53 protein-coding genes, 1 pseudogene and 2 riboswitches (2 of these 56 running past the window's edge) are annotated in these 56,271 nt (G+C 69.2%); of the genes and pseudogenes, 14 read left to right on the forward strand and 40 right to left on the reverse strand.

Going from position 1 to position 56,271, the window contains the following annotated elements:
• The 5 genes in view from cobJ to CMO28_RS03010 are tightly spaced (each overlapping or abutting the next) and all read right to left on the reverse strand, a layout consistent with a single transcriptional unit that may run on beyond the window.
• Positions 1-154, reverse strand: the 5' portion of a protein-coding gene (gene cobJ, locus CMO28_RS02990) for a precorrin-3B C(17)-methyltransferase (protein ID WP_296709380.1). It extends 1,733 nt beyond the left edge of the window; 154 of the gene's 1,887 nt are visible here — the first part of the coding sequence; it begins with the start codon at positions 152-154; the stop codon falls past the left edge of the window.
• On the reverse strand, positions 151-876 hold the full coding sequence (gene cobI / locus CMO28_RS02995) for a precorrin-2 C(20)-methyltransferase (protein WP_296709383.1): 726 nt from the start codon (positions 874-876) through the stop codon (positions 151-153). The genes cobJ and cobI overlap by 4 nt, the downstream gene beginning before the upstream one ends.
• Positions 873-2,111 (reverse strand): precorrin-6y C5,15-methyltransferase (decarboxylating) subunit CbiE, encoded by a 1,239-nt coding sequence (gene cbiE, locus CMO28_RS03000; RefSeq protein WP_296709385.1) that lies wholly within the window; start codon positions 2,109-2,111, stop codon positions 873-875. The genes cobI and cbiE overlap by 4 nt, the downstream gene beginning before the upstream one ends.
• Positions 2,108-2,749 (reverse strand): precorrin-8X methylmutase, encoded by a 642-nt coding sequence (locus CMO28_RS03005; RefSeq protein ID WP_296709388.1) that lies wholly within the window; start codon positions 2,747-2,749, stop codon positions 2,108-2,110. The genes cbiE and CMO28_RS03005 overlap by 4 nt, the downstream gene beginning before the upstream one ends.
• A complete protein-coding gene (locus tag CMO28_RS03010; protein WP_296709390.1) occupies positions 2,746-3,936 on the reverse strand; it encodes a sirohydrochlorin chelatase in 1,191 nt (396 codons plus the stop codon). Before CMO28_RS03010 ends, CMO28_RS03005 begins: the two co-directional genes overlap by 4 nt.
• Positions 3,937-4,658: 722 nt before the next feature.
• On the opposite strand from CMO28_RS03010, the gene CMO28_RS03015 reads away from it, so the two are divergent.
• The 7 genes from CMO28_RS03015 to CMO28_RS03045 all read left to right on the forward strand — a co-directional run bounded on the left by CMO28_RS03015 (position 4,659) and on the right by CMO28_RS03045 (position 11,101).
• Positions 4,659-5,063: an AtpZ/AtpI family protein gene (locus CMO28_RS03015; protein WP_296709393.1), complete on the forward strand. Its 405-nt coding sequence runs from the start codon at positions 4,659-4,661 to the stop codon at positions 5,061-5,063.
• Between the two features lie 114 nt (positions 5,064-5,177).
• Positions 5,178-5,909 carry a F0F1 ATP synthase subunit A gene (locus tag CMO28_RS03020; RefSeq protein WP_014746294.1) on the forward strand — a complete coding sequence of 244 codons (732 nt, stop codon included), beginning with the start codon at positions 5,178-5,180 and terminating at the stop codon, positions 5,907-5,909.
• A gap of 119 nt (positions 5,910-6,028) precedes the next feature.
• Positions 6,029-6,256, forward strand: a complete 228-nt coding sequence (locus CMO28_RS03025; RefSeq protein WP_014746295.1) for an ATP synthase subunit C family protein — start codon at positions 6,029-6,031, stop codon at positions 6,254-6,256.
• Between the two features lie 219 nt (positions 6,257-6,475).
• The gene (locus CMO28_RS03030) at positions 6,476-6,979 is read left to right on the forward strand and encodes a hypothetical protein (protein WP_062763549.1); all 504 of its coding nucleotides are present in this window, start codon (positions 6,476-6,478) and stop codon (positions 6,977-6,979) included.
• Between the two features lie 5 nt (positions 6,980-6,984).
• Positions 6,985-7,467: a F0F1 ATP synthase subunit B gene (locus CMO28_RS03035; RefSeq protein WP_296709404.1), complete on the forward strand. Its 483-nt coding sequence runs from the start codon at positions 6,985-6,987 to the stop codon at positions 7,465-7,467.
• Between the two features lie 317 nt (positions 7,468-7,784).
• On the forward strand, positions 7,785-9,878 hold the full coding sequence (locus tag CMO28_RS03040) for a SpoIIE family protein phosphatase (protein ID WP_296709406.1): 2,094 nt from the start codon (positions 7,785-7,787) through the stop codon (positions 9,876-9,878).
• Positions 9,875-11,101 (forward strand): ABC transporter substrate-binding protein, encoded by a 1,227-nt coding sequence (locus CMO28_RS03045; RefSeq protein ID WP_296709409.1) that lies wholly within the window; start codon positions 9,875-9,877, stop codon positions 11,099-11,101. Before CMO28_RS03040 ends, CMO28_RS03045 begins: the two co-directional genes overlap by 4 nt.
• Here the strand turns inward: CMO28_RS03045 and CMO28_RS03050 are convergent.
• The 8 genes from CMO28_RS03050 to CMO28_RS03085 form a co-directional block, all read right to left on the reverse strand.
• Positions 11,080-12,654, reverse strand: a complete 1,575-nt coding sequence (locus tag CMO28_RS03050; protein ID WP_296709411.1) for a glutamate-cysteine ligase family protein — start codon at positions 12,652-12,654, stop codon at positions 11,080-11,082. The two genes, CMO28_RS03045 and CMO28_RS03050, sit on opposite strands and share 22 nt — an antisense overlap.
• Positions 12,651-15,038, reverse strand: a complete 2,388-nt coding sequence (locus CMO28_RS03055; RefSeq protein WP_296709413.1) for an MFS transporter — start codon at positions 15,036-15,038, stop codon at positions 12,651-12,653. The genes CMO28_RS03050 and CMO28_RS03055 overlap by 4 nt, the downstream gene beginning before the upstream one ends.
• Positions 15,039-15,259: 221 nt before the next feature.
• Entirely contained in the window at positions 15,260-16,825 is a 1,566-nt protein-coding gene (gene gcvPB, locus CMO28_RS03060) for an aminomethyl-transferring glycine dehydrogenase subunit GcvPB (protein ID WP_014746302.1), read from the reverse strand.
• On the reverse strand, positions 16,822-18,186 hold the full coding sequence (gene gcvPA / locus CMO28_RS03065; RefSeq protein ID WP_296709416.1) for an aminomethyl-transferring glycine dehydrogenase subunit GcvPA: 1,365 nt from the start codon (positions 18,184-18,186) through the stop codon (positions 16,822-16,824). Before gcvPA ends, gcvPB begins: the two co-directional genes overlap by 4 nt.
• A gap of 7 nt (positions 18,187-18,193) precedes the next feature.
• Entirely contained in the window at positions 18,194-18,571 is a 378-nt protein-coding gene (gcvH, locus tag CMO28_RS03070; RefSeq protein ID WP_014746304.1) for a glycine cleavage system protein GcvH, read from the reverse strand.
• Positions 18,572-18,613: 42 nt separating this feature from the next.
• Complete coding sequence (gene gcvT / locus CMO28_RS03075) at positions 18,614-19,753, reverse strand: glycine cleavage system aminomethyltransferase GcvT (protein WP_296709422.1); 1,140 nt, start codon at positions 19,751-19,753, stop codon at positions 18,614-18,616.
• Between the two features lie 88 nt (positions 19,754-19,841).
• Positions 19,842-19,967: riboswitch (glycine riboswitch) on the reverse strand.
• Positions 19,968-20,096, reverse strand: a riboswitch (glycine riboswitch). It abuts the riboswitch before it with no gap.
• 149 nt (positions 20,097-20,245) lie between these two features.
• Positions 20,246-20,812: a hypothetical protein gene (locus CMO28_RS03080; RefSeq protein ID WP_296709425.1), complete on the reverse strand. Its 567-nt coding sequence runs from the start codon at positions 20,810-20,812 to the stop codon at positions 20,246-20,248.
• 190 nt (positions 20,813-21,002) lie between these two features.
• Positions 21,003-21,272 carry a CDGSH iron-sulfur domain-containing protein gene (locus CMO28_RS03085; RefSeq protein WP_082828450.1) on the reverse strand — a complete coding sequence of 90 codons (270 nt, stop codon included), beginning with the start codon at positions 21,270-21,272 and terminating at the stop codon, positions 21,003-21,005.
• A 294-nt stretch (positions 21,273-21,566) separates the two neighbouring features.
• On the opposite strand from CMO28_RS03085, the gene ispH reads away from it, so the two are divergent.
• The 3 genes from ispH (at position 21,567) to rnhA (ending at position 24,037) form a co-directional block, all read left to right on the forward strand.
• Complete coding sequence (ispH, locus tag CMO28_RS03090; RefSeq protein ID WP_296709430.1) at positions 21,567-22,547, forward strand: 4-hydroxy-3-methylbut-2-enyl diphosphate reductase; 981 nt, start codon at positions 21,567-21,569, stop codon at positions 22,545-22,547.
• Positions 22,548-22,629: 82 nt separating this feature from the next.
• Positions 22,630-23,595 carry a homoserine kinase gene (locus CMO28_RS03095; RefSeq protein ID WP_296709433.1) on the forward strand — a complete coding sequence of 322 codons (966 nt, stop codon included), beginning with the start codon at positions 22,630-22,632 and terminating at the stop codon, positions 23,593-23,595.
• Positions 23,582-24,037 carry a ribonuclease HI gene (gene rnhA, locus CMO28_RS03100; protein WP_014746310.1) on the forward strand — a complete coding sequence of 152 codons (456 nt, stop codon included), beginning with the start codon at positions 23,582-23,584 and terminating at the stop codon, positions 24,035-24,037. Before CMO28_RS03095 ends, rnhA begins: the two co-directional genes overlap by 14 nt.
• Before the next feature lie 21 nt (positions 24,038-24,058).
• Here rnhA and CMO28_RS29860 read toward each other — a convergent pair.
• The 4 genes and pseudogenes from CMO28_RS29860 to CMO28_RS03120 all read right to left on the reverse strand — a co-directional run bounded on the left by CMO28_RS29860 (position 24,059) and on the right by CMO28_RS03120 (position 28,058).
• Positions 24,059-24,324: pseudogene (locus CMO28_RS29860) on the reverse strand (helix-turn-helix domain-containing protein).
• Positions 24,325-24,363: 39 nt separating this feature from the next.
• On the reverse strand, positions 24,364-25,038 hold the full coding sequence (gene upp / locus CMO28_RS03110; RefSeq protein WP_296709439.1) for a uracil phosphoribosyltransferase: 675 nt from the start codon (positions 25,036-25,038) through the stop codon (positions 24,364-24,366).
• A gap of 126 nt (positions 25,039-25,164) precedes the next feature.
• Positions 25,165-25,647: a peroxiredoxin gene (locus CMO28_RS03115; RefSeq protein ID WP_296709444.1), complete on the reverse strand. Its 483-nt coding sequence runs from the start codon at positions 25,645-25,647 to the stop codon at positions 25,165-25,167.
• Positions 25,648-25,796: 149 nt separating this feature from the next.
• Complete coding sequence (locus CMO28_RS03120; protein ID WP_296709447.1) at positions 25,797-28,058, reverse strand: protein-disulfide reductase DsbD family protein; 2,262 nt, start codon at positions 28,056-28,058, stop codon at positions 25,797-25,799.
• Positions 28,059-28,329: 271 nt separating this feature from the next.
• Here CMO28_RS03120 and CMO28_RS03125 point away from each other — a divergent pair, with 271 nt between their 5' ends.
• The gene (locus tag CMO28_RS03125; RefSeq protein WP_082828345.1) at positions 28,330-28,923 is read left to right on the forward strand and encodes a YqgE/AlgH family protein; all 594 of its coding nucleotides are present in this window, start codon (positions 28,330-28,332) and stop codon (positions 28,921-28,923) included.
• A gap of 286 nt (positions 28,924-29,209) precedes the next feature.
• Here the strand turns inward: CMO28_RS03125 and CMO28_RS03130 are convergent, their stop codons facing one another.
• The 15 genes from CMO28_RS03130 to coxB form a co-directional block, all read right to left on the reverse strand.
• Entirely contained in the window at positions 29,210-30,037 is an 828-nt protein-coding gene (locus tag CMO28_RS03130; protein ID WP_296709563.1) for an urea carboxylase-associated family protein, read from the reverse strand.
• A gap of 72 nt (positions 30,038-30,109) precedes the next feature.
• Entirely contained in the window at positions 30,110-30,760 is a 651-nt protein-coding gene (locus CMO28_RS03135; protein ID WP_062762551.1) for a GNAT family N-acetyltransferase, read from the reverse strand.
• Between the two features lie 28 nt (positions 30,761-30,788).
• Positions 30,789-31,151 (reverse strand): sulfurtransferase TusA family protein, encoded by a 363-nt coding sequence (locus CMO28_RS03140; protein ID WP_296709460.1) that lies wholly within the window; start codon positions 31,149-31,151, stop codon positions 30,789-30,791.
• 38 nt (positions 31,152-31,189) lie between these two features.
• Positions 31,190-32,467, reverse strand: a complete 1,278-nt coding sequence (locus tag CMO28_RS03145; protein WP_296709462.1) for a M16 family metallopeptidase — start codon at positions 32,465-32,467, stop codon at positions 31,190-31,192.
• Positions 32,468-32,528: 61 nt separating this feature from the next.
• Positions 32,529-33,932 carry a threonine synthase gene (gene thrC / locus CMO28_RS03150; protein WP_296709466.1) on the reverse strand — a complete coding sequence of 468 codons (1,404 nt, stop codon included), beginning with the start codon at positions 33,930-33,932 and terminating at the stop codon, positions 32,529-32,531.
• Positions 33,933-34,101: 169 nt separating this feature from the next.
• A complete protein-coding gene (locus CMO28_RS03155) occupies positions 34,102-35,640 on the reverse strand; it encodes a carboxypeptidase M32 (RefSeq protein WP_296709471.1) in 1,539 nt (512 codons plus the stop codon).
• Between the two features lie 35 nt (positions 35,641-35,675).
• On the reverse strand, positions 35,676-36,680 hold the full coding sequence (locus CMO28_RS03160; RefSeq protein ID WP_296709474.1) for a COX15/CtaA family protein: 1,005 nt from the start codon (positions 36,678-36,680) through the stop codon (positions 35,676-35,678).
• 77 nt (positions 36,681-36,757) lie between these two features.
• Positions 36,758-37,543 (reverse strand): SURF1 family protein, encoded by a 786-nt coding sequence (locus CMO28_RS03165; RefSeq protein ID WP_296709477.1) that lies wholly within the window; start codon positions 37,541-37,543, stop codon positions 36,758-36,760.
• Between the two features lie 9 nt (positions 37,544-37,552).
• The gene (locus CMO28_RS03170; RefSeq protein ID WP_296709479.1) at positions 37,553-37,960 is read right to left on the reverse strand and encodes a DUF983 domain-containing protein; all 408 of its coding nucleotides are present in this window, start codon (positions 37,958-37,960) and stop codon (positions 37,553-37,555) included.
• Positions 37,960-38,769, reverse strand: a complete 810-nt coding sequence (locus tag CMO28_RS03175) for a cytochrome c oxidase subunit 3 (protein ID WP_296709482.1) — start codon at positions 38,767-38,769, stop codon at positions 37,960-37,962. The genes CMO28_RS03170 and CMO28_RS03175 overlap by 1 nt, the downstream gene beginning before the upstream one ends.
• Before the next feature lie 173 nt (positions 38,770-38,942).
• Positions 38,943-39,641, reverse strand: a complete 699-nt coding sequence (locus CMO28_RS03180; RefSeq protein ID WP_296709485.1) for a cytochrome c oxidase assembly protein — start codon at positions 39,639-39,641, stop codon at positions 38,943-38,945.
• A 17-nt stretch (positions 39,642-39,658) separates the two neighbouring features.
• The gene (locus CMO28_RS03185; RefSeq protein ID WP_014746326.1) at positions 39,659-39,874 is read right to left on the reverse strand and encodes a hypothetical protein; all 216 of its coding nucleotides are present in this window, start codon (positions 39,872-39,874) and stop codon (positions 39,659-39,661) included.
• Positions 39,871-40,803 (reverse strand): heme o synthase, encoded by a 933-nt coding sequence (gene cyoE / locus CMO28_RS03190; RefSeq protein ID WP_296709489.1) that lies wholly within the window; start codon positions 40,801-40,803, stop codon positions 39,871-39,873. Before cyoE ends, CMO28_RS03185 begins: the two co-directional genes overlap by 4 nt.
• 226 nt (positions 40,804-41,029) lie before the next feature.
• Positions 41,030-42,625: a cytochrome c oxidase subunit I gene (ctaD, locus tag CMO28_RS03195; RefSeq protein ID WP_041604984.1), complete on the reverse strand. Its 1,596-nt coding sequence runs from the start codon at positions 42,623-42,625 to the stop codon at positions 41,030-41,032.
• Positions 42,626-42,663: 38 nt separating this feature from the next.
• On the reverse strand, positions 42,664-43,503 hold the full coding sequence (gene coxB / locus CMO28_RS03200; protein WP_296709495.1) for a cytochrome c oxidase subunit II: 840 nt from the start codon (positions 43,501-43,503) through the stop codon (positions 42,664-42,666).
• Positions 43,504-44,055: 552 nt separating this feature from the next.
• Here coxB and tldD point away from each other — a divergent pair.
• The gene (tldD, locus tag CMO28_RS03205) at positions 44,056-45,501 is read left to right on the forward strand and encodes a metalloprotease TldD (RefSeq protein ID WP_296709498.1); all 1,446 of its coding nucleotides are present in this window, start codon (positions 44,056-44,058) and stop codon (positions 45,499-45,501) included.
• 79 nt (positions 45,502-45,580) lie between these two features.
• Here tldD and CMO28_RS03210 read toward each other — a convergent pair whose 3' ends face one another.
• The 7 genes from CMO28_RS03210 to CMO28_RS03240 all read right to left on the reverse strand — a co-directional run bounded on the left by CMO28_RS03210 (position 45,581) and on the right by CMO28_RS03240 (position 54,576).
• A complete protein-coding gene (locus CMO28_RS03210; RefSeq protein ID WP_296709500.1) occupies positions 45,581-47,755 on the reverse strand; it encodes a TRAP transporter permease in 2,175 nt (724 codons plus the stop codon).
• A gap of 126 nt (positions 47,756-47,881) precedes the next feature.
• Positions 47,882-48,844 carry a TAXI family TRAP transporter solute-binding subunit gene (locus CMO28_RS03215; protein WP_062761549.1) on the reverse strand — a complete coding sequence of 321 codons (963 nt, stop codon included), beginning with the start codon at positions 48,842-48,844 and terminating at the stop codon, positions 47,882-47,884.
• A gap of 53 nt (positions 48,845-48,897) precedes the next feature.
• Complete coding sequence (locus CMO28_RS03220) at positions 48,898-49,761, reverse strand: 3-keto-5-aminohexanoate cleavage protein (protein WP_296709507.1); 864 nt, start codon at positions 49,759-49,761, stop codon at positions 48,898-48,900.
• 42 nt (positions 49,762-49,803) lie between these two features.
• The gene (locus CMO28_RS03225; RefSeq protein ID WP_296709510.1) at positions 49,804-50,790 is read right to left on the reverse strand and encodes a MurR/RpiR family transcriptional regulator; all 987 of its coding nucleotides are present in this window, start codon (positions 50,788-50,790) and stop codon (positions 49,804-49,806) included.
• A gap of 13 nt (positions 50,791-50,803) precedes the next feature.
• Entirely contained in the window at positions 50,804-52,183 is a 1,380-nt protein-coding gene (locus CMO28_RS03230) for an aspartate aminotransferase family protein (RefSeq protein WP_296709513.1), read from the reverse strand.
• 172 nt (positions 52,184-52,355) lie between these two features.
• Positions 52,356-53,597, reverse strand: coding sequence for a glutamate--cysteine ligase (gene gshA / locus CMO28_RS03235; protein ID WP_296709515.1), 1,242 nt, complete (start codon positions 53,595-53,597; stop codon positions 52,356-52,358).
• A gap of 193 nt (positions 53,598-53,790) precedes the next feature.
• The gene (locus CMO28_RS03240) at positions 53,791-54,576 is read right to left on the reverse strand and encodes a 16S rRNA (uracil(1498)-N(3))-methyltransferase (protein WP_296709517.1); all 786 of its coding nucleotides are present in this window, start codon (positions 54,574-54,576) and stop codon (positions 53,791-53,793) included.
• 147 nt (positions 54,577-54,723) lie between these two features.
• On the opposite strand from CMO28_RS03240, the gene ubiA reads away from it, so the two are divergent.
• Positions 54,724-55,680, forward strand: coding sequence for a 4-hydroxybenzoate octaprenyltransferase (gene ubiA, locus CMO28_RS03245; protein ID WP_296709521.1), 957 nt, complete (start codon positions 54,724-54,726; stop codon positions 55,678-55,680).
• Here ubiA and CMO28_RS03250 read toward each other — a convergent pair.
• On the reverse strand, positions 55,646-55,927 hold the full coding sequence (locus CMO28_RS03250; protein WP_296709524.1) for a hypothetical protein: 282 nt from the start codon (positions 55,925-55,927) through the stop codon (positions 55,646-55,648). The genes ubiA and CMO28_RS03250 overlap by 35 nt on opposite strands.
• A gap of 85 nt (positions 55,928-56,012) precedes the next feature.
• Between CMO28_RS03250 and CMO28_RS03255 the strand changes: the two genes are divergently transcribed.
• Positions 56,013-56,271, forward strand: partial view of a UbiD family decarboxylase gene (locus tag CMO28_RS03255; RefSeq protein WP_296709526.1) — the 5' end (the start) only. Its footprint extends 1,262 nt past the window's final position; the window shows 259 of its 1,521 coding nt (coding positions 1-259); the start codon lies at positions 56,013-56,015; the stop codon falls past the right edge of the window.

The raw sequence follows: 56,271 nt of genomic DNA on the forward strand, positions 1-56,271 counted from the left end.
GCACGACCAGGGCACGATCATCCGCCGCAAGCCGGGCATGGGGGCCGGTGATCACGGCGCCGGGCAGCAATGCCTGAACCCGCCGGGCCAGCGGCAGCCCCGAAGGCCCCAGGATCAGAACGGCCGGAGCGGCGATGGAAGAGATGTCGGTCATGCTGTCGCCTCGCCGCGCCGGTGAACCAGAATCAGGCTGAAATAGGGCGCCGCCTCGTCGGGGAGGTCGGCAAGCTTCAGGATGCGCTCCCCCGGCCAGGTGGCGCGCTCGACATACCAGGCCCGGGCCAGCAGGCCGGCCTCCCCCAGCACCCGGCGCAGCTTGGGCAGATGCCGGCCGACCTTGAGGAAGGCCATGCCGTCGGCCGCGGCGATCCGCGCCGCAAGCTCCGGCTCGGGCAGGGTGGCGGGGATCATCGCCAGACAGTCGGTGCGGGCGGCGAGCGGCAGGCCGATCCGCGCCGCCGCCCCGGCCATGGAGGTGATGCCCGGCACCACCTCGACCGGAAAGCGGCCCTGGAGGCGGGCTGCCAGATACATGAACGAGCCGAAGGTGAGCGGGTCGCCCTCGCACAAGAGGCCGACATCGCGGCCCTCCGCCAGATGGGCGGCGATGGCCGCGGCGCCGGCATCATAGGCGGCAGCCCCGGGGCTGCGGTCGTCGCGCATCGGCATCTCGATCTCGACCAGCACCGCCCCGGGCGCGATCAGCCCGCCCGCGATGCTGAGCGCCATCCCCCGGGCGGCACCTGCCGCGCGGATATGGGCGATCACCCCCAGCCTGCCGAGCAGCCGGGCGGCCTTCAGCGTGATCAGCTCCGGATCGCCCGGCCCGAGGCCGAGACCAATCAGCCGGCCGGTCGTCGAACCTGCCCCGCTCATGCGCGCCGCCAGGCCCATTGGGTGACCGGCATCGCCGCCCGCCAGCCCAGATGCGGCCCGACCGGTTCGGCGCGGGCGATCTGGATGCGGGTCAGATCGCCGCCATGACGGGCCTGGACCTCGATCAGCGCCGCCTCTCCCGACAGGGTCACGGCATTGGCGACCAGCCGGCCGCCCGGCGGCAGCAGAGTGACCAGATGGTCGATCAGCCCCGCCTGCGCCACGGCGCCGCCCAGGAAGATCGCATCCGGAACCGGCAACCCGGCCAGCGCCTCGGGCAGATGGCCCTCGATCAGCGTCAGCCCCGGCACGCCCAGCCTGAGCGCATTGGCCCGCGCCCGATCCAGCCGGTCGGGCCGCTGTTCGATGCCGATCGCCCGGGCGGTCGGCTCGGCCCGCAGCCATTCGATTGCGACCGAACCATTGCCGGTGCCCAGATCCCAGAGCAGCGCGCCCGGCGCCGGCATCAGCCTGGCCAGGGTGATCGCCCGCACCTCGCGCTTGGTCAGCTGGCCGTCATGATCGAAGGCATCATCGTCGAGCCCGGCAAGGGTCGGCAGCCAGTCGGTCGCGGGTGCCGCCACCAGTTCGACCGCGACCGTGTTCAGATCGGCCGCCGGGCGCGGATCCCAATCGCCGGCCGTCCCGCGGCGCAGGGCTTCGCGCGGGCCGCCCAGGCATTCGAGCACGACCATCGGGCTGGCCCCGAAACCGCGTTCGGCCAGACGGGCGGCGATCGCCGCCGGGGCCGCGCCGTCGTCGGTATATATAACGAGACGCGCGCCGGGCTGAAGATGGCGGTCGAGCAGCGCCAGCGGCCGGCCGTGCAGGGTGATGATCCGCACCTCGGGCAGCGGCCAGCCCAGCCGGGCACAGACCAGGCTTGCGGCCGAGGGGGCCGGGTGCACGCAGAGCGCATCGGCCCCGAACCAGCGAGCGAGCGTGGTGCCCACACCCCAGCAGAAGGGGTCGCCGCTGGCCAGCACCACCAGGCGGCGGCCGCGCGCGGCCTCGATCGCCGGCCGCAGATCCTTGAGCGGGCTGGGCCAGGCCAGCCGCGGGCGGGCGTCGTCGTCCGGCAGCATCGCCAGATGGCGGTCGCCGCCGATCAGCAGCTCCGCCGCGGCCACCTCGGCCCGGGCCTCGGTGCCGAGACCGGCCAGGCCATCCTCGCCGATGCCGATGATGGTGATCCAGGGGGCGGTTGCGGTGGTCAGGGTGGCGCCGTCCATCATCCCGCCCCTTCCTCATTGGGGGCCCAGAGGGCGTTGACCGCGGCCGAGGCCATGGCACTGCCGCCCATCCGCCCCGGCAGGGTGAGGAAGGGCACGCCGCAACCGGCCTCGATCAGCGCCTGCTTGCTTTCGGCGGCCCCCACGAAGCCGACCGGAAAGGCCAGGATCGCCGCCGGGCGCGGCCCGCCGGCGGCGACGATCTCCAGCAGGCGGAACAGGGCCGTGGGCGCGTTGCCGATGGCGACCACGGCGCCGGCCAGCCGGTCGCCCAGCGCGTCGAGCGCCGCGGCCGAGCGGGTGGTGCCGTCGCGCGCCGCGATCGCCGCGGTCTCGTCACGGTCCAGCCCGCAGAGAATGTCGGTGCCGGCCGGCAGCCGGCGGCGGATGATGCCCGAGGCGACCATGCGGCAATCGGCGATCACCGGTCGGCCCCTGGCCAGCGCCGTGCGCCCGGCTGCGGCCGGATCCCCCTGCCAGGCAAGCCGGGAAGCCACTTCGACCATGCCGCAGGCATGCACGACCCGAAGCGCCAGCGGCACCAGGGCCGGCGGCAGCCGGTCAAGCTCCGCCTCGGCCCGGATGATGGCGAAGGAGCGGGCGTAGATCTCGTCGGGCAGGCGCAGCCAGGCCGTGCTCATCCGCCCGAAGCCTTCTTCAGGCTGGCCGCTTCCCTGTTCAGGCTGGATGGGCCCAGCGGATGATCGGCATGAGGATAGGGGTGGTGGTGATGGCCATGATCATGGCCGGCCCCATGGTGATGGTGCCCGTGGTCGTGCTCGTGCCCGTGCTGATGATCATGATCATGATCATGATCATGATGGTGATCGTGGTCATGGGCGTGATCATGGTGATGATGGTCGTGCCCGTGATCATGCCCCGCGGCACCGGTGCCGATGCCCTCCACATGATGGTGGTGGCTCTCCTGCGGCAGGCCGCGCTCGGCCTCGAAGCCCAGCACCTGAACGCGGTATTTGCACATCTGGCAGTTCATGTTGCCGGTGCCCTGCAGGATTTCCTGCCCCCGGTCGATCATGGTCTCGACCACCTGCGGGTGGTCGCGCAGATAGCGGGCCTTCACGAATTCGATCTCGGGGAAATCGGCCGCCACCCGGTCGACGGCGTCGTAGATCCGGTTGACCAGAATGCCGGTGAACAGGAAATACGGGAACACCACGACCCGCCGGAAGCCCAGCCGCACCGCATGGCGAAGTGCCGGTTCGGTCAGCGGGAAGGTGACGCCCGAATAGGCCGTCTCGGCCCAGCCGAGGCCCAGCCCTTCCCACAGCATGCGGCCGACCTTGGCGACATTGGAATTGGCATCCGGGTCGGACGCGCCGCGGCCCACCACCACCAGCAGGGTGTCGTGGCGCGGGATGGGGTCGGTGGCCGGGCGGGCGGCGTCGGCACGGGCGATGGCCGCCTCTACCCGCTCTCCCGCCGCCTTCAGCATCCGCGGGTCGATGCCCAGTTCACGGCCATAGCGGATGGTGAAGCCGGGATCGGCCCGGCCGCCGGCCATCTCGCCGCCCGACCGCACGCTTTCCTGATAGGTGTTCAGCACCGAGGGGATGTCGTTCTTGGCATGGCCGGCGGCGAACAGCATGCCCGGCACGGCCAGAACCTCGCGCACCCCCTGAGCCCGCAGCCGGTCCAGGCCGTCGCGGATGATCGGGCGGGCGAATTCCAGATAGCCGTATTCGACGGGCACCGGGGCAAAGCGGCGGCGCAGCTCTATGGCCAGCTCGGCGAATTCGTCGACCGCCCCCTGATCGCGGCTGCCATGGCCGCAGATCATCAACCCCTGACCGGCTCCAAGCCCGAACATCGCGTTCCGTCCCTCCGTCACACTGCTGTCGGTGCGGAAGCGGCCGATGGACGAGGGACATATATATACCGAGAGGAAGTGCGCTGCGTCGGCGTCGCGTGGCAGCAGAAAACCGCCGCCGCCGGCAGGGTGCAGGCGGCGATGCCATCGCGATCGTCCACGCGGGCTTCCATCCAGGATCCGCCCGTCCGCCGGCGATCATCCCGCCCGCGAAGCCCCGTCGCGTCTGGCGTCCCGGGGCGTGGTGGCCGGTCCCGCATCGGGCCGGCCTTGTGCAACCACCATGCGTCAACCGCGCGAAGGATGCAACACCTCGCCGATTTTCAATCAACAGGAGAGAATTCGTCCCGTCACGCATCCCGGGGCATCGAACTCTGTCCCCCACCATGCTGCAGATGCCCGCGCCGGATACCCTGAGGTTGCACCGCCCGCACCTGCGACACCGCGGCACAGGGTGCCCGAGCGGGCACGAGCCCAAGAGGCGAGTGCTGAAAAATCAATGGGTTGGCTAAGCCAATCCCTTGTAAAGCAAGGGGTTTTCATTCTTGACACGCATAGGGCTTCCCCGTATGGTTCACGCGCCTTCGGCAGCGCTGTTGCGGCGCGGCCGGCGTGCCCGGATGGCCGGATGCCAAGGTGCGGCAGCAGAAATGCGGTCCGCCTGGCGCCGGAAATCCAGAGGCGCCTTCCACCGACCGGATGCTCAAGGCGGGCCCACGCTCATGGATGACCGGGACGACTCGGGACTGAAAGAGCTTGAAGCCCGACTGAAGCAGGCACGATCCTCCACCGGCCGCCGCACGGGCGACGGTCCGGGGAATTCGCGTGAGCCGGTGAAGGGCATCGGGTTCGCCGCTCGCGTCGGGACGGACCTCCTGGCGGCTCTCGTCGTCGGGCTCGGGCTTGGCTGGTTCATCGACCGCTGGCTCGGCACGGCGCCCTTCGGAATGCTCGTCTTCTTTCTATTTGGTGCGGCGGCCGGCATACGCAATGCCTATGCCTTCGCCAAACGGACGATGAACGAGATCGATGAAGGCGAAGCGCAGGGCAACGGCCCGGCCGGGCCCCCGCAAGGGGACGGGTCGGGACGGCAGGACGGCCCCGGTGATGCCGGACGGAAAGATTGACGGGTCTGCGGGTCGACCGCGGGCAAGGGTGCGGAAGGTGGCCGGCATGCGGGAACTCCCCGGTGCCGACGGCTCCGGCCAGGGTTGAGTTCTTAACGAAGAGCGAGGGCCACGGTGGCGGAAGCACATAGCCCGCTTGAGCAGTTCCACATCAAGCGTCTGGTCGACCTCCAGATCGGCGGCGTCGACATCTCCTTCACCAACTCGTCGCTGTGGATGTTCATCGCCATCGCGGCCGTTACGCTGTTCCTGACGCTGGGCTCGCGCAATCGCGCCCTCGTTCCGGGCCGCGGACAGTCGATGGCTGAGATGTCCTACGAGTTTGTCGCGAACATGCTTCGAGACAACGTGGGGTCGGAAGGCCGGAAGTACTTCCCCTTCATCTTCACGCTGTTCATGTTCGTCCTGTTCGCCAACCTGGCGGGCATGCTCCCCTACAGCTTCACCACCACCAGCCACATCGTCGTCACCTTTGCGATGGCGCTGTTCGTCTGGCTGCTGACCACTGTGATCGGTCTGGTGAAGCATGGCGGTCACTTCTTCAGCTTCTTCGTTCCCCAGGGCGTGCCCCTGTGGATGATGCCGCTGGTGGTGCCGATCGAGATCATCTCCTATCTGTCGCGTCCGATCAGCCTGTCGGTGCGACTGTTCGCGAACATGGTTGCCGGGCACACGATGTTGAAGGTGCTGGCCGGCTTCATCGTCGCGCTCGGTGTCGCGGGCATTGCGCCTCTCGTGGTGGTCGTGGGCCTCACCGCCCTCGAACTCTTCATCGCCGCGCTGCAGGCCTATGTCTTCGCGATCCTGACCTGCATCTACCTCAACGACGCGCTGCACCTGCACTGAGATCCGGGACCGGATCCGACCGACCGGCGATGTCGCCGGCCGGTCCCCGGTCACGGGCAGGTATCAGGCGATCGCCTCTCTGAAAACCAGTCCCTTTGTCAAGATAAGGAAGTTGAGCGATGGAACTGGAAGCCGCAAAGATGATCGGTGCCGGCCTCGCGGTGCTTGCGCTGTTCGGCGTCGGTATCGGTATCGGCAACATCTTCTCCTCGCTGGTCAGCTCGCTGGCGCGGAACCCCTCGGTCCGCACCACCGTGTTCCCCCTCGCGATGCTCGGCTTCGCGCTGGTCGAGGCGGTCGGCCTCTTCGCCCTGCTGATCGCGCTGATCATCCTCTTCGTGTTCTGATCAGCACGACGGCCGGGAACCGGTACCGAGCGGGCCCGAGGGGTGTGAAAACACCGCCTCGGGCGCGTTCGTGAGGGCGGGGACGGCAGACGGCCGCCGGGCGAGACCCTTCCAGGGGCACCGCTTCGGGCAACGGCACGATCCTCCGTCCACGCCAGACTTTCGCCATGACGGACGGCCCATATCCGGGCCCCGTCCACGAAATGCCCCGGGAGACCCATGCCTCAGTTCGAACCGAGCACATTCGCGTCGCAGATCTTCTGGCTGGTGGTGTCCTTCGGCCTGCTCTATCTGCTGATGTCGAAGATCGCGCTCCCGCGCATCGCCGATATCCTCGAGGTGCGCCAGGACCGTATCGCCGCCGATCTCGATCGTGCCGAAGCGCTGAAGCGCGAGGCCGAAGAGGCGCGTGCGGCCTATGAAGCGGCGCTCGCCAACGCCCGCGCCGAAGCCCAGAAGCTTCTGGAGCAGGCCGGCGAGCAGGCCCAGGCCGAGGCCCAGCGGCAGCTCGACGCGCTCGACGAGCGTCTGGCCGCCAAGGTCCGCGAGGCCGAAGCCGCCGTTGCCGCCGCCAAGGCGGACGCCATGGCCGATCTCGCGTCGCTCGCGACCGAGACCGCCGAGGCGGCCACCGCGAAGCTGGCCGGTGCGCCGGTCGATGGTGCTGCGGTCCGCAGCGCCGTCGATGCCGCCCTGGCCGCCACCTCGTCGCGGAAGGAGTGAGGCCGATGTTCTCCGATCCCACTTTCTGGGTCGCCGTCGCCTTCGTCCTCTGCATCGCCGGGCTTGGCTTCCTGAAGGTCCACAAGGCCATCGGGGGCATGCTCGACGCCCGTGCAGCCGCGATCCGCGCCGAACTCGATGCCGCGCAGAAGCTGCGTGAGGACGCCCAGGCGCTCCTCGCCCAGTATCAGCGCAAGCAGCGCGAGGCGATGCAGGAAGCCGAGCAGATGGTCGCCCATGCGCGCACCGAAGCGAAGCGCATCGTCGAAATGGGCCAGACCCAGCTGGCCCAGTCGATCGAGCGTCGCGAGCGCATGGCCGCCACCAAGATCGCCCAGGCGGAAGCCGATGCGATCGCCGAGGTCCGTGCGACCGCGGTCGATGTGGCGATGGCGGCGACCGAGCAGGTGCTGCGCACCCAGCTCTCGGCCGACCGTCAGGCCAGGCTGGTGGACGACACCATCGCCGGCCTCAAGACCCTGCACTGATCCGCGTCTCCCGCGATCCGGGCAGTTCCGAAACGCCCCGCCGGTTTTGCCGGCGGGGCGTTTCGCGTTTCGGGACCGGCCCTCGCAGGTGCTCCGACGTCAATATAATGTCGCGTCACTGGCCTGATATATCGACGCCGATGTAATGTCATGTCACCGGACTGATCGTCCGGCGTCGATGTAATGTTTCGTCACCGATGTGGCCCACCGTTGACCCGGTGCGTCTGGAGGCTCGCCATGTGGCCGGTGATCAGGCAGGATGCACCGGCGGGAGAAATGACGGCCGGCCGGGCGAAGACCTGCCGGACGGCCGGGGCATGTGGCGACGGGGACAGGGCGTGCGGCAGTTTCGATCACTGAGAGTGGCGGTGTTTCTGGGCGTGGCCGCCATCCTGGGCGTCACCGCCGCCGTGATCCTGCCATCGACCACCGCCCTGCTGGAGCGGAGCTTCGTCTCGGAACGCGAGCGCGAGGCGACCAACCCCATCGATCTTTTCGCCACCAGCCTGCGCGAGCGTTTCCAGTCGCTGATCCGCCAGAAGGTCGATGCCGTCGAACAGCGCAAGACGGCGCTGCGCGACCAGGGCGACCAGGTGGTCTCGGTGCTCTCGGCCCTTCGCCGCCTGGCCGCCAATGGCGGGATGAGCGAGACCGCCGCCCGCAACACCGCCCTGCAATGGCTGTCGGACCAGCCGCGCAGCGAGGCCCGCTATGTCATCGTCTATGACGGCGAGATGCGGGTGCTGATCCACCCGGATGCCTCGCTGCTGGGCCAGACGCTGATCGACGGCCGCGACATGAAGGGCCGCCCGGCCTTCAAGGCCGCGCAGGAGGATGTCCTTCAATATGGCGACACCTTCTCCACCTTCCCCTGGCAGAGCCTGGACGCCACCGAGACCCGGCTGAAATTCGGCTATTTCCGCAATTTCGAGCCCTGGGGCTGGACGGTGGCGGTGATCGCCGACGCCGAGGACGTGCAGCGCGCGGCCGATGCCCAGATGGCGCAGATGATCCGGGACCTGACCAACAGCGTCCATGCCCTCCGCCTGGGGGATCGCGGCCGGGCGATGATCTTCGACGGCCAGGGCCGGCTGGTGATCCCGCCCCAGGGCGGCGATGCCGCCTGTGCGGCGATCAGCACCGCGGTCGACAGCTGCGCCGGCGCCTTCGCCATGCTGCCGCAGGACCTGCCCCGCCAGGACACGATTGCGGTGCCGCCGCCGGCCGGGGCCGACGACGTCGTGCTCTACGCCCATCTGTTCAAGCCGCTGGACTGGCGGGTGACGATGCTGCTGTCGCGCGACGACATTCTGGGCCCGGCGCACGAGGTCACCCGCAATCAGGCGCTGCTGCTGGGTTCCGTGCTGGTGCTGTCGTTCCTGGCGGCCTATCCGCTGTCGGGCTGGCTGGTGCGGCCGCTGCGCCGGCTGGAGGTGCGGGTCCGCGCCCTCGCCTCGCAGGATTTCACCCAGGATGCGCCGCCCGATCCGGGGCTCCGGCGGATGATCGACGATCGCGCCGACGAGATCGGCCGGCTGGCCTCTGCCTTCGCCTTCATGGACGAAACGCTCCGCGCCAAGATCCGCGAGCTGATCCGGGTGACGGAAGAGCGCATGAGGATCGAAGGCGAACTCGCCGCCGCCCGCGACATTCAGGAAGGCCTGCTGCCCAAGACCTTCCCGCCCTTCCCCGACCGGCCCGAAATCAACCTCCATGCCCGCCTGGTGCCGGCGAAGGAGGTCGGCGGCGACCTGTTCGACTTCTATTTCGCCGAAGGCCGCCATTTCTACTTCGTGGTCGGCGACGTCTCGGGCAAGGGCGTGCCGGCGGCGCTGTTCATGGCGATCACCCGCACCCTGCTCAAGACCTCGGCCGAAAAGGGCCTGACCCCGGCCGAGATGCTGGCCGAGGTGAACGACATGCTGGCGCGCGACAACCCGAACACCATGTTCGTCACCCTGTTCTGCGGCCGGATCGATCTGGCGGCCGGCCAGCTGGAATACTGCAATGCCGGCCACAACCCGCCGCTGCTGCTGCGCCGCGGCGCCACGGCGCCCGAAGCCCTGAGCACGGTCTGCGGCCCGGCGCTGGGCGTGATGGAAGACATGCCCTACCGGGCGATGTCGCTGGACCTCTGCGCCGGCGACGAGCTGCTGGTCTATACCGACGGTGTGACCGAGGCCCACAACCCCGACAAGGCGCTCTACGGCGACGACCGGCTGCTCCGGGTGTCGGCCGGCGGCATGGCGGCCGATCCGAAGCGCTTCGTCGACCGGCTGTTCGACGACATCGACGATTTCGTTGCCGGTGCCGACCAGTCGGACGATATCACCGTCTTCGCCCTGCACTACGCCGGCCCCGGGGCCGACGCCACCACCGCAGCCCCCGAGGCACTACGGAGCATCGGATGACCCTCTGGAAGCCCGCGACCCTGTTCGGACGTGTCCTGCTGTCGCTGCTGATCGGCCTGGCGCTGGCCGGACTGCTGATCGGCCTGGTGCCCGCCTCGGCCCATGCCGCCCCGCCCTCGCCCGAGGTCCGCGCCGCGGCAGAGGCGATCCCGGCGGTGCCGGGGCCCGAAACCCCCGAAAAGCGCTTCCGCATCGGCTATTACGAAGGCGGCCAGTACGGCGACTACAAGATCATCCTGGCCGCCATCGTCCGCGGGCTGATGCAGCTGGGCTGGGTGCCGCAGATCGATCTGCCGCCGATGGATCAGGTGCCGGATTCCGCCACCCTCTGGCGGTTCCTGGTCGCCAATGCCAATGGCGGCCATGTCGAATTCGTCGGCGACGCCCATTACACCGCCGGCGATTTCGACCCCGAGCGCCGCAAGCAGGTCCGGCCCGAGATCATCGAACGGCTGACCGGCCGGCAGGATATCGACCTGATGATCGCCATGGGCACCTGGGCGGGCCAGGATCTGGCCAATGACGCCGTCACCACGCCGATCGTCGTCGCCTCCACCTCGGACCCCGTCGCCTCGAAGATCATTCCGTCGCCGGATGATTCCGGCCGCCCCAACCTGCATGCCAAGGTCGAACCCGGCCGCTATGGCCGCCAGGTGGAGCTGTTCGACGACATCGTCCGGGCGAAACGCCTGGGCGTGGTCTACGAGAACACGCTGGAAGGCCGCACCTTCGCCGCGATCGAGGAAGTCGAGGCGGTCTCGGCCGCCCGCGGCTTCGACCTCGTCACCTGTTTCGCGCCCTTCAACGGCGTGCCGGAAGAGGTCGCGAAGGCCGAGGCGGTGCGCTGCTACAAGGAACTGGCGCCCAAGGTCGACGCGCTTTACATCACCGTCCATCGCGGCGTGACCAGCAGCAGCCTTGCCGCCATCGTCGATGCGGCGCTGGATGCCGGCGTGCCGACCTTTTCGATGGCCGGATCGGGCGACGTGCGCCGGGGCGTGCTGATGAGCATCGCCCAGGGCGATTTCTCGTATGTCGGGCTGTTCCATGCCGAGGTGATCGGCCGGATCTTCAACGGTGCCGAGCCCTGGGCGCTGGATCAGCGCTGGGTGGCGCCGGCCAAGATCGCGCTCAATCTGGAGACCATGGAGATCATCGGCTTCAACCCGCCGGTCGACATCCTGCTGGCCGCCGACGAGATCTACCGCAAGATCGACCGCTGACCGAGCCCGGCGGCGGCGGACGCCTTGGGCGCCGCCCCGCCGAGCGCGACATGCCGCCGGGCGAAGACCAGCCGCGCCAGCCGTGCGGCCATGTCGCCATTACCGGCTTCGACCATCGCGATCGCACGATCGGCGCCGCTCTGCCCCGTCTTGAGTACGAAGGCCGGATAGGCAAGGAAGCGCGCCTCGCGCGCATCGAGCCCGGCCCCAGCCAGATCGACCAGCTCCGCAGCCAGACGGGCCGCGGTCAACCCGTCGACCTCGGCCGCCAGCCCGTCGCGCATCGCGCGTTCGCGCAGCAGCATCAGCCGCGCCCAGCCATGGCGGGCAATGACGGCCAGGCCCCGGTCCATCACCGCCAGCAGCCCCTTCTGCAGGGCGCCGGCCGCACTCACCACACTGGCCGCCACGGCATCGCCGCCCAGATCGATCAGCTCCTGATCGGGCAGATTGGCGCCGGGGGCGCGACCTTCCAGATAGACCGCCGAGGTGGTCTCGGCCATCAGCCGGGCCAGGGCCGCATCGCTGTCGACCACCGCGGCCAGCGTCGCCGGCTCGGGCATGCGGCCGGGGGCAAAGGCGAAGCGCAGCCGGGCATCCAGGAAGTTCGACGATTGCAGCGCCGCGAAATGGGTGGCCGAGGGGCGGATCTGCACCACCATGTCGTCGCCGCGCAGCCGGCCGCTCCAGCTGCGGCCGTGGCCGAGGAATTCCCGCAGGGTCGGCTGGCCCTCGACCTCTACCAGGCCGCCGATCTTCGAGGTGGGGGCCAGGTCCGCAGGCCCGTGCGGCAGGGCCGGCAGTGGCGCATCCACCCCCAGTGCCCAGCGCATATAGGCGGCAAGCCCGGCAAAGGGCTCGGCCGGCGGCACGAAACAGCTGCGATCGCGGGCGGCATGGGCCCCGCCGCACATCCGCGACCAGAGAGTCAGCCGGTTTTCCTTAAAGCCGGTCGCGCGGCCGTTCTCGTAGGGGCTGTTGGCAAAGAGGGCGATGAAGGCCGCCGAGAAGCCCAGCACCAGATTGACCGCATCGGCGCCGCGATCCACGGGCACATCGGTCGAGGGGCTGTTATGGGCCTTGGCATCGATGCCGGCCGAATGATCCCAGCCCCGCACCTCGTTCCAGTAGTCATAGACCGGCTTGGGCGCCCGGGTCGCGTGATAGAAGGCCTGTGACACCGGCTGGAAGGGATGCTCGGCCAGATTGACCAGCATGCCGCCCGAGGCCGCCACGGCGGCCCCCACCCGGTCCAGCGCCTCGCGCGCCTCGTCGTCGAGCTGCTCCAGACCGGTGACCGGCCCGAGCGAGGCTTCGAGATTGTTGAACCCGTTGTCGACCGAAATCATGCCCGCGGCATCGCGCAGGCCGACCACCCGGCCGCCGAGGCAGAGCGGCTGCGGCGCCCGGCCTTCGGCCTCGCCATCGGCGACCAGGCGGTCGAACACGTCGGGGACCGCCAGGCTGGTGGCGTCCGCGGCCGAGGCGATCGGCAGTTCGATCTCCACCCCGACCTTGACCGGGCGCGGCACCTGCAGGCGCTCGACGGTCATGAGCTGGCCTCCGCCTCCCCCGCCGCAGGCGGGGCGGGGCGACGGTCGAGCAGCAGGAAGAGCAGGCCGGCCGCCAGCATCAGCCCGGCCGTGGCCGCCAGCCCCGCCGTGGTGCCGACCACCGCGAACAGGCCACCCACGATCAGCGGCCCCAGCATCTGCCCGAACTTGTCGGCCGAGCGCTTCATGCTGACCGCCCGGCCGATGCCGGCGCGCGCGACACCGGCCCCCTGCAGGCCATGGGCGCTCTGCGCGCCACCGGCGATGCTGCCCGAGACGCCGATCAGGAACACGGCGGCGACCAGCGCCATCAGATTGCCGCCGATGCTGGCGACGACCAGGGCGGCGGCGGCCGCCAGCGAGCCGGCCACGATGAAGGGCCGCTTGTCGGTCACCTTGTCGGTCAACCGGCCGAAAAGCGGGCCGAGCAGGATGACCGCCAGACCGTTGACCATCAGCACGCGGCCGATATCGGACTGGTTGATGCCCTGTTCTGCCAGATAGACCGGCACCGCGAAGTTGAGCAGGCCGACCTGGGCGATCGAGAACGGGATCACGCTGCAGACCAGCACCAGCATGAAGGTGCGATCGGTGAGCAGGCCGCGCCAGCCGCCGCCGGCCTCTGCCGGTGCGGGCGCGGGGGCGGCTGCGGCAGGCTTGTCGTCGGTTTCGACCGCAAGCTCGCGGCCGGCGCTGACGGCGACCAGCGCCACCACCAGCGGCATGACCATGAACAGGGCCGCGACCAGGAAGACATTGGCATAGCCCAGCTGCTCGGCCAGCATCGCCCCGATGGCGGTGCCGCACATCTGGCCCACGAAGATGCCGGCGATCAGCCCGGCCGTGGCACTGGCCCGGCGCTCGGGCAGCGTGGTGGCGTAGAGATGGCTCTGGATGCCCATCCAGGCGAAGCCATAGCCGAGCCCGCCCAGGGCGCGCGCGGCGATGAAGGCCGCGGGGTGGGTCTGGGTCGCCATCACCACCAGCGAGACCATGTTGGCCAGCACGCAAAGGCCGAAGCCGGTCAGCACCGGCACCTGCCAGCCGCGGCGATCGGCCATCGGCCCCGCGATGAGCGCGGTGACCAGGGCACACATCATCTCGGCCGATACGGGGGCGGCCATCATGATGTCGCTGGTTGCAGCGCCATCGCCCGCGGCCAGCAGGCGCATGGCCAGTGGCACGAAAGACAGCGGCAGCGACCAGGCGAGCAGGAACAGGAAGGCCATCGGCCGGGCAAAGCGCGAATCGGCAATGCCGCCCGCCCCCGCGCGGCCGCGAACCGCGGCAAAGACGAAGATCAGCCCCTCGCCCACGATCATGGCCGAAACCAGCGCCAGGGTGACGGCGTCGAGCACGCGGGACTGGACGCTGTCGGCGATGGCGGCCCCCGACAGGGTGATCTCGATCCGCCCGGCGGGGCGGCCGCCGCTGCCGGCGACCGTGGTCAGATCCCGGATCACCACCGGCCCGGCATCCGGGCCGGTCACGCCGGCGGCGGCGATGCGCGTGCCGTCGGGGCCGACCAGGGCGGCACCGCCGATCAGCGGCACCTGATCGATCAACCGGGCGAAATTGTCCTCGATCCGGCCCATGAAGCGGAGCGCGATGCCCTTGTTGATCAGCTGGTCGAGATCATTGGCGACCGAGGCGGCCAGGCGTTCGCCCTGGCGCGCGGCCGCCGTTTCGACGGCGCTGCGAAACTCGCCGATCGCATAGGCGGCAAACCCCGCCTGGGCCAGAACCACCACCGCAATACCGGCCACCCGCATCCGCTTCAGCCGCACCGCATCTGCCGCCCGGCCGCGGGCCGAGACGACGCCCAGCCCCAGCGTGACCAGAACGCCCAGAATGGTGGCGGCGGCCGCCGCGGCCACCATCGCCTGAACGGTGCGGCCGATTTCGGCGGTATGGGCCTCTTCGGGCAGCGCCACACCCAGATGCGCGACCACCGCGCCGCCGGCATCGCGGATCGGGAACAGCACCCAGCGGCGGCCGGCATTGACGCGTTCCACCACCTGGCCGCCCTGATCCGCGCCGACCACCGGCACCGCCGCCTCTTCGCCGCGGCTGCCCAGCACATGGCCCTTCACATCGACCACCGCCGCCTGACCGGCCAGCGGAATGTCCTGGCGGACATCGTCGAGCAGGTCGTCGAGGCCCGAGAATTTCTCGATCGGCTTGCCGTAGCGCACGGCGACCTGCAACCGGTCGGCCCATTTGCCGCCGATCGCGGTCACCTCGCTGACGGTCGCCTCGGCATCGACACGCTTCAGCGCGGTGAGGTTCAGGAAGCCGGCAATGCCCATGCACACCGGCAGCAGCAGCGCCAGGGCAAGGGTGAGACGGAAGATCGGCCCGCGGGCCCGGGTGGCGAGGCTCATGGAAAGTGATTTTCCGCTATGCAGGACCATCCCCACCAAAGGGGGCCGGATTCCCCGCATCCTACCCGGATGTATCGATTTTGGCCCGCGCTTCCTGTGCCCAGGTCAACCCGGATTGACGCCCATATGCCGCATCGCGGGATTTGCCGACCGAAACGCGAACCGCCCCGGTAGCGATGCTACCGGGGCGGTAGACTTGTCCGTAACGGGCCTCGCCGTGGTCACTCGGCCGCGGCGCGGGCCTCTGCCGGCGGGGTCCAGCGCAGCACCGGCTTGCGGGCGGCGAGCGTCTCGTCGAGACGCCGGCGCGGCGCATAGCGCGGGGCGGCATGGAAGGCTTCCGCCTCCCCCGCCTTGGCGCGGCGGGCGAGCGAGAGCAGCGCGTCGACCAGCTGGTCCAGCGCCTGCTTCGATTCGGTCTCGGTCGGCTCGATCAGCATCGCGCCATGCACCACCAGCGGGAAGTACATGGTCATCGGGTGGAAGCCCTCGTCGATCATCGCCTTGGCGAAGTCGAGCGTGCTGACCCCGGTGCCTTCAAGGAAGCCGTCGTCGAACAGGCATTCATGCATGGCGGGGCCGGGGAAGGCCGGGGTCATCTCTTCCGAGAGCCGGGCCATCAGATAGTTGGCCGCCAGCACCGCATCGCCCGAGGCCGCATGCAGGCCGTCGCGGCCCAGGCTCTTCATATAGGCGAGCGCCCGGGTGAACATGCCCGCCTGGCCGAAGAAGGCCTTGAGCCGGCCGACCGCCGGGCCGCCCGGCACGGCTTCGACCGTGTAGCTGCCATCGTCCTGCCGGCGGATGCGCGGGCCCGGCGCCACATGGGCCAGGCTTTCGGCAAAGACCACCGGGCCCGAGCCCGGGCCGCCGCCGCCATGCGGGGTGGAGAAGGTCTTGTGCAGGTTGATATGCATGCAGTCGAAGCCGAGTTCGGCCGGCTTCACCCGCCCGACGATGGCGTTGAAATTGGCGCCGTCGCCGTAGAAATAGGCGCCCACCTCGTGCACCGCATCGGCGATCACCTTCACGTCCCGTTCGAACAGGCCGCAGGTGTTGGGGTTGGTCAGCATCACCGCCGCGACATCGGGGCCGAGCGCCGCCTTCAGCGCCGCCACATCGACCCGGCCGTCATCGGTGCCCGGAATGCTCTGCACGGTATAGCCGCAGAGCACGGCCGAGGCGGGGTTGGTGCCATGGGCGCTGTCGGGCACGATCACGCGCCTGCGGGCATCGCCGCGGGCGACATGGGCGGCACGGATCGCCATCAGCCCGGCCAGCTCGCCATGGGCGCCGGCGGCAGGGGCCAGCGTCACCTCGGTCATGCCGGTCAGCTCGGTCAGCCAGGTGCCCAGCTCGTGCATCATGCCGAGCGCGCCCTGGATGGTGGAGACCGGCTGCAGCGGGTGCAGATCGGCGAAGCCGGGCATCCGCGCCACCTTTTCGTTCAGGCGCGGATTGTACTTCATGGTGCACGAGCCGAGCGGGAAGAGCCCCGAATCGATCGAGTAGTTCTTCTGCGACAGGCGCACGAAATGGCGCACCACCTGCGGCTCGGCCAGGTCGGGCAGGCCCACCGGGGCCTTGCGCACCACACCGCCCAGCCGGCTCTTCGTCTCGGGCACCGGCGCCAGATCGACACCGATCCGGCCGGGGGTGCCCTGTTCGAAGATCAGCGGCTCTTCAAGCTGCAGGCCGCGATTGCCGGTCGCGGTTTCGGGGATCATCGAGATCTCCGGCGTCTCGTCGCGCGAGACCCGGCCCTGGGAACGGTCCATCGCGGTCATGCCGAAAGCTCCTCGGTCAGCGCCGAGGCCAGCGCCTCGACATCCTCGTCGGTGACGAGTTCGGTCACCGCCACCACCAGCAGGTTCTGCAGCGCCGCCGCATCGGCCTCGACGCCGTCGAGCACCGCCGGCGCGATGCCGGCCAGAATGCCGCGCGCCGCCAGCCGCTCCACCACCGGTGCCGCCGGCCGCCCCAGATCGAGGGTGAACTCGTTGAAGAAGGTGTCGTTGACCAGGCTGAGACCCGGCACCGCCGCCAGACGATCGGCGGCACGACCCGCCAGCGCATGGTTCAGCGCCGCCAGATGGGTCAGCCCCTGCTCACCCAGCATCGCCAGATGAATGGTGAAGGCCGAGGCGCAGAGACCGGCCGAGGTGCAGATGTTGCTGGTCGCCTTGTCGCGGCGGATGTGCTGCTCGCGGGTCGACAGCGTCAGCACGAAACCGCGGCGGCCATCGGCATCCACGGTCTCGCCGCAGAGCCGGCCCGGCATCTGGCGGAGGAATTTCGACCGGGTGGCGAAGAGCCCCACGGTCGGCCCGCCGAAGGTGAGCGCATTGCCGAAGCTCTGGCCTTCACCCACCACGATATCGGCGCCCATGGCACCGGGGCTTTCGACCGCGCCCAGCGACACCGCCTCGGTCACCGCCACGATCAGCAGCGCGCCCTTGGCATGCACCGCCTGGGCCAGCGCCGTCAGGTCGCGGACCTGACCGAAAAAGCCGGGGTTCTGCACGATCACCGCCGCGGTGCCGGCATCGACCCGGGCCGCGACATCGTCTTCCGCCGTCGGATCGGCCGGGGCGAGGTCGACCTCGATGCCGGCGAAGCCCAGCTGGTTCTGCACCACGGCGCGGTAATGGGGATGGACGGATCCCGCCACCACCACCTTGTTCCGGCGGGTGATCCGCACCGCCATCATGCCCGCTTCGGCCGCGGCGGTAGAGCCGTCATAGAGCGAGGCATTGGCCACGTCCATGCCGGTCAGCAGGGCCACCTGGGTCTGGAACTCGAACAGGGTCTGCAGGGTGCCCTGGGCGATTTCCGGCTGATAGGGGGTGTAGGCGGTCAGGAATTCGGACCGCTGGATCAGATGGTCGACGGCGGCCGGCACATGGTGGCGGTAGAGCCCGCCGCCCACGAAGAACGGTCCGTCACCGGCGGCCCGGCTGGCGCGGGCATAGGCGGCCATTTCGCGCTCGACCTGAAGCTCGCTCTTGCCCGGCGCCACGGCCCGGAAGGCTTCGGGGCCGTGAAGCAGGTCGGCGGGCACGTCGGAATACAGGGCATCGATCGACGGGGCCCCGATCACGCGGAGCATCTCCGCGCGGTCCTCACCCGTCAGGGGCAGATAACGCATGATAAGATCACTCCAGCTCCGCGATGTAGGACGCATAGGCGTCCTCGTCCATCAGCTCGTCGAGCTGACCGGCATCGGTGACGCGGACCTTGAAGAACCAGCCCTCGCCCGCAGGGTCGCTGTTGACCAGGCTCGGGTCGTCGACCACCGCCTGATTGGCTTCGACCACCTCGCCGTCGATCGGCGCATAAACGTCGCTCGCGGCCTTGACCGATTCGACCACCGCGGCATCGTCGCCGGCGGCCAGAGACCGCCCGACCTCGGGCAGTTCGACGAACACCACATCGCCCAGCTGTCCCTGGGCGTAATCGGTGATGCCGACGGTTGCAACCTCGCCGTCGAGGTCGATCCATTCATGGTCTTTGGTGAAACGCAGAGTGCTCATGAGGAAGCTCGCTGTTCCCTGATGGGGCGGGAGTGTTGCAGGTCAGCGCCGGTAGCGATGCGGCGCGAAAGGCATGGGGGCGACGGTCGCCGGGCGGGATTTCCCGCGGACGTCGAGGGCAAGGGCGGTGCCGGGGGCGGCCAGATCGGCGCGGACCCAGGCCATGGCCACCGGCCCGTCGACGCTGGGGCCGAAGCCGCCGCTGGTGACACGGCCGACGGTCTCGCCGGTTGCAGGGTCGATCACGTCGGTGCCTTCGCGCGCGATCACCTTGCCCTCGGGAACAAGGCCGACGCGCTTGCGCGCCGGGCCCTCGGCAAAGGCGGCGGCGATCACCGCCGCCCCGGGATAGCCGGCATCGGCGGTGCGGCGGCGCTTCGCGATCGACCAGCCGAGCCCGGCTTCGACCGGATTGGTCGAGAGGTCGATATCGTGGCCGTAAAGGCAGAGCCCGGCTTCGAGGCGCAGGCTGTCGCGGGCGCCGAGACCGATCGGCGCCACCCGCTGATCGGCCAGCAGCTTGCCGGCCAGGCTTTCCGCCTGATCGGCCGGGACCGAAATCTCGTAGCCGTCCTCGCCGGTATAGCCGGACCGGCTGACCAGGCAGGGAATGCCGGCGATGTCGAGCGGCTGCATCGACATGAAGGCCATCTCGGCCGCCGCGGGCGCCAGCGCCGCCAGCACAGCTGCCGCCTCGGGCCCCTGCAGGGCCAGCAGAGCGCGATCATCCAGGATGTCGAGGCTGTGGCCGGCCGGCAGATGCGCCGCGATATGGGCAAAATCATCGGCCTTGCAGGCGGCGTTCACCACCAGGAAGACATGGCCGTCGAACCGCGTCGCCATCAGGTCGTCGCGGATGCCGCCGTCATCGGTGGTGAGCTGGGTATAGCGCATCCGGCCGAGGCCGAGGCCGGTGATGTCGCCCGGCACCAGGGCTTCGAGCGCCGCCGCGGCATCCGGCCCGGTGATCCGTGCCTGGCCCATATGCGAGACGTCGAACAGCCCCGCATGGGTGCGGGTATGCAGATGCTCGCCCTTGATGCCCATGGGATACTGGACCGGCATCAGATAGCCCGCAAAGGGCACCATCTTGCCGCCCTGCGCCAGATGCAGATCGTAAAGCGGGGTCTTCAGAAGATCGGCGGGGGTACCGCCCTGGGTCGGCTGGTCCGGACCGGACATCGGGTCGCTCCGAGAAAACAGGATTGCGGCCGCGCATCTCCCAGGTCCGGCGCCGCCGGTCGATCCGACGTTCCGTCCCCGGAGATGGCCCCGCTCTGTCTTCGGACCTGAAAGATTGTGCGCCGCCATACCCCCGCGGATGCGGTGGCCGCCGTCGCACTTACCCCTTCGGTGAGACGCCGCGATCTTCCGCGCCGCCTGCTTTCCAGAGTGACATTCCCCTGCGGTCCCTGGTGCCTGAGAGTTTACCGGGGCCGGTTGCTCCTTCGGCGGCACTGCCTCGACTGTCTCCCGGCCGTCGACCGGCCGGGTGTCGCGCAGCGCGCTCTCCCACAGGGTTCGTCTGTCACGTAGCCTCCGAGCGCGGCCAGGATACACGAGAGGGCCGCAGGGCACAATCCGGCCCGCAGCCCTCTCGCGTCAACGGATCACGATCCGGACCGGGATGGTTCCGGCCCGGGCAGCGCGTCCCCCCGGGGTCCTGCTGTGCTCTTACCGGCTGTGGCCGCGCTGGAACTCCAGCTGCTCGCGATCGAGCTGGAAGCCGATCAGCAGGGCATAGTCGGCACCGGTGCTGGTGCCGGGCAGCGGCACGCGGATGCTGAGCTCTTCCTTCGACCCGGCCTTCAGCCGGCTGGCCGGGAAGGGCAGATCCGACCGGAAGACCTGCTTGTTCAGAATGGTCTGCTGACGATCGGCCACCGCCACGTAATAGTCGAAGGCGGTTGCGGTGGCATCGGGGGCGGCCGGGCCGCGTTCGGCATCGATCACCACGGTCAGCGCCACATCCAGATAGCGCTTGCCGTCGTCGGTATCGGCATCGCAGGTCCACTGGGCATCGGCGATCCGGCCCAGGAAACGCACGCCGGTCACGTCCTTCGCACCCGGTTCGATCTGCACCGCCTGGGCGGTGTCGCGCAGCACCACCACGCGGGGGCAGACCGGCGGCTCGGCGCGCGAGAAGGCACCGCAGCCGGAGACGACGAGCGCCACACCCGACGCGGCCAGGGCCAGGGCCGCCCGGCGACGCAGGGCCGCCCGCGTCGCCGTCCTGTTCATTGCCGTTTCGGGACCGGACGCGGAATGGGACTGTGCCACGACGAAGCGCTCCGTGATCGTTTATCGCCGGATCGCCCGGGGGACCGGGCGGCCGGCTGAGACAAGCGCCACTTTATAGCGATGGCGCGCGGGCACGCAATGCCGCCGCCCGCGCGTGTCCGTGTCACCTCCTGGGGCCGCGTCCCCCGGGTCACAATCTTTCGTGACTGCCGTCACACATGGGGCCCGCACCGGTCTGCTTGCAGCCGCAGAACCAGACCGTGCCGTCCTCTTCGGCCTTCCAGGCCTGGGGGCTGAGCCCGGTGCCCTTGTGGGTGCCGTCGCAGAAAGGCTGTTTCGTGCTCAGCCCGCAGGAGCACCACCAATAGGTCCGCCCCGCCTTCACCGCCACCTCAAAGGGCTCCGCCTGTGCCACCACCGGTGCCGCGGCCGGCGGCGTGGCGTCGTTTTCCATCGTCATGTCCTGACCCTTCCCGTCTCTTGCCGGCCGGATCGGCCGATCGGTCATCAACTCGTGCCTCGGTGCCGCCCCGTCGGCGCAATGCGCGCCTTGATTGCTTTATTTCCGGAACAGGCATCCATGAGTGTAGTGGCGGGGAATCGCCGCGGGCAAGGGCCGGGATCGTTCTTTCAAGGCAACGGGATGCGTGCGCCCGGTGTTGAACTCGGGCGCTGCCCGTGCCATACCGCACCCTATGCGAGCCACCCTCCCCGGATCCGCCTGCCGGATCCTTCAGCCCGGAGAGCCGACGCGATGACCAAGGCGGCCCCGACCTCCCCAAAAGCGGCATCCCCTGCCGCGGTCACCATCGTGCTGGCCGAACCCCGCGGTTTCTGCGCCGGGGTCGACCGGGCGATCCAGATCGTCGAGAGGGCGATCGAACGCTTCGGCGCGCCGGTCTATGTCCGCCACGAGATCGTCCACAACAAGACCGTGGTGCAGGATCTGGCAGCCAAGGGCGCGGTGTTCGTGGAGGAGCTGGACGAGGTGCCGGACGGGGTGCCGGTGATCTTTTCGGCCCATGGCGTGCCCAAATCGGTGCCGGCCGAGGCCGCACGGCGGGAGCTGCACGCGATCGACGCCACCTGCCCGCTGGTCTCCAAGGTTCATCGAGAGGCCGAGCGCCATCACGGCGAGGGACGCCATGTGCTGCTGATCGGCCATGCCGGCCACCCCGAGGTGATCGGCACCATGGGCCAGCTGCCCGAGGGCGCCGTCGACCTGATCGAGAGCATCGCCGATGCCGAGGCCTATCAGCCGCCGCGCCCCGGGCTGGAGCTTGCCTTCGCGACCCAGACCACCCTGTCGGTGGCCGATACCTCGGGCATCATCGAGGTGCTGCGCCGCCGCTTTCCCGAGATTGCCGGCCCCCGGCGCGAAGATATCTGCTATGCCACCACCAACCGCCAGGAGGCCGTCGCCCGCATCGCGGCCGAGGTTCAGGCGGTGCTGGTGATCGGGGCGCCGAATTCCTCGAACTCCCGCCGGCTGGTCGAAACGGCGGCGGTGGCGGGCTGCGCCAATGCCAGGCTGATCCAGACCGCGGCCGAGATCGACTGGTCGCGGCTGGAAGGGGTGACCCGGATCGGCATCACCGCCGGCGCCTCTGCCCCCGAAGTGCTGGTGGACGAGGTCATCGCGGCCTTCCGCGCCCGCGGCCCGGTCTCGATCGAACGGGTGACCACGGCCGAGGAACGGGTGGTGTTCAAGCTGCCGCCCGAACTCAATCACTGAACGGTTCCCCCGGACCACCACCCGCAACCAGAGGAGACGCGCCACGGGATCCGCCCGGGCGCAACAGGAGGCATCGACCGGAATGGCGGTCTATACGGCGGTCGACGACGACGACATGCGTGCACTGCTCAGCGGCTATGATATCGGCCCCTTCGAGCGGTTGCAGGGCATCCAGCAGGGGGTGGAGAACTCCAACTGGTTTCTCGACGCCGGCGGCCGGCGCTATGTGCTGACGGTCTATGAGAAGCGGGTCGACCCCGCGGATCTGCCCTATTTCCTGAACCTCATGGAGCACCTCACCCGGCGCGGCATCCGCTGCCCGGAACCGGTGCACGACCGGTCGGGCCGGGCGCTGGTGGAACTGGCCGGCAAGCCGGCGGCGATCTTCACCTTCCTGCCCGGCCGCGGCCCCGGCCGGATCCTGCCCGCCCATTGCCGGGCGCTGGGCACGGCGCTGGCCGAACTGCATCTTGCGACCGCGGATTTCACCGGCCGGCGCCCCAATGCGCTGGCCCTGCCCGGCTGGCAAGGGCTCGCCGCCCGCATCGGCGGCCGCGCCGACGAGATCGTGCCGGGCCTTGCCGCCGAGATCGCCGACACGCTGGACCGGCTGGCCACGGCCTGGCCGGCCGATCTGCCCGCGGGCACGATCCATGCCGATCTCTTCCCCGACAATGTGTTCTACGAGCGGCCGGACCGGGTGTCGGGGCTGATCGATTTCTACTTCGCCTGCTCCGACGCCTTCGCCTACGAAATCGCGATCTGCATCAATGCCTGGTGCTTCGAGCCGGACGGGCAGTTCAACGTGACCAAGGCCCGGCTGATGCTGGGCGCCTATCGCAAGGTCCGGCCGTTCTCCGACGCCGAGCTGGCGGCCCTGCCGCTGCTCTGCGAAGGGGCGGCGCTGCGCTTCCTGCTCACCCGCGCCTATGACTGGCTGAACCGGGTGGAAGGGGCGCTGGTGAAGCCCAAGGATCCGCTCGAATACCTCCACAGGCTGCGCTTCCATCGCAGCGTTACGGGACCGGGCGCCTATGGCCTCGACTGACGCACCGAAGAAGATCGTCGAAGCCTTCACCGACGGCGCCTGTTCGGGCAATCCCGGCCCCGGCGGCTGGGGCGTGCTGCTGCGCTGGGGAGAGCTGGAACGCGAGATGAGCGGCGGCGAGCCGCTCACCACCAACAACCGCATGGAGCTGACCGCGGCGATCGAGGCGCTGCGCGCGCTGAAACGCCCGACCACGATCCGGATCTGCACCGACAGCACCTATGTGCGCGACGGCATCACCAAATGGATCCATGGCTGGAAGCGCAACGGCTGGAAGACCGCGTCCAAGGATCCGGTCAAGAACGCCGATCTCTGGCAGGAACTGGACGGGCTGGTCCGCGGCCATACGGTGGAATGGGAATGGGTCCGCGGCCATGCCGGCCACCCCGAAAACGAACGCGCCGACGCGCTGGCGCGCGCCGGGATTCCGAAGCGGGGCTGAGAGGGACGCCGGAACCTCACATCAAGCCAGCACGCCCAGGCCGTGACGTTCAACCAATGACAGAAGTTTGAGCGACGCACCCGCCGGTCGTTTCTCGCCCCGCTCCCACTGGCTGATAAGGCCGGTGGTCACGTCGGGATGGCATCCGAACGCTCAGGCGCCACCGGTGCCAGGGCAAGGGCGTCGAACTGGCGCATGGTCTGTTTGTCGAGCAGGCCCACATCGTGCAGATCCGACGCCGTCTCGTGGATCGCGGCCAGGGCCTCACTGCGGTAGGTCTTCGTCACTGCAGGGTCCCTTATGTCAGGTCGCGAGAGGCGGCGAGATCACCGCGTCCCGAACAGCCGGTCGCCGGCATCGCCCAGGCCCGGGCGGATATAGGCGTTTTCGTCGAGGCAGCGGTCGACGGCGGCGACATAGACCTTCACCTGCGGATGGGCGCGGGTGAAGACCTCCAGGCCTTCGGGGGCCGCGATCAGGGCCATGAAGCGGATCTGGTCGTCGGCGACCCCATAGCGGTTCAGCACGTCGACCGCATGCACCGCCGAATTGCCGGTGGCAAGCATCGGGTCGACCAGGATGAAGGTCCGGCCATCGGCCTTGGGCAGCTTCACCAGATACTCGACCGGCTCTTTGGTCTCTTCGTCGCGATAGAGGCCGACATGGCCGATGCGGGCCGAGGGCATCAGCTCGGTCAGGCCGTCGGCCATGCCGAGGCCGGCACGCAGGATCGGCACCACCGCGACCTTCTTGCCCTCGATCACCGGCACCGCCACGCGTTCGAGCGGCGTCTCCAGCTCTTCATGGGTGATCGGCAGGCTGCGGGTGATCTCGTAGCCCATCAGCAGGGCGATTTCGCGCAGCAGCTGGCGGAAGGTCTTGGTCGATGTCGCCTGGTTCCGCATATGGCTGAGCTTGTGCAGGATCAGCGGATGGTCGAGCACATGCAGGTTGGGGAAACGCGCGGCCAGGTCGCGGTGGTCGGTGGGGGTCTTGGTCATATCGGCTCCGCGATGGCTGGGCGGGCGTTGAAAAGATGCCGGTACGGCGATACGGCCGGCACCCGGGACGGGATGCCAGCCGCGCCGCCGATGCAGCATGCGGAGCCCGAAGGCTCCGCGGCAGGATCAGAGCTGGCCGAGCAGGGTGCCGGCGTCGCTCACCTCGAAAGCGCCGGGCTTTTCGACGTTCAGCTGGGTGACGACGTCGTCCTTGACCAGCATCGAATAGCGCTGCGAGCGCAGGCCCATGCCGAAGCCCGTGCCGTCGAGCGTCAGGCCCAGCGCCTTGGTCAGGTCGCCATTGCCGTCGGCCAGCAGGCGGACCTTGCCGTCGACGCCCTGGGCCTTGCCCCAGGCGCCCATCACGAAGGCGTCGTTGACCGAGATGCAGACGATCTCGTCGACGCCCTTGGCGGCGATCTGATCGGCCTGCTCAACGAAGCCCGGCAGATGACGGGCCGAGCAGGTGGGGGTGAAGGCGCCGGGCACGGCGAAGACCGCCACGGTGCGGCCGGCGAACAGCTCGTCGGTGGACACCTTGTTCGGGCCGTCCGCGGTCATCTCGACCAGGGTGGCTGCCGGAATCTTGTCGCCGATGGAAATGGTCATGATCTCGCTCTCCTGGCTCGGAACTCGCGTCTCGTCTGCGGGGGCAGCCCTGTCGGTGTGGCCGGCCCTCCGGATCGCCGCCATTTAAGGCCGGTTCCGGTGACGGGCGCAAGTCCGCGGGCGCGGGTTTTCGCGCGGAAGGCGCGCCCTCAGCCGGCGCCGTTGCCGCGCGCCTGATCCAGCGCCCGGGTCACGGCATCGGCGGTCAGCAGTTCGGGCAGCACCAGCCCCTGCGGCGCCGCCGGGCCGTAGACCACGTTGAACGGAATGCCATAGCGGCCGAAGCCCGCCAGATAGTCGGCGATCGCCGGATCGGGCCGGGTCCAGTCGGCCTTCATCGCCACCACATCGGGTGTGGCCAGGCGGCCCGCCACCGGATCCACCGCCAGCACCCGTTCCTCGTTCACGATGCAGGTGACGCACCAGCTGGCGGTGACGTCGACGAACACCACCCGGCCCTTCGCCACCTCGGCGGCGATCGCCCCGGCCTCGAAGGGCGTCCAGGGCCCCTCGGCCGCAATCGCCTGCAGGCCGCGGCCGGACGGGGGCGAGGCCAGAACCGCGGTTGCGACCGCCGCCACCGCCAGACCGCCGACACCGGCCCAGCGCAGCAGCCGGGCCTTGGTGATGACCAGCGGCAGCAGGGCGGCGAGCGCCGCCAGCACCGCCACCGCCGCGGCCGCACCCGGCTGGACCAGGCGGCTGAGCACCAGAGTGAGCCAGAGCGCGGTCCCCGCCAGCGCCAGGCCCATCGCGACCTTGACCCAGACCATCCAGCGCCCCGGCCGGGGCAGCAGGCGGATCGCCGAGGGCACCGCCGCGATCGCCAGATAGGGCAGCGCCATGCCCAGCCCCATGGCGGCGAAGACCGCCAGGATGTCGGCCGTGCCGCCGGCGAGCGCAAAGCCCAGCGCCGTACCGACGAAGGGCGCCGAACAGGGGGTGGCGAGCAGGGTCGCCACCACGCCGCTCATCATCGCGCGGCCGAGCTTCGGCCGCCCGCCCGCCTCGGGCACCGCATCGCGGGCGAGCCCGCCCGACAGCACGGGGGCCCGGATGGTGAAGACCCCAAGCTGCGAGGCCGCGAACAGCGCCATGATCACGATCATCACGCCGATGAAGGCCGGCTGCTGGAACTGGATGCCCCAGCCGACCGCAACGCCGGCCAGTTTCAGCCCGGCCGCCGCCAGCGCCAGCGCCAGGAAGGACAACAGGATGCCGGCGGCCGTCGCCAGCAGGCTGGCCCTGACATCGCCGCGGCCGAGGCCGCGGGTCGCAACCAATCCCATCAGCTTGATCGACAGCACCGGCAGCACGCAGGGCATGACGTTCAGGATCAGCCCGCCGAGCAGGCCGATCAGCAGGGCGGCAACCAGCCCGCCTTCGGGGCCGAGCAGGGTTGCCGGCGCCGGCACCACCTGGGCGGTGGTCTCTACCGCACGCAGCCCCGCACCCGGCGCATCATCGACCAGCGTGAGCCGCACCGCCTCTCCCAGAAGCCGGGCATCGGCGGTGGGGGGTGCCACATCGGCGACGAAGCGGATCCGCCGGCCGTCGTCGAGCCGCCGGGCATCGGGCGGCGAGAAGGCGAAGCCGTCCGGCCCCTCGATGAAGACATCGGCCGTGGGGCCGAAGGGCGCATCGCTCTTCGCCTCCACCACCAGCCGGGCGGGGCCGTCGCCCTCGGCCGCAATCCAGCCGGCCGAGACCGCCGCAAAGGGGGCGGCGGCGAGGTCTGAGACGACCGCCGGCACCGCTGCCCGGGCAGTGTTGATCGCGGCTTCGGCCTCGGCCGCGGTGCGGTCGAGCGGATCGGCCGGCCCCGCCGGCACGTCGAGCGCCAGATCGGCGGTCACCGGAATGCACAGCGCCTCGCAGACCTGATAGTCGACCTTGAGACGGACGGGCCTCAGACGGATGGGGCCGGTCACGCTGCCGGGCGGGGAGGCCGCCTCCGGGGCCAGCTGCGCCGTCACCGGCAGCAGGACATGGTCGGCATAGGCATAGGTGTGGATGGTCTCGAAGGCGGTGAAACGCCCGGGCAGCGGCCAGTGGATCTGCGTGGCGGCGATCTGCCCGTCGGCGATCGAGGGGCTGGCCCCATCGATCGCGGGCGGCAGGCCCGCATCGCCGGGCGAGCGCCAGTAGAGCTTCCACCCCGGCTCCATCCGGAAATCCAGACCGAGCGACAGCTCCCCCCGCGCCGCCTCATCCGGGGTCTGCGGCGCCGCCACCAGCCGCACCGCCGAGCGCTGCCCCTCCGCCCAGGGGCCGATCCAGCCGCGCGGCGCCTCTGCCGCCAGGCCGGGCGCCATCATCGTCAGACAGGCGAAGGCCAGCATGATGCCCGAACCGAAGGCGGCTATGGCCTTCTGCCGGAGGGTCTGGCGGTCTGTGCGGCGGATATGCATGCGGCGGTCCCATGGGTTCCCGGGCTGGGGCGGCAGCGGCCGGCCGCTCGCGGGGCGAACAGATGTGCCCTTGCGCATGCTCCGGCGCCAGCCTACCTAATCCAGACGTAACTATAGGCGGCATGGCGCCGGAAGGACATGCGACAGGGCGTCATGTGGCGGCGACCACGTGATTGTGATGATCCTTCGTGCGCTTCCCCACAGCGGGCGACCGCGACAACACGGGCGAGAAGGTAGTCGGGCAATGGCAGGGATGCGGGCAGACCGCCCCATGGCGGCAGCAACCACCACGCCTTTCGAGATGTCGGGCCCCGAGGGCCTGACCGGCAAGGTGCTGATCGCGATGCCCCGGCTGGAGGATCCGTGGTTCACCAAGACGGTGATCTATCTCTGCGCCCATTCCGACGACGGCGCAATGGGGCTGGTGGTCAACCGGGTGCTCGACACGGTCGACTTCCCCGAACTTCTGTCGCAGCTCGGCCTGGATTGCAGCCCCGAAGCGGCGACGGTGAAGGTCCATTTCGGCGGGCCGGTCGAAACCGGCCGCGGCTTCGTGCTGCATTCGACCGATTACGTGCTCGCCACCAGCCTGCGCATCGATGACGGCGTGGCGCTGACCGCCACGCTCGACGTGCTGAAGGCGATGACCGAAGGCCACGGCCCCGATCGCACGCTCGTCGCCCTCGGCTATGCCGGCTGGGGCCCCGGCCAGCTGGAGACCGAGATCCAGAGCAACAGCTGGCTGGTGGTCGACGCCGATGCCGAACTGCTGTTCGAAGGCGATGTCGAGGGCAAGTGGCGCGAGGCGATCGGCCGTCTGGGCGTGGACCTCGGCCATCTTTCCGGCGAAGGCGGTCACGCCTGACCGCGATGCGGCGACGTGCACCGGCGTGGCACGGCCTCGCCCGGCCCCTGTGCCTCGCCTGCACAACCCATTGATTTTGTGTGAGACCTGCCCTGGTCGGGAAAAAACTTTGCAGGCTTTGTCGATTCAGTATTGCGAATCATTCTCAATCTCATATTATCAACGGCGTGCAAACGTTTCATTCCCGTTTCGCACGACTCGTCCTCACACACGCGACTTTGCCGGCCAGGCACTCCCTGGCCGGCATTTTTTTTCGGGGCGACTCCCGGGACCCCGCGGGGGCGGCTCAGAGCCCGTCATAGCCGTTCGGCGCCGGCCAGGGCCAGGCGGCGAGCGGGGCGGGATCGGGCCGGAAGATCTCCACCTTCAGCGGGTAGCAGCGCGCCGCATCGCTTGAATGGCTGGCGCTGCAATCGCCGCCGGGACAGGCGGAGAGCGCCGCCAGCAGGTCGATCTCGGCGAAGAGTTCCAGAAAGTCGCCGGGGCGGACCGGGCTCGCCTTCATGAAATACTGGTGCGTGTCGCGGGTGAAGCCGGTGCACATGAAGACGTTGAGCACGTCGTGGACATGGGGCTCCGCCGCCCGCGGGCTGAGGCCGGCAGCCGCGGCGAGCGCGCGGCAGAGATTGGAATGGCAGCAGTGGTGATAATCGGTGCCGGTCAGCAGCCGGTTGGTATAGGGGTCGCAGCGCGTGCCGATCACGTCGTGCACCCCGCCGCCATCGGCATCCCAGCCATACCAGCCGAGGGTGTCGTGGCTGATGGTCGCCATCGGCCGCAGGGCCGGCAGCGTGCTCCACAGCCGATGGCCGGTGGTGACATGAGTGGCGTGCAGCGCCCTTGTCTTGCCGCTGAAGAAGCGCTCCGACAGGTCGTGGGCATTCCAGAGATTGAGATCGCCGACCTGCGGCCCCTCGATCGAGAGGATGCGGAAGAAATGGCCCCGGGGCACCCGGAAGGCCCGCCCGTCGCGGGGCGGCACGACCAGCTCGTCGATCTTCTCCATCCCCGCCCGCGCCGCCTCCAGCGCCGCCATGTCGGGGGCGGGCAGGCTGCCGTTCGGATAGACCACCACCGGTCGCGGACCGGCCGTTTCCTGCGTCTCGATCGTCATCATGCCCTCCCCTTCTGCGAAGCGCGGTTCGCTTCAGAGTAGCAGAAGGGTAGCAGAAGGGGGGCGGCGGGTTCAGCCGGCGTCGATCACCGCCGGCGGCAGCGGCCGGCGGCGGCGCCAGTCGGTCGCGATCAGGCCGAACAGGCGATGATCGGTCCAGCGGCCGTCGATCAGCAGATATTCGCGCGCATAGCCTTCGGATTCGAAACCGAGCTTTTCCAGCAAGCCGATGCTGCGATGGTTTTCAGGCAGGCAGGCCGCTTCCAGCCGGTGCAGCCCCAGCGTGTCGAAGACGAAATCGGCAGCCCCGGCCAGGGCCTCGGTCATATAGCCCTTGCGGGCGACATGCGCGCCGATCCAGTAGCCGACATTGCACGACTGGACCACGCCATAGCGGATGTTGTTGAGGGTGAGCCCGCCGGCCAGGCTCAACGCCTCGCGCCCTTCGCTGCGGCCGTCGCCCGCGTCACGGACGAAGACGTGGAAGGCGAGCCCCATGCCCCGGCGGGCAATCATGCGATAGTGGCCGACCCGGCGGCGATAGGCCCCGCGGCTCAAGGGATCATTGCCCCAGGACGGCTCCCAGCGCTCCAGAAACTCCCGCGAGGCCTCGCGCACCTCTGCCCATTCGCGATAGTCGACCAGACGCGCGGGGCGCATCACCACCCGCGGCGTGATGATCCGCGGCCGATCGCCGCCATCCATCGAGGCAAAAGGCCACATTCCGGATGCCTCCCCGTCCGCCGGCCGGTCAGTCGCCCGCGCCCTTGCGGACGCGGTAGACGAAACGGGGACCGTCGCGGCGCTGGTCGAGCAGGACATGGCCGCCGGTGTCGCAGAAGGCCGGAATGTCGATATAGGAGGCGGGATCGGTGGCGATCACCTCGATCACCGCACCGGCGGCCAGGGTGTTCAGCGCCTTGCGGGCCTTCAGCACCGGCCAGGGGCAGACCAGCCCCTCGGCATCGACCACCAGGGCGACCGGCCCGTCGGGATTGCCCGGGGCCTGGGGATTGGCTGGGGCCTGGGGATTGCCTGGGGCCTGGAAATTGCCTGGGGACTGCGGCTCTCCCGCCCCGGTGGTGCCCGCCTGCATGCTTCGTCCTGCCGTCATGCCGTCTCCTGCCTGCGGTCGGATCCTGGGCCCTGCCGTCAGCCGAAGCGACGGCGGAGATCGTCGTAGGATTGCACCCGGGCGATCGGCCCCAGCGCCGCCAGGGTCGGCGCCCCGCCCCCCAGCAGCCGGGCCGCCAGCCGCGACACCTGATCGGGCGTCACCATCTGCAGCTCGGCCACCGTTTCGGCCACCGACTGCGCCCGGCCGTGGATGATCAGCGACTGGGCAAGGCGTTCGGCGCGCGCGGTGGTGCTTTCCAGCCCCATCAGCAGCCCGGCCTTCAGCTGCGCGAACGAGCGGCGAAGCTCTTCCTCGCCCACCCGGTCGGCAACGCCCAGGGTCTCGTCCACGATCACCGGCATCGCCTCGGCGATCTCGTCCTCGGCGGCCGCGACATAGATGCCGAACAGGCCGTGATCCTCGAACGGGCTTGCGAAGGAATAGACGTTGTAGCAGAGGCCGCGCTTCTCGCGCACCTCCTGGAACAGGCGCGAGGACATGCCGCCGCCCAGCAGCGTGGCCAGCAGCTGCGAGGCGTGATAGTCCTCGTGGGCATAGCCGATGCCGGGGAAGCCCAGCGTCAGATGCACCTGGCCCAGATGATCCTTGCGCCGGCGCAGATCGCCGCCGACATAGGCGGCGGGGTCGATGTCGCGCGGCTCGGTCGCGGGCAGGGCGTCGAAGAAGCGGGTCGCCAGATCGACCAGCCGGTCGTGATCCACCTTGCCCGCCGCCGCCAGCACCATGCGGCCGGCGGCATACTGGCGGCGCATATAGCCGGCGATGGCCTGGCGCGGCATGCCGCGCACGATGTCGACCGGGCCCAGGATCGGCCGGCCCAGCCCCTGATCGGGATAGGCTGCGATCTGGAAATGGTCGAAGACCACATCTTCCGGCATGTCGTCGGCCGACAGGATCTCCTGCACCACCACCGAGCGCTCGCGCTCCAGCTCGTCCGGGTCGAAGACCGAATGCTGCAGGATGTCGGCGAGCACGTCGACGCCCAGCTCCAGATCGTCGGCCATCAGCTTCAGGTAATAGACCGTCTGCTCGCGCGAGGTATAGGCGTTCATATAGCCGCCCACCGCCTCGACCTCTTCCGCCAGGCCCTGGGCGGTGCGCCGCTCGGTGCCCTTGAAGGCCATATGCTCGAGCAGATGCGAGACGCCGTTGATCTCCGCCGGCTCGTGGCGTGTGCCCGCATGCACCCAGACCCCCACGGTCACGGTCTCGACATGGGCCATGCTGTCGGTGGCCACACGCATGCCGTTGGGCAGGGTGGTGATGCGGATGCTGGAACCGTCGAGACTCATGATGGCGTCTTCTGCCCTTCTGTCGGAGATGTAACCGGCGGATCGTGCCCGACCGGAGCGGTCAGACGTTGCGGCGGTGCGACAGGATATGGGAGGTCAGGACCGAAACGTCAGCCTCCAGCGTGTCATATCGCTCCGGCCGCTCCATCAGGTCTGCCATGCGCGCAGGCAGGGCCGGACGACGGCCGATCGCCTTTTCCACCGCATCCGGGAACTTGGCCGGATGGGCGGTCGCCAGCACCACCACCGGCGTGCCGGCCGGCACGCCCTCGCGGCGGTCGCGGGCCACCGCCACGCCCACGGCGGTGTGCGGATCCAGGATCTCGCCGGTCTCGGTGAAGACACGGGCGATGGTGTCGATGGTGCGGGCGTCGTCGGCAGCACCGGCATCGAAGAGCAGCCGGGCCTTGGCGATCTCGGCATCGCTGATCGGCAGGCTGCCGGTTTCGCGGAAGGTGCGGATCGCAGCCGCGGTGGCCTCGCCGTCGCGGCCCTTCAGATCGAAGAGCAGCCGCTCGAAATTGCTGGCGACCTGGATGTCCATCGACGGGCTCCAGGTCGGCCGCACGCCGGCCGAGGAATAGTCGCCATTGCGGAAGAACCGCGCCAGGATGTCGTTCTCGTTGGTGGCGACGATCAGCTTCGCCACCGGCAGGCCCATCGAGGCCGCGATATAGCCGGCATAGACGTCGCCGAAATTGCCGGTCGGCACGGCGAAGGCGACCTCGCGATCGGGCGCCCCAAGGGCCAGAGCCGCATGGAAGTAATAGACCACCTGCGCGGCGATGCGGGCCCAGTTGATCGAGTTGATCGCGGTCAGCCCGACCTGGTCGCGGAAGGCCTCGTCACCGAAAGCCGCCTTCACCATGTCCTGGGCATCGTCGAAGGTGCCGCGGATGGCGATGTTGTGGACATTGGGCGACAGCACGGTGGTCATCTGCCGGCGCTGCACCTCGGAGGTGCGGCCCAAGGGATGCAGGATGAACACGTCCAGCCGCGCGCGGTCGCGGCAGGCCTCGATCGCCGCCGAGCCGGTATCGCCCGAGGTGGCGCCCAGGATCACGCCGCGCCGGTCGGACCGGTCCAGCGCATGATCGAACAGCCGGCCCAGCAGCTGCAGGGCGAAATCCTTGAAAGCGAGGGTCGGGCCGTGGAACAGCTCCATCACCCATTCATTGGCGCCCAGCTGCTTCAGCGGCGCCACCGCCCTGTGGCCGAAGCCGGCATAGGTGTCGTCGATCATCCGGTCCAGATCGGCCGGCGCAATGGTCGTGCCGACGAAAAGCCGCATCACCTGCTTCGCAAGGCCCGCATAGTCCAGCCCCCGCCAGGCCCGCATGGTGGCCGGCTCGACCCGGGGCCAGCTCTCGGGCAGATAGAGGCCGCCGTCGCGGGCGAGACCGTCGAGGAGAACCTGACCGAAATCGAGCCGCGGCGCGCGGCCGCGGGTGCTGATGTACTGCACGGAGGTCAACCTTCGTCGTAGGAGGCAGAAGAGGGGGGGCAGAAGAGGGGGCGCGACCGGCCGGAAAAGCCCGGACGCGCCGAGACTACCGGGACCGGCGCGCCCGATCAATCGACCAGCGCCGCCGGTCAGCCATGTGGACCTGTCCGCCCCGGCGCCGGGACCGTGGTCAGGCCGGGCCTTCGCCCAGATAGCGGCGGCGCAGATGGCCGAGGAAGGCATCGGCGGAGAGCGGCGCGCCGGTCGCCCGCTCGATCAGCTCGTCGGCCGACCAGCGGCAGCCCTGGCCGTGGACATGGGTGCGCAGCCAGCCGAGCAGGCCCGAGAAATCGCCGCGCGCCAGATCGTCGTCGAGCGCCGGCAGCGCCCGGCGGGCGGCCTGGAACAGCTGTGCCGCCGCCATCGCGCCCAGCGAATAGGTCGGGAAATAGCCGAAGGCGCCGCTCGGCCAGTGGATGTCCTGCAGGCAGCCGTCGCGATCGGTATCGGGCACCACGCCGACCAGCCGGGCCATGCCCTCGCGCCAGGCGCCGGGCAGGTCGTCCACGGCGAGGTCTCCGGCGATCATCGCCCGCTCCAGCCCATAGCGCAGCATGACATGGCCGGGATAGGTCACCTCGTCGGCATTGACCCGGATGAAGCCCGGCCGCACCCGCACCATCAGCGCATGAAGATTGTCGGCGTCATAGGCCGGATCATCGGCGTCGGCACCGAAGGCCTCGCGCGCCGCGGCGGCAAAGGCGGTCATGAAGGGCCGGCTGCGGCTGGCCTGCATCTCGGTCAGCAGCGACTGACTTTCATGAATGGTCATGCCGCGGGCAAGCCCCACCGGCTGGTCGCGCCAGTCGCGGGGCAGGCCGTGCTCGTAGAGCGCATGGCCGGTTTCGTGCAGAACCGCCATGGCGCTTTCGGCGAAATCGGCCTCGTCATAGCGGGTGGTGATGCGCAGATCATCGGGCACGCCGCCCGAAAACGGGTGGTGGCTGACATCCAGCCGGCCATGATCGAAGGGAAAGCCCGCCATGGTCATCAGCCGGATGCCGAGCGCGCGCTGCGCCGCCACCGGGAACGGCCCCTGCGGCCGCACCGGCTGGGGACGCGCGGCCTGGGCTGCGAGTGCGGCATCGCGGATCACCGGCAGTTCCGCCTCCAGCCGCGCGAAGATCCGGTCGATATCGGCCGTGCGGCGGCCGGGATCATAGGCGTCGAGCAGCGCCTCGTAGGGCGGCAGGTCGAGTGCGGCGCCCTTGGCGGCGGCGGCCTCGCGCTCCAGCTTCAGCACCTGGGCAAGCGCCGGCGCAAAGCGGGCGAAATCATCGGCCGCCCGGGCCTCGCGCCAGATCATCTCGGAGGTCGAGGCCGCTTCCGCCCGCCGCCGGACCAGATCGGCCGGCAGGGCGGTGGCATGGGCATGGCGGCGGCGCATCTCGGCCAGATTGGCCTGCTGCCAGCCCAGGCGATCGGCGGCCGCCTGATCGGCGGGGGCAGCCGCCGCCAGCTCGGCCGCGGCATCGTCGAACAGCGCCGGCAGATCCGGGGCCGTCAGGATGTCGTGGCCGATCTCGGCCAGGGTCGCCATCTGGGCCGCGCGCACCGTGGCACCGCCCTTGGGCATGTTCACCGCCCAATCCCAGCTGAGCACGCCCTCGGCGCCCTCGATATGCGACAGGCGGCGGAAGCGCGCCTCGAGTTCGGTCATGGCCGGCATCGGCGGAGACGTCCTTGTGAGCGGATCAGGGGTGGTCAGGCGCCACGCGCGGGCACGGCCTGGCCGGCGGCAGGCTCCGGCCGGCCGCGAGGCACCGCGGTGCCGGGGCCGAAGGCCAGATGCAGCAGGGTCACGACCAGCGAGGCCAGCACCAGCACGCCCATGCCCTGATGGGTGGCGGCCGTCCAGACCGGCACCTGCAGGAAGATGACCGCCGCGCCGACACCGACCTGAAGCGCGACCAGGCCCATGGTGCGGTGCATGTCGCGGGCAAAGCCCGGCGCCCGGCGCCGGGTGCGGCGCGCCCAGAGGAACAGGCCCAGGATGGCGAGCGCCGTGACGCCGGCCAGCACCCGGTGGGTGAAGTGCAGTGCGATCAGCGGATCGTCGAGCGGCGGCACCACCGCGCCATCGCAGAGCGGCCAGGTCGAGCAGGCGAGCGAGGCACCGTTCTTGGCCATCATCGCCCCGGCGGCGATGGTCGAGAGCGCAAGCAGGGCCACCGCGAAAACGGCGAGCCGGGCACCGCGGGCGACAGGCTCGGTCCAGACCAGCGCGCTCTGTGCCGGACGGCCGGCCGAGACATACATGCCGATCAGCATCGCCAGCACCAGCTGGGCGTTGGAGAGGTGAACCGCGACGCTCCAGGGAGAGTTCCGGTCCAGCACCGTCAATCCGCCGAGCAGGCCCTGCACCAGCAGCAGCGCCAGAGCGGCGATGCCGAACAGGGCCGGCCGCAGGTTTTCACGCCGCATGATCAGCGCCCAGACCGCCAGGATCAGGGTCAGCGGCCCGACGATGATGCCGGCGATGAAGCGGTGCACCCATTCATACATCACCTGGGTGAAGGTGTAGTCGATTCCGGGCACGGTCGCGAGCTTGGCCGGCGTCGGCACCCAGAAGCCGTAGCAATGCGGCCAATCGGGGCAGGACAGCCCGGAATTGGTCGCGCGGATGACGGCACCCAGAACGATCAGCACGAAGGTGGCGACGATGGCGATGCCGGCGACGGCACGGAAGCGACGGATAGAGGGTTTCATCGGACGGCCGTAACGGTTCGGGTCAGAGAGCGATCAGGCGGCGGCAGGCGGCAGGCGATCGGCCGCAGGCGGGCGGATCAACGCCGCCGCCTGTAGACGACATAGATCACGATCAGCGAGATCGCCAGCGCATACCAGGTGATCGCGTACTGAAGATGGTCGTTGGGCAGCTCCGACCGGGTCTGGCCCCCTTTGGGCAGGTCGCCCGGGATCGGGGTCGCATCGGCCTCGACATAGACCGGTGCCAGGGTCTCGCCGACGAAATCCCCCATCACCTTGGTGTCGATGGTGAACCAGAAATTCTCGGACGGCCGGTTGTCGGGCACCACCCAGGCGGTGGTTCGGGGCACACGGGCGACGCCGGTGACGGTCACCTCGCCCGGGATCTGGCCGGCGGCACGGGTGGCCGGATCCTTGTGGTCGAGCGGCACCCAGCCGCGGCTGACCAGCACGGTCTGCGCCGTGCCTTCGGGCAGGTCGGTGCGCTCGAACGGCGTCAGGATGTGGTAGCCGGAATTGCCGTTGAGCGATTTGGCCGCCTGATAGAGTTCCTTGTCGTGGCGGAAATGGCCGGTCATCCGCACCCGGCGGAAGGACCATTCGGCCAGCTCTTCGGGCGTGGCGGCCGGGCCGAAGACCGGGAGCGCGACCGGATCGGCGGCGAGGCTTGCCGCACGCTGCTCGATCAGGTCGGTCTTCCAGGCCAGGCGCTGCACCTGCCAGGTGCCGAGGCCGAGCATGGCCGCCACGGCCAGCACCACGAGGACGAGCAGAAGTCCGGCCCGTTCAGGCTTTCTGTCGGCGGGGCGGCCGGCGCGGCCGGCACGCGGGGAACCGGACGGCGACGGATCGGCAGCGGGCATGATGGGGTGTCAGTCTCCGGTGGTGCCGTCCGCATCCAGGCCGAGGCCGAGGATGCGGTGGCGGTATTGCTGGGCGACCATCCATGCCTTCATCGGCCGGAGCAGGCCGATCGACAGGACAACCGCCAGCGGCAGCCAGATCACGAGATGCAACCAGATCGGCGGCGCCCAGGTGAGTTCCACCCAGAGCACCAGCGCCATCAGGATGAAGCCGGCGATCAGGATCACGAAAGCGGCCGGGCCGTCCTCGCTCGCCACGTCCCGCAGGTCCAGGCCGCAGCGGTCGCAGGAATCACGAACGGCGAGAAGCCCCCGGAACAGGCGCCCCTCGCCGCAGCGTGGACAGCGGCAGCGGAGGCCGGCGACCAGCGGGTTAACCGCCGGCCAGTCCCCGCCTCCGCCCTGCCGATCGGTCATCAGCGGCCCCAGACGTAGATCGCGACGAACAGGAACAGCCAGACCACGTCGACGAAGTGCCAGTACCAGGCCGCCGCCTCGAAGCCGATATGCTTCTGGGGGCTGAACTGGCGGGCGATCGCCCGGCGCAGGCAGACGGCCAGGAAGATGGTGCCGACCAGCACATGGAAGCCGTGGAAACCGGTCGCCATGTAGAAGGTGGAGGCATAGACGCCATCGGTGAAGGCGAAGGTGGCGTGGCTGTATTCATAGGCCTGGACGCAGGAGAAGAACACGCCGAGGCCGACGGTGATCGCCAGCATCTGCACGGTGGTGCGGTTGTCGCCCTCGCGCAGCGCATGATGGGCCCAGGTCACCGTGGTGCCCGACAGCAGCAGGATGGTGGTGTTCATCAGCGGCAGATGCCAGGGATCGAAGGTCTCGATGCCCTCGGGCGGCCAGACCCCGCCGACCGCTGCGGTCGGGAACAGCGAGGCGTTGAAATAGGCCCAGAAGAAGGCGACGAAGAACATCACCTCCGAGGCGATGAACAGCACCATGCCCATGCGCAGGCCGATCTGGACCACGCCGGTATGGGCCTTGTGCTGCACCGATTCCTTGATGACGTCCCGCCACCAGCCGGCCATCACGCCCAGCACGCAGAGGAAGCCCACCAGCAGGACCAGCCAGCCCACCGGGTTGTCGTGCATGAACATGACCCCGCCGACCGCCATCAGCAGGCCGGCCATGGCCCCCAGGAAGGGCCACGGGCTCGGGTCGACGAGATGATAATCGTGCACTTTGGTGTGCGCGGCGTGTGCTTCGCTCATTCTACACTCCTCCTCAAGGCCGATGCCGCATGACCCCTGGCAGTCGCCCTCGTCCGGCGTCGGCCGTCGGCCCGGGGACGGGGCGCACCCCCGCCCCCGGCAGCTTCCCTGCACCGGACCGCAGGGATGGTCCGGGCGTTTCCTTCCCTTTTGTCAGTCTCCGACCAGGAGCCTCAACCACCCGCAGGGCGGGTCTGGCCTCCGGTTCGGGCGCCGTCCGCCAGTATGGTGCCGGGCGTTACGGTCGCAAAATCCTCAAGCTTCCGGCCGGTCCGCTCCAGATAGCTCTGCAGCCCCTCTTCCCCCAGATCGAAGAAGGTGTAAGAGAGCGTCACGGTACGAACCTCGTCGACATTGCGGTCATCCGCCATCTTCGGATCGATGTAGAAGCTGACCGGCATGTCGATCGACTGCCCCGGCATGAGCAGCTGCTCGGTGAAGCAGAAGCAGTCGATCTTGTCGAAATAGAGCCCCATCTTCTGGGGCGTCACGTTGTAGGCGGCCTGGCCCAGCACCGGACGGTCGCTGTTGTTGACCGCCTTGTAGAAGGCGAGATGGCGCTCGCCCACCTTCACCACCATTTCGCGCTGCTCGGGGAAGAAGCCCCAGGGCATGCCGCGGGCGGTATCGGCGTTGAAGCGGACCTTCATCTCGCGGTCGAGCACCGGCACCTCGGTCGCATCCGCGACCTGGGTGGTGCCGCCATAGCCGGTGACCTGGCAGAACAGGTTGTAGATCGTGGTCGAATACGAGGTCAGCACGGTCATGCCGCCCAGCAGCACGCCGACGCCGATCAGGGTGCCGAGCTTGCCGCGCCGCTGCCGCCGCGCCCGCTCGATCGCCATATCCTCCCGTCCGTCCGCCTCGCTCACGACCCGATACCCCTTCGTCAGCTCATCTTCGCGATGGTGATGGCGAAGAACAGCGCCACCATCGCCCAGAGCAGGGCAAAGAGCGCCCAGTTGCGCTGCCGCATGCGCCGCATCCGGTCCTTCGCCTCGGCCGAGGCGGGGTCGATCCGCTCTTCCACCTCGGCGCGCTGCGGATCGTATTCCGCCGCGTCATGGTGATCGACGGGACCGTTGCGGGTATCGGCAGGCGTCATGACCAGCCCCCCAGACCAGCCGCCTTGTCCACCACCATCAGGGCGAACAGCGCGAACAGGTAGAGGATCGAAAAACCGAACATCGCCTTGGGGGCCCGATCGCCTTCGCTCTTGGCCACGCGGATCGCATGGCCGAGGAAGATGAGGCTGAGCCCGCCGGCCGCCAGACCGTACCAGACGCTGGCCAGGCCCATCGCCCAGGGCACCACCGACAGCGGGATCAGCGCCACGGTGTAGATCAGGATCTGCTTCTTGGTTTCGCGCCGGCCGGCCACGACCGGCAGCATCGGCACGCCCGCGCGCGCATAGTCGCCGGCGCGGTAGAGCGCCAGCGCCCAGAAATGCGGCGGGGTCCACATGAAGATCAGCGCGAACAGCACCAGACCGCCCAGCGACACGTCGCCGCTGACCGCCGCCCAGCCGACCATGGGCGGGAAGGCGCCGGCGGCACCGCCGATGACGATGTTCTGGGGCGTGCTGCGCTTCAGCCACATGGTGTAGATGAAGACGTAGAAGCCGATGGTCAGCGCCAGCAGCGCCGCCGCCACCGGATTGACCGCAAGGCCCATCACCACCACCGAGGCCACCGCCAGCGCTACGCCGAAGGCGAGCGCGGTTTCAGGCTCCATGCGCCCGGCCGGAATTGGCCGGTCGACGGTGCGGGCCATGACCGCGTCGATATCGCGGTCGTACCACATGTTGATCGCCCCCGACGCCCCGGCACCGACCGCGATGCACAGCAGCGCCACGAAGGCGAGCACCGGATGCAGATGGCCGGGCGCCAGATAGATGCCGACGGCGCCCGTGAACACCACCAGCGACATGACGCGCGGCTTGAGAAGGGCGATGAAATCCCGCACCGACGGATCGGCCGCGGGGGACGCGGCATCTGCGGCAACGGCGGTGGAGGTGTAGACGGAGTCGGTCACGGGCGTGGGCCTTGGTCTTCTGGACGCGGTGCGGGGGATGGCACCGACCTGGATGAGCTGCGTGTCGGACGGATGTTCCGTCGCATCCCGATCCACCCGTTCCGGCACCTGCCCGGCCGGTCCGACCGGACGGGTCGGAACGGGGTCGGGCGGTTTCGGGGCCGTGGCCGGCGGTGTGGATGCCGCCGGCCACGGCCCCGAAGGACCGGTCTCGGTCAGGCTGCCGTCACTTCACGCGCGGCAGGCCGTCCTCGAAGGTGTGGAAGGGCGGCGGCGAGGTCACCGTCCATTCGAGGGTGGTTGCACCCTCGCCCCACGGATTGTCGGCGCACTTCTGACCGGCGGTCAACGTGCGGAACACCACGAAGATGAAGAACAGCGCGGCGAAGCCCGAGATATAGGCACCCATCGAGGCGACGTGGTTCCAGCCCGCATACACGTCCGGATAGTCGGGGATACGGCGCGGCATGCCGGCCAGCCCCAGGAAGTGCATCGGGAAGAAGGTCAGGTTCACGCCGATGAAGGTGAGCCAGAAGTGGATCTTGCCCAGCGTCTCGGGATACTGCCGGCCCGACATCTTGCCGATCCAGTAGTAGAACCCGGCGAAGATGGCGAACAGTGCGCCCAGCGACAGCACGTAGTGGAAGTGCGCCACAACGTAATAGGTGTCGTGAAGCACCGTGTCCACCCCTGCATTCGACAACACGACACCGGTCACGCCGCCGACGGTGAACAGGAAGATGAAGCCGATCGCGAACAGCATCGGGGTCTTGAACTCGATGGAGCCGCCCCAGGCGGTGGCGATCCACGAGAAGATCTTGATGCCGGTCGGCACCGCGATGACCATGGTCGCCGCGGTGAAATAGGCGCGGGTGTCGACGTCGAGGCCGACCGTGAACATGTGGTGCGCCCAGACCACGAAGCCCACGACACCGATCGCGACCATGGCATAGGCCATGCCCAGATAGCCGAAGATCGGCTTGCGGGAGAAGGTCGAGATCACGTGGCTGATGATGCCGAAGCCCGGCAGGATCATGATGTAGACTTCGGGATGCCCGAAGAACCAGAACAGATGCTGGAACAGGATCGGGTCACCGCCCTTGGCCGGGTCGAAGAACGCCGTGCCGAAATTGCGGTCGGTGAGCAGCATGGTGATGGCGCCGGCCAGCACCGGCAGCGACAGCACCAGCAGGAAGGCCGTCACCAGCATCGACCAGGCGAACAGCGGCATCTTGTGCAGCGTCATGCCCGGGGCGCGCATGTTCAGGATGGTGACGATGAAGTTGATGGCGCCCAGGATCGACGCCGCACCCGAGAGATGCAGCGAGAAGATCGCCATGTCCACCGCCGCGCCGCCATGGGACACATTGCCCGACAATGGCGGATAGATCGTCCAGCCCGTGCCCGCACCGCCATCGACGAAGGCGGAGCCCAGCAGCAGCGCGAAGGACGGCGGCAGCAGCCAGAAGGAGATGTTGTTCATCCGCGGGAACGCCATGTCGGGCGCCCCGATCATCAGCGGCACGAAGAAGTTGCCGAACCCGCCGATGAGCGCCGGCATGACCACGAAGAAGATCATGATCAGGCCATGCGCGGTGATGACCACGTTGTAGAACTGATAGTCGCCGCCGAAAATCTGGTCGCCCGGAGACGCCAGCTCGGCCCGGATCAGCATCGAAAAGAAACCGCCGATCAGACCCGCGACCACCGCGAACACAAGGTACATCACGCCGATGTCCTTGTGGTTCGTGGAGAAGACCCACCGCTTCCAGCCCGTCGGATGGTGTGCGCCGTGAGCGTCATGTGCGCCCGCGTGTGCCATAACCAATCCCTCTCGTTATCGGATGTGCCCGCGGAAGCTCACCGGCCCGCCAGCGCGACCCGGACCTCGTCGGTCCCGTCGACGCGGGCGAACCTGCCCTGTGCTTCGGTCACCCAGTTTTCGAAATCGCCCTCGGCCCGCGCCTCGATCACGATCGGCATGAAGCCGTGCCGCACGCCGCAGATTTCAGAGCACTGGCCGTAATACACACCCGGCTTTTCGACCCGGAACCAGGTCTCGTTCAGCCGGCCCGGCACGGCGTCCATCTTCACGCCGAAGGACGGCATCGCGAAGCTGTGCAGCACGTCCTCGCTGGTGATCAGCAGGCGGATGGTCTTTCCGGCCGGCACGACGACCCGGTTGTCGACCTCCAGCAGGCGATGACCGCCGGCCGGGAGCGCGTCACCTTCCAGCAGGTTGCTGATGAAGGTGAAGTTGCCGTTGTCCGGGTATTCGTAGGACCAGTACCACTGATGCCCGATCGCCTTGATGGTCAGATCGGCCTCTTCCACCTTGTTCTCGAAATAGATCAGGCGGAAAGAGGGGATCGCGATCACGACCAGGATCAGGATCGGGGCGACGGTCCAGCCGATCTCGAGCAGGGTGTGGTGCGAGCGCTTCGACGGAGTCGGGTTGGACTTCCGATTGAAGCGAAGGACGACGACGACCAGCAGGGCGAGCACGAAAATCGACACGCCGAAGCAGATGTAGAGCAGGATGTCATGCAGATCGACGACCCGCTCCATGACAGGCGTCGCCGGCGCCTGGAGATTGAGCTGCCAGTCATGGGCAACTCCTTCCGCGAACGCCGCCCCGGCCGTCCCGAACAGGACGGCGCAGACCGCGATCAGCGAAGAGACTAGATCCTTGGACCTCATTCTTGGGCCTTCCCCCTGCGGATGGCTCCGCCCGTCTTCTGCCGGACGGCGTTAGACCACGTCCTCAGTTCGCCTTCGTGTGGCAATTGGCCGCATTGGCTGCGACCAAGGCTACACGACGCCCGTAAGTCTAACAAGCCGCACGGATATGGTGTCCATGCAGCTCAACCACGGTTGGAGTCTCCGCGGTTTTTCTGTGCTTCTTAGGCTGAAGCGGAGTCCGCTCGGGAAAAATGCGACAACTTGTCGCACAGAACCTGGAGGCGAATCCGCCATGCGGTCCGGTCCATTCGGCGGGCCCTTCCGTCCGGCATGCTCCCATGGCGATCCGGAAGGAACGACGATGCCGGCGAGGGCTGAAACGGGCGGAAGCAGAGCGTCGCGCGCACGATCCCTTATATCCCCCGGCCGACCGCTCCATATACCATGCATGAACGGCAGGCCGACGTCCAACCCTCTGGCTGGTCCCACGGCCTGCCACATGCCGGGGCAACCGTCCGCCTCGTCTTGAAGTTTCGCCCCGCCCGTCCGACCAGGTAAGGCCCGCAATCCATGCCCGATACCGCCAAGCTCACCGCCACCGATCCCTTCTTCGCCTCGGGGGCACTCGACCGCTCGCGCCTGGAACGCCAGGTCGCCGAGGCGCTCGCGGGGGCGGATGACGGCGAACTCTTCCTCGAATACCGGCAATCCGAAGTGCTGGGCTTCGACGACGGCCATCTGCGCTCCGCCACCTTCGACACCGTCCAGGGTTTCGGCATGCGGGCCGTGGCCGGCGATACCGTCGCCTATGCCCATGCCAGCCAGATCGACGACGACGCGCTGGCGCGTGCCGCCGACACGGTCGGCGCGGTGCTGCGCGGCCATGGCGGCACGCTGGATCTGGCGCCCGCAAAGCCCGGCCCGGCGCTCTACCAGCCGGGCAACCCGCTGGATGCGATGCCCTTTGCCGACAAGGTGAAGCTGCTGGCCGAGATCGATGCCTGGGCGCGGGCCCGCGACAACCGGGTCCGCCAGGTCAGCGCCACGCTGTCGGCCAACTGGCAGGGGGTCGAGATCCTGCGCCCCGACGGCAGCTCCGCCCGCGACGTGCGGCCGCTGGTCCGCATCGGTGTTTCGCTGCTGGTGGGCGAAGGCGACCGCCAGGAAAGCGGCTATGCCGGCGCCGGCGGCCGCGCCGGCTATACCGCCTGGGTGGCGCCGGAACGCTGGCAGGCGCTGGTCGAAGAGGCGCTGTCGCAGGCGCTGATCAATCTGGAAGCCGCCCCCGCCCCCGCCGGCGAGATGACCGTGGTGCTGGGCTCCGGCTGGCCCGGCATCCTGCTGCATGAAGCCGTGGGCCACGGGCTGGAAGGCGATTTCAACCGCCGCAGGCTCTCGGCCTTCTCGGGGCTCATCGGCGAGCGTGTGGCCGCCCCCGGCGTCACCGTGGTCGACGACGGCACCCTGCCCGACCGGCGCGGCTCGCTCACCATCGACGACGAGGGCACGCCCTCGTCCCGCACCGTGCTGATCGAGGACGGCATCCTGAAGGGCTATATGCAGGACCGGATGAATGCCCGGCTGATGGGCGTGCCGGTCACCGGCAACGGCCGCCGCGAAAGCTATGCCCACCAGCCGCTGCCGCGGATGACCAACACCTACATGCTGGGCGGCGACAAGGATCCGGCCGAGATCATCGCCTCGGTCAAGCGCGGCCTCTATGCCAAGGAATTCGGCGGCGGCCAGGTCGACATCACCTCGGGCAAGTTCACCTTCTCGGCCTCGCTCGCCTATCTGATCGAGGACGGGAAGATCACCCGGCCGGTGAAGGGCGCCACCCTGATCGGCAACGGCCCCGACGTGCTCAAGCGGGTGTCGATGATCGGCAACGACATGGCGCTCGACGGCGGCATCGGCTCGTGCGGCAAGGACGGCCAGTGGGTGCCGGTGGGCGTGGGCCAGCCGACCCTGCGCATCGACGGGCTGACGGTGGGCGGCACCGAAATCGCCGCCTGATCCACAAGCGACCGACTGAAAAACCCCCGCCGGGCGGCCTGCCCGGCGGGGGTTTTGCGTGTCGGCCCGGTGCCGCAGATCAGCGGGCCGCAGCCGGCCTGCGGTCCGGCCCGGCGGTACGCCGCTGCCAGAGATAGATCACGGCCAGCAGCGCCAGGGCCAGGGCCTGCACCTCGATCCGCCCCATCAAGGGGATATAGGGCGCCAGGAAGCCCGGCCGGAACATGGCGAAGGCGACGGCGAACAGCGCCAGCCGCTCCCAGCCCTTGCAGGCCCGGGCGAACCAGCCCTGCAGCCCGGCGGCGAAGGCGAACATCGCCGCGACCGCACAGATCGAGATCCAGGCCAGATGGATCGGATCGTCGATCCACACCGCCCGCCCGGCATCGTCGACGCCCGAGATCATCAGCAGATCGGTGTTGAACAGGAAGATGAAGGGCAGGATCGCCGTCCGCATGTCGTAGGTGAAGCCCTGGACGCCGGTTTTGATCGGGTCGGCGCGGGCGATGGCTGCGGCGGCATAGGCGGCGAGCCCGACCGGTGGCGTGTCGTCGGCCAGGATGCCGAAATAGAACACGAAGAGATGCGCCGCGATCAACGGGAAGATCAGCCCGGCATCGCCGCCCAGCTGCACGATCACCGGCGCGGTCAGCGTCGCCATGATGATGTAGTTGGCCGTGGTCGGCAGGCCCATGCCCAGGATGATCGAGGTGATCGCGGTCAGCACCAGCATCAGATAGATGTTGCCGAAGCTGATCACGTCGATGAGGGTGACGAACCGCCCGACCAGGCCGGTGATGGTGACGGCGCCCACGATGATCCCGGCGGCCGCGGTGGCGACGCCCACCGCCACCATGTTACGGGCCCCGTTGATCAGCCCTTCGAAGATGTCCTGCAGCCCCTGGGCGACGCCGTCGCGCAGGATCTGCCCCATGGGCGTGCCCGGTTCGCGGGTCAGCCAGGCCAGGATCGGCCGCTGCACGATCATGATCACGGCCATGGCCTCGATCGCCAGCAGCACCGACAGCGTGGCCGAGCGCTGCAACACCACCAGATACCAGACCAGCACCACCACCGGGATCAGGAAGTGCAGCCCGGCGAAGAAGGTCTGGCGGAAGCGCGGCAGTTCCGAGCGCGGCACCGGCTTCAGGTCCAGCTTGCAGGCTTCGAGATGGACGACATAGAGCAGCGCCAGATACGAGATCACCGCCGGGATCAGGGCGGCGCGCACCACGTCCAGATAGGGAATGCCCAGGATTTCCGCCATGATGAAGGCGGCAGCGCCCATCACCGGCGGCATCAGCTGGCCGTTGGTGGAAGCCGCGACCTCGACCGCGCCGGCCTTGTGGGCGGGCAGGCCGACCTTCTTCATCAGCGGGATGGTGAAGGTGCCGGTGGTGACGGTGTTGGCGATCGACGAGCCCGACACCAGCCCGGTCAGCCCCGAGGCGACCACGGCCGCCTTGGCCGGCCCGCCGCGCAGATGGCCGAGCAGCGAGAAGGCGACGTCGATGAAATAGCGCCCGGCGCCCGCCCGATCGAGCAGCGCGCCGAACAGCACGAACAGGAAGACGAAGCTGACCGACACGCCGATCGGCACACCGAAAATGCCGGTGTCGCTGAGGTACATGTCGCTCATCAGGAAGTCGAGCGGCACGCCCGGATGGCGGATGATGCCGGGCAGCCAGGGGCCGACGATGCAATAGCCGAGGAACACGATCGCCAGGATCGCGAGCGCCGGCCCAAGCGTGCGCCGGGCGGCTTCGAGCAGCAGGATGATGGTGACGAGACCGAACCAGATGTCACGCTGAAGCGGCAGGCCCGCACGCATGACGATCTCTTCGTAATCCCACCAGAGATAGAGGACCGCAACCGCAGCCACCACCGCCAGCACCAGGTCGTAGACCGGCACCCTGGTCAATGCCGACCGCGGCCCCCCGGACAGGCGGTCGAGCAGTTTCGCCAGGCGGCCATCGGGCTCGCGATAGGCCGGGTAGCACAGGAAGGCGAGCAGCAGGGCGAAGGTCAGGTGGAACACCCGCGCCAGGAACTGGTCGAAGGGCACATAGGCGATATAGAGCTGAAAGGCCGACCAGCCGAGGCAGAGGGCGACGATCAGCCAGCGCATCACCGAGCTTGTCGGCGCGCGCGCCCCCGCTTCGACCTGCGCGACCAGGGCCTCGGCCGCCGCGATGTCGCCCTCGCCCTCACCCTTCGGGGGCGCAGCGCGGCCCCCCGTTTGCGATGCAGCCATCAGGCCCCTCCTCCCCGGCATTCGCCGCAGGCGCGGCTCGGAATGCGCATGAAACCTCGTGAACCAGATCTGAAAAGACGATGCCGCCGCCCGGTTCCCCAACCGGGCGGCGGCATCACGGCCGGATTACATCCAGCCCTTCTCCTTGTAGTACTTCTCGGCGCCCGGATGCAGCGGAGCGGTCAGACCCTCCAGCATCTGCTTGGGCTCCAGGTCGCGGAAGGCGGCATTCGACGCCTTGAAGGCATCGAAGTTCTCGAAGAAGGTCTTCACGAAGGTGTAGACCGTGTCTTCCGAGACGTCGGAGCTGGTGATCATCGTCGCCTTGACCGCATAGGTCTCGGTCGGATGATCGACGCCGCGATAGGTGTTGGCCGGGATGCTGGTCATCACGTAATAGGGCCGCTCGCCGACGAACTTCTTGATCGCGTCGGAGTTGACGTTGATCAGGTCGATCTCGGTCGAGTTCGCCGGATCCTCGATCGCCGCCGACGGGTTGCCGACGGTGTAGAAGAAGGCGTCGATCTTGCTGTCGACCAGGGCGCGCGAGGCCTCACCCTGCTGCAGGCCCTGGGCGTTCAGATCCGCGTCCGGATTGATGCCGTAAAGGTCCAGCACGTCCATGGCATTGCCGCGCTGGCCCGAGCCCGGATTGCCGATGTTGACGGTCTTGCCCTTCAGATCCTCGACCGACTTGATGCCGGTCTCCTTGCGGGTGACCAGCAGCACGGTCTCGGGGTGGACCGAGAACACGCTGCGCAGGTTCTCGACCTTCTTGCCGTCCCAGTCGGCCGCACCGCTCCAGGCATTGTAGTTGGCGTCGGACTGCGCGACGCCGAAGTCGAGCAGGCCGCGGCTGACGGCATTGACGTTGAACACCGACCCCAGCGCCGGACGGCCGACGCAGTTCAGCTTGTCGGCCGCCTGCTTGTTGATGATGGCACAGGCCTGCAGCGCCACCTGATAATAGACGCCGGTGACCGCACCGCCGCCGATCAGAATGTCGGTGGCCGCCGCGGCCGGAACCGTGGCGCCCGCCAGACCCGCGGCGAAGACGGTGGCCGCAAGGGCCGTTTTGCGAACGAACATCGCTCTCCCTTTCCCCTCGTTACTCGGTCGTTGGAAGTTTCCGGGGCCCGGCCTCAGCCGATCCCGAACAGGGCACGCGCCGTCGCCGCATCGGCGACGGGCCGCCCCAGCGCCGCCGCCACCCCGGCCGCCTGGCCGATCAGTGCGGCGTTGTCCGGGGCGGGGGCCCCGTCGCGCAAGGTCATGTTGTTCTCGAAGCCGAGCCGCGCATGGCCGCCCAGCGACAGCGCCGCACCGGTCGCCGCCAGTTCCGCGGGCCCGAAGGCGCAGACCATCCAGGGGTCCTCGAACCCCGTCTCGGCACGGGCGGCCAGAAAGCCGACCAGATCCCCCGGCCGGCCGCCACCCGGGGCATAGCGCCCCAGCACATACAGCACCGGCGCCGCACCGCCATCCAGCCCGCCGGCCACCGGCAGGATGCCCCGGTCGCGCAGGCGGGCCAGACGCTCCACCTCGTGCGCATCATAGAGGATCCACTGCCAGCGGCCACCCGCCGCGGCCAGATCGTCCAGCAGCCGGTAGAGATCGGTCTCGGCCGCACGCCCGGCCCCCTCGGGCAGGAATTCCTTCAGCCCCAGCGAACAGAAGCCGGGTTTCAGCGCCCGCATCGCGGCAATCTGCGCCGGCGCGTCGTAGACGCCCGCCGCCTCGCTGGTCACCTGGATCAGCAACCGGTCGCCGGTGGCGTCTTCCACCGCGGCGATGGCCGCACGGTAGAGATCGGCGTCCAGGCTGTGCCGGCCATCGGCATCGCGGACATGCAGATGGATCATCGACGCCCCTGCCGCCACGGCATCGGCGGCGGCCTGCGCCAGCTCGGCCGGCGTCAGCGGCAGGGCGGCATGATCGACCTTGCCGCGGCGCGCACCATTGGGTGCCACCGCCAGAACCGCTGGCGTGTCATAAGCCGTCGTCATCAACGCTGCCTCTTGCTGGGGGCGGACAAGATGCTCCGCCGATCATCCATCATCGACCCCGCCTTGTCTGCCCGTGATCGCACCGGGCTTCGAAGTTGAGCGATCTTTTCGCGATCCGCGGGGTGCGATGGAACGTCGTTGCGCCGGACCGTCGAGCAATGTGCGAAATCCGTCGAGATGGGCTTCGGCCCGGGCCACACGGTCGTCGGCAGGCGCGCCGATGCCCACCGCCACCAGCCCGACCAGGGCCTGGGCAAGGGCCAGCCCGCCGGTCAGGGAGCGGAAGATGCCAGGCCCGTCATGGGCCAGCAGCAGGACATGATCGGCATAGGCGGCGACCGGGCCGTCGCGGTCGTCGGTCAGCACCACCACCGTCGCCCCGGCACCGGCGGCAAAGACCACCGCATCGCGGGTCGCCCGGGCATAGCGGGTGATGGTCGCCGCGATCAGCACGTCGCCCGGCCCCAGATCCCGCAGCCGGTCGGGCAAGAGCCCTGCCGCATCGCCGGCAAGCGTGACGCCGGGCCGGACCAGATCGAGTGCATAGGCCAGGAAGAAGCCGAGGGTGTGGCATTTGCGCTGGCCGATCACCACCACCCGGCGGGCGGCCACGATCGCCCCGGCGGCTGCCGCCAGCGCCGGGGCCGCATCGGCCCCGAGGCTCTGGTCCAGATTGGCCCGGTCGGCCGCCAGAAAGTCGGCGACCAGCCCGGCAGGGCCGGCACCGGCGCCCAGACGCTGCAGCCGGCGCGAGCGGTCGGCATAGCGGCCGTCGCCGCCTCCGGCCAGCCGGTCGCGGAACAGCGCCCCCAGTTCGGTGAAGCCGGCATAGCCCAGCTTTTCGGCCAGGCGCACGAAGGTGGCGGGCGTCACCCCCGCTTCGTCGGCAAGGCGGCGCATCGACACCAGCGGCACGCGGTCGGGATGGTCGAGCAGATGGCGCGCCGCGCGGCGCAGCTGCGGGCTGAGACCGTCCATGCCGGCCTCGATCCGCTGCAGCACCTCGTCCGCGCCCGCCGCTCCGCTCATCTGCCCCTCTGGTTCAGGCGGCCGCAAGGCCAGTGGCGGCCAGGGCGGCATCGATCGCCGCCCCCAGCCGGTCGACGGCGAGCGCCAGCTCCTCTTCCGTCGCGATGAAGGGCGGCGCCAGCAGCACATGATCGCCCGAGAGCCCGTCGACGGTGCCGCCGCCCGGATAGCAGATCAGCCCGCGGGCGAAGGCCTCTTCCTTGATCTTTTTCCACAGCCCCGCGCCGGCCGGGAACGGCGCCCTGCTCTCGCGATCGGCGACCAGTTCGATGCCGCGGAAAAAGCCGCGGCCGCGGATGTCGCCGACATAGGGGCGGTCGCCCAGCCCCTCGCGCAGCAGCCGCTCGAAAACCGGGCCCATCTCGCGGACCCGGGCCACCAGCCCGTCGTCGCGGATCGCCTCCTGCACCGCCAGCGCCGCGGCGCAGGCGACCGGATGGCCCATATAGGTATGGCCGGTGGTCAGACCCAGCCGGCCGGTTTCGATCACCCGGGCGATCTCGTCCGACACCAGCACCGCGCCGATCGGCTGGTAGCCGGCCCCCAGCCCCTTGGCCATGACGATGATGTCGGGGGCGATGCCGTCGGCCTCGCAGGCGAAGGTATGACCGGTACGCCCCATGCCGCACATCACCTCGTCGAGGATCAGCAGCACACCATGGCGGGTGCAGATCTCGCGGATGGCCTTGAAATAGCCCTCGACCGCCGCGACGGCACCAAGCGTCGCGCCGACCACCGGCTCGGCCAGGAAGGCGAGCACGGTCTCGGGCCCCTGGATCAGCAGCTCACGCTCGAATTCCGCCGCCAGCCGGGCGCCGTATTCGGTGTCGCTCTCTCCGGGCAGGCGATAGCGATAGGCATGGCAGGGGGCGACATGGACCACATCGCCCATCACCCAGGGCAGAAAGGGCCGGCGCCGGCCGACATTGCCGGTGGCGGACAGGGCCCCCAGCGTGTTGCCGTGATAGCTCTGCCGGCGAGCGATCACCCGGGTGCGGGCCGGATCGCCCCGCTCCACCGCATGCTGCCGGGCGATCTTGAGCGCGCTCTCGATCGCCTCGGACCCGCCCGAGACGAAACAGACCTTGCCGAAGCCTTCAGGTGCCGCCTCGGACAGCAGATCGGCCAGGCGCTCCATGGGCTCGTTGGTGAAGAAGCCGGTATGGGCGAAGGCGACCCGGTCCAGCTGGGCCAGGATCGCAGCACGCACCCGCGGATCGCCATGGCCGAGACACGAGACGGCGGCCCCGCCCGAGGCATCCAGATAGCGGCGGCCGTCCTGGTCGATCAGCCAGCAGCCCTCGCCGCCCACGGCGACGGCAGGCTCGGCGGCGGAAGCCCGGTGAAGCACGCGGGACTGGGCGCGGTTGCGGCGCAGCGGGATCTCGGACATGGCGTCTCATCCGGATGATGCGGGGGGTCCGGATGATGCTAGGCCGCTGAAATCGTGGATGCAACGTCCGTTTTACTGAAACATGAATGTTGCATATGTTTCATCGGCGGCTGAAACGAATCACGGGGGCCCGACGGCCCCCGTGTTCCTCCGACAGCCGTGTCAGGACGGGTCAGATGACCTGCTCGCGCGCCGCAGCCAGCGCCGCCAGACTACCCAGTACCCCGAAAACCCGGAAGGGACAGGGCGCGTCGCCGCCATTGCCCGCAGGCTCGATCCGCGGCTCGACCTCGTCGCACATCTGGGTGAAATAGGCGCCCATGGCGTTCAGGCTGTCATACTCGCCCCGGCCCTTGTTGACCCGGTAGAACCCGCCGACCGCCCGGCCGTCGACCAGATAGATCACCGGCTCGGCGCTTTCACCCTCGATCAGGTCGACCGTCGGCACCCCCTCCTGGACGATGACCTCGGTGTTGAGGGCACCTTCCTTGATGACGTTCATCTTATGCCGGGTCTTCTTGTTCATCTCCAGGATGTCCTCGCCCGACCGCGCGGTCATGACACCCATGCCATAGGTGCCGCTGTCGGCCTTCACGAAGACATAGGGGTCGCTTTCGATGCCGTATTGCCGGTACTTCTCGCGGGTCAGGTGCAGCACCTTGTCCACGCCGCGGGCGACACAGCCGAGCCCCGCCTTCTCGCGGAAATTGATCTGGCCGCACTGGTGCCACAGCGCCTGGATCAGCCAGGGATCGACGTCGAACTCTTCGGCGAAGGCGTCGGCGACCTGGGCATAGGCCGAGAAATGGCCGCTCTTGCGCCGGCGATACCAGCCGAGCGACAGCGGCGGGATCACCGGCTGTTCCAGATCGACCAGGATCGAGGGCGCGCCCGCGGTCATGTCGTTGTTCATCAGCACCACATCGGGCACGAAACCGTCGGCGGTGCCGATCCGGCCGTCCTCGCGGCGCAGCGGCTCGACCCGGATATCGGCACCGGTCGCCGTCTCCAGCACCATCGCTTCGTCCAGGTCGTACATCAGGCTGCCGAGACGGACCTCCCAGCCGGCCTGTTCGATGATCCCGGCCAGCACCCGCACGTTTTCAAGGTAGTGCAGATTGCGGGTGTGGTTCTCGGGCACGATCAGCAGCCGCCGGCCATCGGGCGCCACCCGCGCCAGATGGGTCTTGAACCGTTCGGATGCCCGGCCGCGGGCGGCGCGAGAAATATTGTTGAACCCGGCCGAGAACAGGTTGGTGTCGACCGGGGCGATCTTGACGCCCGAATGGCGCAGATCGACCGAGGCATAGGGAAGTGCCGGGGTCTCTGCGAACCGGGCGTCGAACCAGGCGGTGACCTTGTCGGCCTGGGACGCAAGGATGTCGTCGAGAAGCGGCAGAATGAGCGTCTGCATGGGACGGGCGGCCTCCGGGTGTCGGATCCGGCAGACGGGCGTCTGTCGGCGGGAAGAGCGCCCGCCACCCTGATCGTGATGACCGGCCGGCGGGGCATGCGGCCCGGCAGGACCGGACCGGACGGCACCGCCTTCGGCGGCACCGGGGGCGCCGCATGCAGGGCGCCCCTGAAACGGGTCTCCCGGCCGGGCGTCAGCCCGGCAGGGAAGTCGGCGGCCCGGGTCGGTGGCGGGCGCCACCGCCATCCGGCGCCAGGGCCTGCAGGACGGCAAGCCCCGCGATGACCGCGGTTTCCGCCCTGAGCACGCGCGGGCCCAGGCCGATCGCGGTCAGATGGGGCCGGGCACGAAGCCGGTCAAGCTCGGCCGGATCGAAGCCGCCCTCGGGCCCCGTCAGCAGCCCGGCCGGACCATCGCCCAGCATGGCCGCGACGGCCGCGGCCGGACGCCCGGCCCCGGTCTCGTCGCCGAAGACGACCGGCAGGTCGTCCAGACGGTCCAGCACGGTATCCAGCGGTTCCGGGGCATGGATAGAGGGCACGGTCAGCCGTTCGCACTGCTCGGCGGCTTCGCGCGCGATGGCGGCAAGCCGGTCCATGCGCAGCCGGTCGACCACGGTGCGGCGGGTGACCGCGAACCGGATCGCGGTGACGCCAAGCTCGGTCGCCTTTTCGACCGCAAACTCCACCGGGCCGCGCTTGACCGGGGCCATCACCAGTTCCAGCCGCCGTTCGGGCGCCGGCAGACGGTGCTGCGCCACCAGACGCGCGGCCGCACCGCGCTTGCCCACCGCCACCAGCTCCGCCGCCCATTCGCCGTCCCGGCCGTTGAACAGGGCAAGCGCCGCCCCGGTCTCGCGCCGCATCACCGCCCGAAGATAATGGGCCTGATCCTCGTCGAGCAGCAGTTCGCCCCCGGGGGTCATGGGCCCGGTCAGACGGTCGGGATCGAGGTAGAGGCGGGGCGCATCGGCGGCCATGGGATCTCCGTATCGGCTCTTCTCCCCAAGAGCTATAGCGCCCCTGATCACGGGTTTGAAGCCCAAGCCGGTGCATTGCCGCGCTTGGCAACCCTGCGCCCAACGGATAAACCGGCATGAGGAGCCAGAGCCCGAGGAGCCAGCGCCATGGCCGAACCGGCCGCGAAGTCCAGGACCGGTCATACCGACATCCACGCCGACAAGGGGCTGATGCGCCTTCTGCCCGAGGGGCTGAAGCCCTATGCGCTGCTGGCGCGCTGGGACCGGCCCATCGGCTGGTGGCTGCTGCTGCTGCCCGGCTGGTGGGCGATTGCGCTGGCATCCCCCCAGGGCGGCCTGCCCGACCTGCTGCTGATGGCGGCCTTTCTGGTCGGCGCCGTGGCCATGCGCGGTTTCGGCTGCACGATCAACGATCTGGCCGACCGGCATTACGATGCGAAGGTGGAACGCACCCGCAGCCGGCCGATCCCGAGCGGCCGGGTGACGCCGCTGCAGGCGCTGCTCTTCCTGGTGCCGCAGGGGCTGGTGGGCCTTGCGGTGCTGGTGATGCTGCCGGTGCCGGCGATCGTCATCGGCCTCGCCTCGCTGGCACTGATCGTGCCCTATCCGTTCATGAAACGGATCACCTACTGGCCGCAGGCCTGGCTGGGCCTCACCTTCAACTGGGCAGCCCTGGTCGGCTGGGCGGCGGCCAGCGGGGCCGGGGACCTGGCAGCCATGACACCGGGCCTGCTGCTCTATGCGGGCGGCATCTTCTGGACGCTCGGCTACGATACGATCTATGCCCATCAGGACCGCGAGGACGATCTGCTGGTGGGCGTGAAATCCACCGCCCTCGCCCTGGGCCGGCGCACGAAGCCGGCGGTGGCGGTGTTCTATCTGATCTTCTGGGGCTTCACGGTCGCCGCCGGGCTCAAGGCCGGTTTCGGCGCCGGCTGGGTGCTGGCCATGGCCTTCACCGGCTCTCACCTCTTCTGGCAGATCCGCAGGCTCGACATCGACGATCCGGCGCTGTGCCTGAAACTGTTCAAGTCCAACCGCGATATGGGGCTGATCCTGCTCGCCACCATCATCCTGGCCCGCCAGGTCCCCCTCGGCGGATGAGCCGGGCGAGCGGCCGGGCCAGAAGCAGGGCGAGGGCCAGGATCCAGGCACCGGCCGGCATGTCGACCGCCGGCGGCAGGAACGGGCGCAGGATCAGGATGACCAGAACGGCACCCGCCACCTTGACCAGCTGGCGGTCGATCAGATCGAACCGCGCCCAGATGCCCCGCAGCCATCCTTTGAAGCCGGCCGGGGCGCCGGGACTTGTCTCGGGATCCTTCGCCGCCATCATCTGCTCCATGACCATCTGAACATCGCCTCTGCACTTGACCGCGGCCCCCGGGACGGGTCAAGTCCGCACACCCCCGAAAGCCGAAGCGAGGCCGCCACCGATGCCCTATGACAGCCTGCGCGACTTCATGGCCCGTCTAGAGGCCACCGGCCGTCTGGTCCGGGTTCGCGAGCCGGTCTCCACCGTGCTCGAGATGACCGAGATCCAGACCCGGCTGCTGGCCGAGGGCGGGCCGGCGGTGCTGTTCGAAAAGCCGGTGATGCCGGATGGCAGCCTCTCGACCATACCGGTGCTGGTCAATCTGTTCGGTACGGTGGAACGGGTCGCCTGGGGCATGGACCGGGAACCGCCGCAGCTGC

It is taken from the genome of Tistrella sp., assembly GCF_002684955.1.
Classification (GTDB): domain Bacteria; phylum Pseudomonadota; class Alphaproteobacteria; order Tistrellales; family Tistrellaceae; genus Tistrella; species Tistrella mobilis.

Coding starts and splice junctions, on each gene's coding strand:
- cobI (WP_296709383.1), bottom strand. CDS start 876: ATGAGCGGGGCAGGTTCGACGACCGGCCGGCTGATTGGTCTCGGCCTC.
- cbiE (WP_296709385.1), bottom strand. CDS start 2,111: ATGATGGACGGCGCCACCCTGACCACCGCAACCGCCCCCTGGATCACC.
- CMO28_RS03005 (WP_296709388.1), bottom strand. CDS start 2,749: ATGAGCACGGCCTGGCTGCGCCTGCCCGACGAGATCTACGCCCGCTCC.
- CMO28_RS03010 (WP_296709390.1), bottom strand. CDS start 3,936: ATGTTCGGGCTTGGAGCCGGTCAGGGGTTGATGATCTGCGGCCATGGC.
- CMO28_RS03015 (WP_296709393.1), top strand. CDS start 4,659: ATGGATGACCGGGACGACTCGGGACTGAAAGAGCTTGAAGCCCGACTG.
- CMO28_RS03025 (WP_014746295.1), top strand. CDS start 6,029: ATGGAACTGGAAGCCGCAAAGATGATCGGTGCCGGCCTCGCGGTGCTT.
- CMO28_RS03030 (WP_062763549.1), top strand. CDS start 6,476: ATGCCTCAGTTCGAACCGAGCACATTCGCGTCGCAGATCTTCTGGCTG.
- CMO28_RS03035 (WP_296709404.1), top strand. CDS start 6,985: ATGTTCTCCGATCCCACTTTCTGGGTCGCCGTCGCCTTCGTCCTCTGC.
- CMO28_RS03040 (WP_296709406.1), top strand. CDS start 7,785: ATGTGGCGACGGGGACAGGGCGTGCGGCAGTTTCGATCACTGAGAGTG.
- CMO28_RS03045 (WP_296709409.1), top strand. CDS start 9,875: ATGACCCTCTGGAAGCCCGCGACCCTGTTCGGACGTGTCCTGCTGTCG.
- CMO28_RS03050 (WP_296709411.1), bottom strand. CDS start 12,654: ATGACCGTCGAGCGCCTGCAGGTGCCGCGCCCGGTCAAGGTCGGGGTG.
- CMO28_RS03055 (WP_296709413.1), bottom strand. CDS start 15,038: ATGAGCCTCGCCACCCGGGCCCGCGGGCCGATCTTCCGTCTCACCCTT.
- gcvPB (WP_014746302.1), bottom strand. CDS start 16,825: ATGACCGCGATGGACCGTTCCCAGGGCCGGGTCTCGCGCGACGAGACG.
- gcvPA (WP_296709416.1), bottom strand. CDS start 18,186: ATGCGTTATCTGCCCCTGACGGGTGAGGACCGCGCGGAGATGCTCCGC.
- gcvH (WP_014746304.1), bottom strand. CDS start 18,571: ATGAGCACTCTGCGTTTCACCAAAGACCATGAATGGATCGACCTCGAC.
- gcvT (WP_296709422.1), bottom strand. CDS start 19,753: ATGTCCGGTCCGGACCAGCCGACCCAGGGCGGTACCCCCGCCGATCTT.
- CMO28_RS03080 (WP_296709425.1), bottom strand. CDS start 20,812: ATGAACAGGACGGCGACGCGGGCGGCCCTGCGTCGCCGGGCGGCCCTG.
- CMO28_RS03085 (WP_082828450.1), bottom strand. CDS start 21,272: ATGACGATGGAAAACGACGCCACGCCGCCGGCCGCGGCACCGGTGGTG.
- ispH (WP_296709430.1), top strand. CDS start 21,567: ATGACCAAGGCGGCCCCGACCTCCCCAAAAGCGGCATCCCCTGCCGCG.
- CMO28_RS03095 (WP_296709433.1), top strand. CDS start 22,630: ATGGCGGTCTATACGGCGGTCGACGACGACGACATGCGTGCACTGCTC.
- rnhA (WP_014746310.1), top strand. CDS start 23,582: ATGGCCTCGACTGACGCACCGAAGAAGATCGTCGAAGCCTTCACCGAC.
- upp (WP_296709439.1), bottom strand. CDS start 25,038: ATGACCAAGACCCCCACCGACCACCGCGACCTGGCCGCGCGTTTCCCC.
- CMO28_RS03115 (WP_296709444.1), bottom strand. CDS start 25,647: ATGACCATTTCCATCGGCGACAAGATTCCGGCAGCCACCCTGGTCGAG.
- CMO28_RS03120 (WP_296709447.1), bottom strand. CDS start 28,058: ATGCATATCCGCCGCACAGACCGCCAGACCCTCCGGCAGAAGGCCATA.
- CMO28_RS03125 (WP_082828345.1), top strand. CDS start 28,330: ATGGCGGCAGCAACCACCACGCCTTTCGAGATGTCGGGCCCCGAGGGC.
- CMO28_RS03130 (WP_296709563.1), bottom strand. CDS start 30,037: ATGACGATCGAGACGCAGGAAACGGCCGGTCCGCGACCGGTGGTGGTC.
- CMO28_RS03135 (WP_062762551.1), bottom strand. CDS start 30,760: ATGTGGCCTTTTGCCTCGATGGATGGCGGCGATCGGCCGCGGATCATC.
- CMO28_RS03140 (WP_296709460.1), bottom strand. CDS start 31,151: ATGACGGCAGGACGAAGCATGCAGGCGGGCACCACCGGGGCGGGAGAG.
- CMO28_RS03145 (WP_296709462.1), bottom strand. CDS start 32,467: ATGAGTCTCGACGGTTCCAGCATCCGCATCACCACCCTGCCCAACGGC.
- CMO28_RS03155 (WP_296709471.1), bottom strand. CDS start 35,640: ATGCCGGCCATGACCGAACTCGAGGCGCGCTTCCGCCGCCTGTCGCAT.
- CMO28_RS03160 (WP_296709474.1), bottom strand. CDS start 36,680: ATGAAACCCTCTATCCGTCGCTTCCGTGCCGTCGCCGGCATCGCCATC.
- CMO28_RS03165 (WP_296709477.1), bottom strand. CDS start 37,543: ATGCCCGCTGCCGATCCGTCGCCGTCCGGTTCCCCGCGTGCCGGCCGC.
- CMO28_RS03170 (WP_296709479.1), bottom strand. CDS start 37,960: ATGACCGATCGGCAGGGCGGAGGCGGGGACTGGCCGGCGGTTAACCCG.
- CMO28_RS03175 (WP_296709482.1), bottom strand. CDS start 38,769: ATGAGCGAAGCACACGCCGCGCACACCAAAGTGCACGATTATCATCTC.
- CMO28_RS03185 (WP_014746326.1), bottom strand. CDS start 39,874: ATGACGCCTGCCGATACCCGCAACGGTCCCGTCGATCACCATGACGCG.
- ctaD (WP_041604984.1), bottom strand. CDS start 42,625: ATGGCACACGCGGGCGCACATGACGCTCACGGCGCACACCATCCGACG.
- coxB (WP_296709495.1), bottom strand. CDS start 43,503: ATGAGGTCCAAGGATCTAGTCTCTTCGCTGATCGCGGTCTGCGCCGTC.
- tldD (WP_296709498.1), top strand. CDS start 44,056: ATGCCCGATACCGCCAAGCTCACCGCCACCGATCCCTTCTTCGCCTCG.
- CMO28_RS03210 (WP_296709500.1), bottom strand. CDS start 47,755: ATGGCTGCATCGCAAACGGGGGGCCGCGCTGCGCCCCCGAAGGGTGAG.
- CMO28_RS03215 (WP_062761549.1), bottom strand. CDS start 48,844: ATGTTCGTTCGCAAAACGGCCCTTGCGGCCACCGTCTTCGCCGCGGGT.
- CMO28_RS03220 (WP_296709507.1), bottom strand. CDS start 49,761: ATGACGACGGCTTATGACACGCCAGCGGTTCTGGCGGTGGCACCCAAT.
- CMO28_RS03225 (WP_296709510.1), bottom strand. CDS start 50,790: ATGAGCGGAGCGGCGGGCGCGGACGAGGTGCTGCAGCGGATCGAGGCC.
- CMO28_RS03230 (WP_296709513.1), bottom strand. CDS start 52,183: ATGTCCGAGATCCCGCTGCGCCGCAACCGCGCCCAGTCCCGCGTGCTT.
- gshA (WP_296709515.1), bottom strand. CDS start 53,597: ATGCAGACGCTCATTCTGCCGCTTCTCGACGACATCCTTGCGTCCCAG.
- CMO28_RS03240 (WP_296709517.1), bottom strand. CDS start 54,576: ATGGCCGCCGATGCGCCCCGCCTCTACCTCGATCCCGACCGTCTGACC.
- ubiA (WP_296709521.1), top strand. CDS start 54,724: ATGGCCGAACCGGCCGCGAAGTCCAGGACCGGTCATACCGACATCCAC.
- CMO28_RS03250 (WP_296709524.1), bottom strand. CDS start 55,927: ATGGTCATGGAGCAGATGATGGCGGCGAAGGATCCCGAGACAAGTCCC.